Raw genomic sequence first — 57671 nt, 5'->3', positions numbered from 1 at the left:
CGCTTCACCCACGACCGTCACACTCGGTTCCATCAACAAGGAGACGTGTCATGGTCAAACAGATATTCAGCCACAAGATCTTTCTGCTGCTGTTGCTCAGCCTGCTGCTGATGGTGCCGGTGCAATCCATCATGGAGCTGAACCGGGAGCGCCAGGCCTATCGCAGCCAGGCCATCCACAGCATCATGGCCAGCAGCAGCGGCCCGCAGCGACTGCTGGGGCCGGTCGTGGTGCAGCCTTATACCCGCACCGTCACGGTGGAGCAGGATGGCAAGCGCTTCGAGCGCAAGCTGCAGCTCTACCGCTACCTGCTGCCGGAACAGCTGGACGTGCAGGCCAGCATGGAAGTAACCCCGCGCAAGCTCGGTATCTACCAGGCCCAGGTCTATCACACCCGGCTCTCCCTCTCCGGGCGACTGCCTGCCGAACTGAACGGTAAAACCCTGATCAGCGGCGAGCCGGATCTGACCGTCGATGGCGCCGATCCCGCCCTGGTGGCAGGCAAACCCTATCTGAGCCTGGTGCTGTCCGATGCCCGCGGCATCAACCGGGTGCCTGAGCTGCAACTGGGGGAACAACGCATCCCGTTTGCTCCCGGCGCCCTGCTGGGTGACGGGCTGGCCGGCATCCATGCACCGCTTGCCACCCTGCCGGGAGCAGACGGCGCCTTTCACATCGAGCTGGATCTGCAGGGGATGAACCAGCTGGAAGTGGTGCCGATCGGCCAGGACAGCAGGCTCAACCTCGCCAGCAACTGGCCCCACCCCAACTTCATCGGTGACTTTCTGCCGGGCAGCCGCACCCTTACCAACAGAGGTTTCGAGGCCAGTTGGCAGAGCAGCTGGTTCGCCACCGACATGGAGAGCCGTTTCAACCGGATGATGAAGGGTGCCAGCGGCGATTTGCCGGCCTTCAGCGTCAGCCTGGTGCAGCCGGTGGATCACTACCAGCAGAACGAGCGGGCCGCCAAGTATGCGCTGCTGTTCATCGGCCTCACCTTCCTCAGCTTCTTCATGTTCGAGCTGCTCAAGGGGCTGCGGGTGCACCCGATCCAGTACGCGCTGGTGGGCATGGGGCTGGCCATCTTCTATCTGGTGCTGCTGGCCCTGACCGAACACCTCGGCTTTGCCTGGGCCTATCTGATTGCCGCCCTGGCCAGCGTGGCCCTCAACGGCTTCTACCTCAGCCATGTGCTGGGCGGCCCCAAACAGGGGCTCGGCTTCGCGGCCCTGCTCGGGCTGGTCTACGCCATCCTGTTCGGCTTGCTGCAGGCCGAGGAGATAGCCCTGCTGCTCGGCGCCCTGCTGCTGTTCGCCATCCTGGCGCTGGTCATGGTGCTGACCCGCAAACTGGACTGGTATCGGGTGATGGGGAATGTCCCGACGCCTCCCGCCAGCGGGCAGGAGAACTGAAAACAAAACCGGCGCCATCAGGCGCCGGTTTGCATTTCATTGATCGGGCATCACTTCTTCTTGACCGGGCGAGCCCAGTTTTTGATGTGACGCTGGGGTACCCGGGTGATCACCAGCTCGTTCTCGGCCACGTCCTTGGTGATGGTGGAGCCGGCCCCCAGGGTCGCTCCCTTGCCGATGCGCACCGGCGCCACCAGCTGGGTATCGGAGCCGACGAAGACGTCGTCCTCGATGATGGTCTGGAACTTGTTGACCCCGTCGTAGTTGCAGGTGATGGTGCCGGCCCCGATGTTCACCTTGGCACCCACCTCGGCATCCCCCAGGTAGGTCAGGTGACCGCACTTGGAACCAACCCCCAGCCGGGCCTTCTTCATCTCGACGAAGTTGCCGACGTGAGCATCCTGCTCCAGCACGGCGCCCGGGCGCAGTCGGGTAAAGGGACCGACCGAGCACTGATCGGCGATCTGTGCCCCTTCGATGACGGAGTAGGGTTTCACCTCGGTGTGGTCGCCGATCATGCAATCCTTCAGCACGCTGCCGGCCCCGATGCGGACGTGGTTGCCCAGCACCACCTTGCCTTCGATGATGACGTTGACGTCGATCACCACCTCTTCCCCGATTTCCAGGGTGCCGCGCAGATCGAAGCGGGCCGGGTCGATCAGGGTGGCGCCGGCGATCATCAGCCGCTCGGCCTGCATCTTCTGGTAACTGCGCTCGAGCTGGGCCAGTTGAACCCGGTTGTTGGCGCCTTCCACTTCCATGGCGTCGTCCGGGTGGACTGCAGCGATGGGGCAGTTGTCGGCATGGGCCATGGCGATCACGTCAGTCAGATAGAACTCGCCCTGGGCATTCTTGTTGTCCAGACGCGACAGCCAGCTGCGCAGCTGGCCACCATTGGCCACCAGCACGCCGGTGTTCACTTCGCGGATGGCCAGCTGCTCGGCATTGGCATCCTTCTGCTCGACGATGCCGACCACCTGGCCGTTACTGCGCACGATGCGGCCATAGCCGGTCGGGTTGTCCAGCACCACGGTCAGCAGCGCCATGCCATCGGCGGCCTTGGCGGCCAGCAGCCGCTGCAGGGTTTCCGGCTGGATCAGCGGGGTATCGCCGTACAGCACCAGCACGTCGTCTTCGTCCTGCCAGAACGGGATGGCCTGGGCGACTGCGTGGCCGGTACCCAGTTGCTGGGCCTGCAGTACCCAGTTCAGGTCGGATGCCTGGATCCGCTCCTTCAGCAGTTCGGCACCGTGGCCATACACCAGATGCAGCTGCTCGGCACCGACCTTGCGGGCAGTCTCGATCACATGGGAAACCATCGGTTTGTTGGCGACCGGGTGCAGCACCTTGGGCAGGGAGGAGCGCATGCGGGTACCTTTACCCGCAGCCAGGATCACGACGTTGAGAGACATAATTCGACCTTTGGAACATGAATAAATACTCGGCGGAGTCTATCCAACGAGTAAAAAAAAAGCGACCCGCAGGTCGCTTTTTACCTCACCGTTATTAACGGTAATTCTTTTTGACGATATCGATGACCCGCAATTGAGCCATCGCCTTGGCCAGCTCGGTGGCGGCCTGGGCGTAGTCGATATCACCATGGGAGCTGTGGATCCGCTCTTCCGCCGCGCGTTTGGCTTCCTGGGCTTTCGCCTCATCCAAATCGTCGGCACGAATCGCGGTGTCCGCCAGCACGGTCACGGCTTCGGGTTGTACTTCCAGCATGCCGCCGGAGATGTACAGCACCTCTTCAGTTCCATTCTGCTTCACCAAGCGGACCAGGCCCGGCTTGATGGCAGTCAGCAACGGAGCATGACCGTGGCGGAGACCCAGCTCACCTTCGGAGCCTGATACCTGAGCGGACTGCACGCGACCGGAAAACAGTTTTCCTTCAGCGCTCACCACGTCCAGGTGAAAGGAGATCATCTCTGCCATGGGCCCTCCTATCGAGGCTTACAGTTTCTTGGCTTTCTCGACAACTTCGTCGATGCTGCCAACCATGTAAAACGCCTGCTCCGGCAGATCGTCGTACTCGCCTTTCAGGATGCCCTGGAAACCACGGATGGTCTCTTTCAGCGGCACGTATTTGCCCGGAGAACCGGTAAACACTTCTGCCACGAAGAACGGCTGGGACAGGAAACGCTCGATCTTACGGGCACGGGCTACGGTCAGTTTGTCTTCTTCTGACAGTTCATCCATACCCAGGATGGCGATGATGTCCTTCAGCTCTTTGTAGCGCTGCAGCACGGTCTGAACGCCACGAGCAGTCTCGTAGTGCTCCTTGCCAACCACCAGCGGATCCAGCTGACGGGAGGTGGAGTCCAGCGGGTCAACGGCCGGGTAGATACCCAGTGCCGCGATCTGACGGGACAGTACGACGGTCGCATCCAGGTGGGCGAAGGTGGTCGCCGGAGACGGGTCGGTCAAGTCATCCGCTGGCACGTAAACGGCCTGTACGGAGGTGATGGAACCGGTCTTGGTGGAGGTGATACGTTCTTGCAGAACACCCATCTCCTCGGCCAGGGTCGGCTGGTAACCTACTGCGGAAGGCATACGGCCCAGCAGTGCGGATACCTCGGTGCCCGCGAGCGTGTAACGGTAGATGTTGTCCACGAAGAACAGCACGTCACGACCTTCGTCACGGAACTTCTCGGCCATGGTCAGACCGGTCAGCGCCACGCGCAGACGGTTTCCGGGCGGCTCGTTCATCTGACCGTAAACCAGAGATACTTTGTCCAGTACGTTGGACTCCATCATCTCGTGGTAGAAGTCGTTACCCTCACGGGTACGCTCACCTACACCGGCGAACACGGAGTAACCGCTGTGTTCGATCGCGATGTTACGGATCAGCTCCATCATGTTGACGGTCTTGCCTACACCGGCACCACCGAACAGACCAACCTTACCACCCTTGGCGAACGGGCATACCAGGTCGATAACCTTGATGCCGGTCTCCAGCAGGTCGTTGCTGTTGGACTGATCTTCGTAGCTGGGAGCCGCGCGGTGGATGGACCAACGCTCTTCTTCACCGATCGGACCTTTTTCGTCGATCGGATCGCCCAGTACGTTCATGATCCGACCCAGAGTCGATACACCGACCGGCACCTGGATGGATTTACCGCTATTCACTACTTCCAACCCACGACGCAGACCGTCGGAGGAGCCCATGGTGATGCAACGAACGACGCCGCCACCGATCTGTTGCTGAACTTCCAGCACCAGACCCTGGCCTTGACCTTCGCTGACAACCTTCAGTGCATCGTACACCTGGGGCACGGCATCTTGCGGGAACTCGATGTCCACCACAGCGCCGATGATTTGGACGATGAAACCGTTACTCATGTCAAATCCTCTAAACCTTTGATAACCCTTGCCTTACACCGCAGCAGCACCGGATACGATCTCTGTCAGTTCCTGGGTAATACTGGCCTGACGGGCCTTGTTGTATACCAGTTGCAGATCGTTAATCAGGTTACCGGCGTTGTCAGTCGCGGCTTGCATGGCAACCATTCGGGCTGCCTGTTCACTTGCCAAGTTTTCCACTACCCCCTGGTAGACCTGGGATTCGACGTAGCGAATCAGCAGGGTATCCAGCAGTTGCTTGGGATCCGGCTCATAGAGGTAATCCCAGTGGTGTTTCTTGGCGAGCTTGCTGTCTTCAGTTACGGGCAAAGGCAGCAGTTGATCGACTCGTGGTTGCTGAACCATGGTGTTGACGAACTTGTTGTACACCAGGTACAGCCTGTCAATCTCACCGTTGTCGTAAGCCTTCAGCATGACCTTGACTGAACCAATCAGGTCATTGACGCTCGGGTTATCGCCCAGTCCTGCGACATGAGCTTTCACCTTGGCGCCGTGCCGTTCAAAGAAGTTGGAGGCCTTGTTGCCGATCAGAGCCAGGTCAACCTTGGCTCCTTTCGCGCTCCATTGCTTCATATCATTGAGGGCAGCCTTGAACAGGTTGATGTTCAAACCGCCACACAGGCCACGGTCGGTGGAGACGACGATGTAACCCACTCGCTTGACCTCACGTTCGATGAGGTAGGGGTGCTTGTATTCCAAGTTCCCCTGAGCGATATGGCCGATCACCTTGCGCATGGTTTCAGCGTACGGACGGCTGGCAGACATGCGATCTTGCGCACGGCGCATCTTGCTTGCTGCCACCATTTCCATAGCGCCGGTGATCTTCTGAGTGTTTTTCACACTCCCGATCTTGTTACGTATCTCTTTTGCGCCGGCCATCTCTTACTCTCCATCAGGTGGCAGCTCGCGCTGCCACACACGCTTACCAGGTCTGGGTTGCCTTGAAGTCATCCAGCAACGCAGTCAGCTTGCCAACGATCGCGTCGTTGTAGTCGGCCTTGGCATTGATTTCAGCCATCAGCTCAGCATGCTGGGTATTGGCGTAAGAGAGCAGAGCGGCTTCGAAGTCGACGATCTTGTTCAGCTCGACATCGGAGAGATAGCCTTTTTCCGCGGCGAACAGCACCAGAGACTGGTGAGCCACGCTCAGCGGAGAGTACTGTTTCTGCTTCATCAGCTCGGTCACTTTCTGACCGTGGTCCAGCTGCTTGCGGGTTGCGTCGTCCAGATCGGAGGAGAACTGGGCGAATGCCGCCAGTTCGCGATACTGGGCCAGCGCGGTACGGATACCACCGGACAGCTTCTTGACGATCTTGGTCTGAGCAGCACCGCCCACACGGGATACCGAGATACCCGGGTCAACCGCCGGACGAATACCGGAGTTGAACAGCTGTGAGGTCAGGAAGATCTGACCATCGGTGATGGAGATCACGTTGGTCGGTACGAATGCAGATACGTCACCCGCCTGGGTTTCGATGATCGGCAGCGCGGTCAGGGAACCGGTCTGGCCTTTCACGGCACCATTGGTGAACTTCTCTACGTACTCGGCGTTGACGCGAGCAGCACGCTCCAGCAGACGGGAGTGCAGATAGAAAACGTCACCCGGGTAAGCTTCACGTCCTGGCGGACGGCGCAGCAGCAGGGAGATCTGGCGATAAGCTACGGCCTGCTTGGACAGGTCATCATAGATGATCAGCGCGTCTTCACCGCGGTCACGGAAGTACTCGCCCATGGAGCAGCCGGCATACGGAGCCAGGTACTGCAGAGCGGCAGCTTCGGAAGCAGAGGCAACCACCACGATGGTGTTGGCCAGGGCGCCGTGCTCTTCCAGCTTGCGCACCACGTTGGCGATGGTGGAGGCCTTCTGGCCGATCGCAACGTAAACACACTTAATGCCGGAATCTTTCTGGTTGATGATGGTGTCGATCGCGATGGCGGTCTTACCAACCTGACGGTCACCGATGATCAGCTCACGCTGGCCACGACCGATAGGGATCATGGCATCGATGGCTTTCAGACCGGTCTGGACCGGCTGGTCAACAGACTTACGCTCGATAACGCCCGGTGCAATCACTTCGATCGGCGAGAAGCCGTCGTTGTCGATTGGACCTTTACCGTCGATCGGCTGACCCAGGGTGTTCAACACCCGGCCCAACAGACCACGACCGACCGGCACTTCCAGAATGCGGCCAGTCCCTTTTACTTTCATTCCTTCTGACAGACCGTCATAGGAACCCATGATCACCGCACCGACGGAGTCACGCTCCAGGTTCAATGCCAGAGCGTAGCGGTTGCCCGGCAGCTCGATCATCTCACCTTGCATGGCATCGGCCAGGCCGTGAATACGAATGATACCGTCGCTCACAGAGACGATGGTACCTTCGTTACGCGCTTCGCTCTTGATATCAAACTGCGCAATGCGCTGCTTGATCAGCTCGGCGATTTCAGTGGAATTCAGTTGCATGCTCTAATACCCCAATCAAGATTGCAGCGCGTCAGCCATGCGATCCAGCTTACCGCGGACTGTACCGTCGATAACCAGATCACCGGCCTTGATGAGCACCCCGGCCATCAAGGACGCATCCATGCTGCAATTCAGCTTCACTTTGCGCGCGAGACGTTGTTCCAGAGAAGCCTGAATATTGGCTTTCTGCTGGTCGGTCAGTTCGATCGCCGAAATCACGTCAGCCTGAACTTCTTTATCCAGTTCAGCCTTGAACGCGACGAATTCAGCAACGACCGCCGGCAGCACACCCAAGCGACCATTCTCAGCCATCACCCGGATCAGGTTCTGACCATGCTCGTCGAGTTGCTCACCGCAGATACCGACAAAGATACTTGCCAGTTCTTCAGCAGCCACAGAGCCGTTTACCAGGTTGTGGATAGTCTCGTTCTCCGCTACTTGTGCAGCGAAGCCGAGCATCCCCAGCCACTGGTCAACCGCCTTGTGCTCAACGGCAAACTCGAAAGCAGCCTTGGCGTAGGGGCGAGCGATTGTAGTCAGTTCAGACATAGCCCCGTTCCCGTTACAGTTCTGCTACCAGTTTGTCGACGATGTCGCTGTTGGCAGCCTGGTCGATTTGACGCGCCAGGATCTTCTCTGCACCAGCAATGGCAAGAGCAGCAACCTGCTTACGCAGTTCTTCTTTGGCACGATGACGTTCAGCTTCGATCTCGGCACGGCCCTGAGCCAGGATTTTTTCCCGCTCAGAGTGGGCACCGGCAGCAGCCTCATCAATGATCTGGGCTTTACGTTTGTTAGCCTGTTCAATGATTTCTGCAGCCTGGAGCTTGGCTTCTTTCAGCTGATCGGTGGCGTTGGCCTTGGCCAAATCCAGATCTTTCTTGGCACGCTCCGCGGAAGAGAGACCGTCAGCAATGGCTTTCTGACGGGCTTCGATGGCTGCCATCAGCGGCGGCCATACGTACTTCATGCAAAACACTACGAAGATGAAAAAAGCAATTGCTTGGCCGAGGAGGGTGGCGTTGATATTCACAGCCTATGTCCTCTTAGTTAGTTAATGGGTTATGTCCGGGAGTCGTTGAGACTTAGCCAGCAACCGCAAACATCACGTACAGACCCAGACCAACGGCGATCATCGGGATCGCATCCACCAGACCCATCACGATGAAGAACTGGGTACGCAGAACAGGGATCAGGTCAGGTTGACGAGCAGCGCCTTCCAGGAACTTGCCACCCAGGATACCGATACCGATGGACGCGCCGATAGCCGCCAGACCCATCATCATTGCAGCAGCGATGTACAGCAGGTCCATGTTCAAGTTTTCCATGAGGATCTCCATTTATTTAGATGTAATTGATTGTATAAAAAGGATTATTTGAGTTGCATCAACCATGGTCTTCTTGTGCCATCGACAGATATACGATGGTCAGCACCATGAAGATAAACGCCTGCAAAGTGATGATCAGGATGTGGAAAATTGCCCAAGGCACGGACAGGATCCACTGTGACCACCAGGGTAGCAAACCCGCAATCAGGATAAAGATCAGTTCGCCAGCATACATGTTGCCGAACAGTCGAAGACCCAGAGAAACAGGTTTGGAAATCAGCGTAACAGTTTCCAGGATGAGGTTAACCGGGATGGCCGCCGGGTGGTTGAAAGGCTGAAGCGTCAGCTCCTTCACGAACCCGCCGATACCCTTGACCTTGATGCTGTAGTACAGGATCAAGAAGAACACGCCCAAAGCCATGGACATGGTGATGTTAACGTCAGCAGAGGGAACCACACGCAGATAGGGAACACCCATCAACTGTGCAGCGTGGGGGATAAAGTCAACGGGGATCAGATCCATCAGGTTCATCAGGAAGATCCACACGAACACTGTCAGGCCCAAAGGTGCGATGACCTTGTTACGACCGTGAAAGATGTCCTTGACGTTACCACTCACAAACTCGACCAGCATCTCCACAAAGCACTGCAGTTTGCCGGGCACACCACTGGTAGCCTTGACGGCGACACGGCGGAACGACCAGATAAACAGAGCGCCTAGCAAGACGGAAAATATCATGGAATCGATATTCACCGTCCAGAACCCAGACCCGACTTGCAGATGGGTCAGATGGTGGGAGATATATCCCTGAGGAGTCAGGACTTCTCCGGTTGCAGACATGAGTTTTCCTAATAGTGGTTGTTAAGCGTGAATGAGACTATCCACTGTACAACGAGGGCGAGGATATAAGTGGCGAAGAACGAGACGGTATCGACCTCGATCCCGGCGCCAAACATCAGGGCGAAAAGTCCTGTTGTAGTAATGAGCTTAATCCCTGCCCCACCATAAAAGTCCCGCAGAACCAGGCCCACACTCTCCTTCGTCACCTTGCGGCGCAGAACCCAGAGCGTGAACAGGGCTTGAGGAACCCAGTACATGCCCCCCCCGAAGAGGGAGGAGCGTCCGGCAAACGCACCGGTCTGGTAAAACCAGACGGTACTGATCGCCAGGATCAGGACGAGCTGACAAACGAGCATAGCCAAGGCCAGCGTTAAACCTTCCAAGGCTATTTTCTGCTTCACCAACCTACCCCTGAACATTACAGAACTGTAAAAAATCGGGATCCGAAGACCCCGCGTTTACAGCCCAAAAAGCCGGTCAAATTATACCCTTGAAGACAGCTATTGCAACATGGCAAAAATCCTTAATTTTTGCGGCTTTCCGCACAGAATTAAGGTTATGTTCATATCAAAAGGAATGGATGTTTTATTACTACAAAAAGCGTAAAAATCACGTTTCTGACAGGCCAAAATAGCCCAATACCCGGTCCAAATCCGCCAAGTTCTCGTAACTTATTACTAACTTACCGCTATCCTGTTTTCCCGGCTGAAGTTGTACCTGATTGCCAATTTTTTCTGAAATCTGGCGCTCGAGATAACCAAACTGGGGATCACGGACGGGCTCGACCTTGGCTTTTGCCGGTTCCAGCGCTTTTTGCACCAGCTTCTCGGTATCTCGCACTGTCAGCCCCTTCTGGGCCACCAGTTTCGCCAGTTCGGACTGGGCCTGGCCGCTCAGCGCCAGCAGGGCACGGGCATGACCCATGTCGAGGTCGCCGTGCTCGACGAAGCGCTTCACGTCGTCGTTGAGCTGATTGAGGCGCAGCAGGTTGGTGACCGTGGTGCGGGACTTGCCCACCGCCTCGGCCACCTGCTGGTGGGTCAGTTCGAATTCGGTCAGCAGCCGCTGCAGGGCGACCGCCTCTTCGATGGCATTGAGATCCTCGCGCTGGATGTTCTCAATCAGCGCGATGGCGACGGCCGCCTCGTCAGGCACGTCCTTGACCAGGCAGGGCACCACCTCTAGGCGGGCCAGCTGGGAGGCGCGCCAGCGCCGCTCACCGGCGATGATTTCGAAGGAGTGCTCGCCGAGCGGACGCACCACGATGGGCTGGATCACCCCCTGGGCACGGATGGAGTTGGCCAGGTCTTCCAGCGCATCCTGCGACATATCCTTGCGCGGCTGGTACTTGCCGGATTGCAGCCACTCCACTGGCAGCTTGCGCAGCTCGCCCTGGTTGGTCGGGGCCATGGCCTGCTCGGTGCGCTGGTCGCTCATCACCTGTTTCTGGCGCGCGGCCGTGCTGGTGCTGAGCAGAGCGTCCAGCCCCTTGCCCAGCCCACGTTTTTTCGGCGTCATATGCTCTCTCGGTCTGCGATGGTCACCTGACGTTCCTGCTCCTGACGGCGCAGGATCTCGCCAGCCAGAGCCAGATAGGCCTTGGCGCCCACCGATGATTTGTCATAGTGCATGGCCGGCGCACCGAAGCTCGGCGCCTCAGCCAGTCTTACGTTGCGGGGAATGATGGTGCGATAGACCTTGTCCCCGAAGTGCTGTTTAAGCTGATCGGACACATCATTGGCCAGCCGGTTGCGGTGATCGAACATGGTGCGCAGCACCCCCTCGATCTTCAGCTCAGGGTTGACCACGGCTGCCAGCTTGCTGATGGTGTCGACCAGGGCGGTGAGCCCTTCCAGCGCATAGTATTCGCACTGCATGGGCACCAGCACGGAGTCGGCGGCGGCCATGGCGTTGACGGTCAGCATGTTGAGAGAAGGCGGGCAGTCGATGAAGACGTAGTCGTATTTGTCCCGTACCGAGGCCAGCGCATTGCGCAGGCGGATCTCGCGGGCGAAGAATTCCATCAGCCGGATTTCGGCTGCGGTCACGTCGGCGTTGGCGGCGATCAGGTGATAGCCCCCGGAGGTTTCGGGGATGATCACCTCGCCGATGGGGGCGTCCTCGATCAGCAGCTCATAGGCGGTGCGCTCGACGTCGTACTTGTCGACACCGCTGCCCATGGTGGCATTGCCCTGCGGATCCAGATCGATCACCAGCACCTTGCGGCGGGTAGCGGCCATGGAGGCGGCCAAGTTCACACAGGTGGTGGTTTTACCCACTCCACCCTTCTGGTTGGCTATGGCGATGACTTTTCCCACACTGTCCCCTAAATGAAACTGCGACCCTATTCGGGCTGGATATGTTTGAATTCCAGCAGATGACGTTCGCCTTCCAGCTCCGGTACCACCAGTTGATGGGAGGCGACCAGATGGATGTTGGCGGGCAACTGGGCCAGCTCCTGCTCGGGGAATTGTCCCTTGAGCGCCAGGAAGCTGCCCTGGGCCGACGGCAGATGGTGACACCAGTTCAGCATGTCTTCCAGCGAGGCAAATGCCCGGCTCAGCACGCCGTCAAATCCGACCTCGGGCTGATACTCCTCGACCCTGGATTTGACCGGCGTCACGTTGGTCAAACCCAGCTCCAGGATCACCTGGCGGATGAAGTTGATCCGCTTGCCCAGGCTGTCCAGCAGCACGAATTGCTTGTCCGGGTTGATGATCGCCAGCGGCAGGCCGGGCAGGCCCGGGCCGGTGCCCACATCGATGAAGCGCTCACCGTGCAGGTGCTGGCTCACCACCAGGCTGTCGAGGATATGCTTGACCAGCATGGCGTCCGGATCTCGTACCGAGGTGAGATTGTAAGCCTTGTTCCACTTGTGCAGCAACTCGACAAGCTGAACCAACTGGGTCTTTTGGGTATCGGTGATAACAATTCCGGCCTGCATGAGCAGGCCGTTCAATCTTTCCAGCATGTTTTGCAACGGTAGGATCCTCAGGCGGTTTTACGCAGCAGGCCGTGTTTTTTCAGATGAACCAGCAGGATGGAGATGGCCGCCGGGGTGATGCCGGAGATGCGGGACGCCTGACCTATGGTCTGCGGCTTGGCATCGTTGAGCTTGGCGATCACCTCGTTGGAGAGGCCGTTGACGTCGCGGTAGTTCATGTCCAGCGGCAACAGGGTGTTCTCGTTGCGCAGCTGCTTCTCCACTTCGTCGTGCTGGCGTTCGATGTAGCCGGCGTACTTGATCTGGATCTCCACCTGATCGGCGGCGGCCGTATCGGGCAGGGCCGGACCGACCCCCTCGATGGCCATCAGGGCCTCATAGGTCACCTCGGGGCGACGCAGCAGCTCTTCCAGGCTCTGCTCGCGGGTCAACGGGGTGTTGACCAGGGCATTGACGGCTTCCAGCGACGGGTGCTGCGGGTGGATCCAGGTCGAGCGCATGCGCTGACGCTCCTGCTCCACCTGCTCCATCTTGGCGTTGAACTTGCCCCAGCGTTCGTCATCCACCAGACCCAGTTCGCGACCGATGCCGGTCAGACGCAGGTCGGCGTTGTCTTCCCGCAGCAACAGGCGATATTCGGCGCGGCTGGTGAACATGCGGTAAGGCTCGCGAGTCCCCAGGGTGGAGAGATCGTCCATCATCACGCCGATGTAAGCCTGATCCCGGCGCGGATGCCAGGCATCTTTCTCCTGCGCCCGCAGACCGGCGTTCAGACCGGCCAGCAGACCCTGGGCGGCCGCCTCTTCATAGCCAGTGGTGCCGTTGATCTGGCCGGCGAAGAACAGGTTTGGAATGCACTTGCTTTCCATGTTGGCCTTGAGATCCCGCGGATCGAAGAAGTCATATTCGATGGCGTAGCCGGGACGGGTGATGTGGGCATTCTCGAAGCCGCGCACGGAACGGACGATCTGCACCTGTACGTCGAACGGCAGGCTGGTAGAGATCCCGTTCGGGTAGAGTTCGTGGGTGGTCAGACCTTCCGGCTCGACGAAGATCTGGTGCGCCGTCTTGTCGGCAAAACGGGTGATCTTGTCCTCGATCGACGGGCAGTAACGCGGCCCAATCCCCTCGATCACCCCGGCGTACATGGGGCTGCGATCCAGGTTGTTGCGGATCACCTCGTGGGTGCGCTCGTTGGTATGGGTCACGTAGCAGGGCACCTGACGCGGGTGCTGGCTGGCGTCGCCGATGAAGGAGAAAACCGGACGCGGATCGTCACCGTATTGGGCCTGCATCACAGATAAATCGACGCTACGGGCATCGATGCGCGGCGGAGTGCCGGTCTTGAGACGATCGATGCGCAGCGGCAGTTCACGCAGGCGCTGGGCGAGGGCGATCGAGGGAGGATCCCCGGCGCGGCCGCCCTTGTAGTTCTCCATCCCGATGTGGATCAGGCCGTTCAGGAAGGTGCCGACGGTCAGTACTACCGTCTTGCCACTGATGCGGATCCCGCTCTGGGTGACCACGCCGGCAACCCGATCCCCATCCATGATCAGATCATCACAGGCCTGCTGGAAGATCTTCAGGTTGGGGTAGTTCTCCAGCATCTGGCGTACGACGGCCTTGTACAGCAGGCGATCCGCCTGGGCACGGGTGGCGCGCACTGCCGGTCCTTTGGAGGAATTGAGGGTGCGGAACTGGATCCCGCCAAGATCAATGGCGCGTGCCATGATCCCGCCGAGGGCATCTACTTCCTTGACCAGGTGTCCCTTGCCGATCCCGCCGATCGCCGGATTACAGGACATGTGTCCCAGCGTATCGATATTGTGGGTCAGCAACAGGGTATTCAGCCCCATCCGGGCTGCCGCTGTTGCTGCTTCGGTTCCTGCATGACCGCCGCCAACGACGATCACATCAAATTGTTCATGGTATTGCATTGGGGATCACCTTGATCTGCACGCCTGAAGATCTTTATTTGCCTGGGCTGAAGGGCGGAACATTCTATCTGTTTCACGCCCTGAGGGGAACGTCTACTTAGCGTTCAGTATGGAGGGAGGATCCACTAAATAGATCTTAAGGATCTTTAGATCGATCTTTTATTGGATCTTTTATTAGGATCCGCCACTTCTGTTGATAAGCACTTTTTGATCATAAAGATCATCGTGTTAAAGACGATCCCAGGTTGTGGAAAAGCTTGGATCCTGGCCCGGTGAACTGGGGGATAACAAGTGGTTTTATACACAGAGGCTTGCCGCTCTGGATCTCATACATGGATAACTATAGGTTTTACAGAGTTTTACACCATAGTTATACACATTTTCCGGCGGCGTTGTGGGTGACGGCGTAGAACAACTTATCCGGATCCATCTGTTAATAACCTGGTGGATAGCGATCTGGGGATAAGCGGGGAGATCAAGGCCTTTTTTGCCGGATCTCCCGCTCCCGTTCAGGCGATCAATGCCAACCAGTCCCGGATCCAGCCTTCAGCGGCATCTTCCGGGATCTCGTGCTGGGTCACGTCGATGTCCAGACGATCTCCAATCCGGCTGGCGCCGCACTCGGCTAGCAGTCGATCCAGCGTCTTGCCGCCCTGGCAAAAGGTGTCATAACTGCTGTCACCCAGCGCGATCACGCCATATTTCAATGTTTTAAGATCCGGATGCTGCTCGGCAAGATCCTTGGCGAAGGGCTGCAGGTTGTCCGGCACATCGCCGGCGCCGTGGGTCGAGGTGACCACCAGCAATATGGCTTCGGGCTCGGCGAGCACCTGGGCCAGGCTGGCCGGATTGTGGATCTCGGCCTGATGGCCTGCCTGTTCCAGCAAGCTGGCGACGTGATCTGCGACATATTCGGCGGCTCCCAGCATGGAACCGACGACGAGATTGAGTTTGGCCATGGAATGGATCCTGATTTCAGACGAAGCGAGGGAAAGCCGGATTCTACCGCCAAAGGGTGTGGATAAATATGGATAAAGCTTGGGGATAATGGATCCTCGGTGCTTTTTGCCCATCAATGGGGATCCCCGACGCTCCGTTGACGCCTTCTTGCCGACAGGCAGAAAAAGATCTGCTCCCCCTCTTCATATGCTGCTCAATCGACGCCTTGATACGTTAAGTAACAATGCAGATGCAAATGATTAGCAATTATTGAATCGATTCGATCATGGCTCCTGTAGTAGCATGTCGTTGCTTTATTCGCCTGAGGAACCGGGCTACCGGCATGACCGGGCACCAATAATAAGAAATCAGAAACAACTCATTGATATTTGAGACACTTACTATGATTGCGCAAAAAGACACCCCCATCGCAGTAATGCGAAAGAGAGGCGCACAGCAACTGTTGCCGCTCTCCTGCCTGTTGGCCAGCCTGCCCGTGCTGGCGGCCGAACAACCGAAAGAACTGCCCAAAGCCAGCGAGACCATGGTGGTCACCGGCACCGCCATGAAGGTGGAAGTGCCGATGGCCGAGACGCCTCGCGCCGTCTCCGTGGTCAACCGCGAGGACCTGGATCAGCACGCCGTGCAGCAGCTTGACGAGTCCCTGCGCTACCGCTCCGGCGTGCTCAGCGGCCTCTATGGCTCCGACAACAATACCGACTGGTTCAAAGTGCGTGGCTTCGATGCCGCCTCCTATCTGGACGGCAACCGCCTGTTCGGCACCGGTTACTATGTCTGGACGCCGGAGCCGTTCGGCCTGGAGAGCGTGGAAGTGCTGAAAGGGCCTGCCTCGATCCTCTACGGCGAGGCGCCTCCCGGTGGCGTGATCAATGCCATCAGCAAGCGGCCGACCGCCACCCCGCAGGGGCTGCTGGATCTGCAGCTCGGCAGCCGGGATCACCGCCAGATCGGGGTGGATGTCTCCGATGCGCTGACCGACAACAGCCGCTACCGCATGGTTGCTCTCTATAAAGAGCGTGACGGCGTGCTGGACGGCACCTACAACGATCGCGTCTATCTGGCACCGAGCATGACCTTCGATCTCTCGGATCGTACCAGCCTGACTCTGCTGGCCAGCTTCCTGCACGACGAAGGGGTGCCGACCAACGGTTTCTTCCCGGTTTACGGCACCCTCAATACCAGCGGTGGCCAGATCGATCCCAGCACCAACCTGAGCCAGCCGGATTACGATCGCAACCGCAACACCCAGATCTCCACCGGTTACGAGCTGGCCCACCAGCTCAACCAGACCTGGGAGTTCAAGCAGAACGTCCGCTTCAACTACAACGATCTGCTGCTGCGCCAGACCTATATCTTCCCGACCTATGAAGGCACTACCGCCTTCCGTGGCCTGGTTTACCGTGATGGCAATACCAAGAGTGCCACCATGGACAACCAGATGGTGGGTTACTGGAACACCGACAGCACCGAGCAGACCCTACTGCTGGGGGTGGATCTGCAGCGCCATGTCAATGAAGGTCAGGAAGCCGACAACTACGGCATGGGCTCCATCAATACCATGAACCCGGATTACAGCGGCTTCCCCGGTTTTGATGAATCCACCGCCACCCATCAGAAGAGCACCAAGGGCCAGAGCGGCCTCTACGCCCAGCACCAGATCCGCTGGGACGATCGCTGGTTGCTGACCGGCGGCGGTCGCTTCGACTACGTGGAGACCCACAACATCAGCGAAGCCAAGGGCAAGAACGAGAAGCAGTATGATCACGAGCTCTCCCTCTCCGGCAGCCTGATGTACCTGGCCGACAACGGTCTCTCTCCTTATATTGCCTATGCCGAGTCGTTCGAGGTGCTACCGGGGATCGACCCCAACACCAGCCAATCCTACAAGCCGCTCAAGGGCACCCTGTACGAGACCGGCGTCAAGTACGCGCCTAGCTTCCTCGATGGCTACATCAACCTGGCCCTGTTCGATCTGGAACAGACCAACTCGCTGGTCTCCACCGGTTCCGGCCAGCAGACCCAGGCTGGTGAAGTGACCTCCCAGGGCGTCGAGCTGGAAGGGAGCGTGCAGGCCACCGAGGCGCTGCGCCTGACCGCCGCCTACACCTATACCGACGCCAAGACCAACGACACCGGCAAAGGCGATCGCCGCGCCAGTCTGATCCCGCGCCACCAGGCCTCTTTCTGGGGCAACTACAAGGTGCAGCAGGGTCCGGTCTCCGGTCTGGAGCTGGGTAGCGGCGTGCGCTACGTCGGCTCCAGCGTCGGCATCGGTGCCGTAAATGCGGACTACACCCCCATCTACGGCTCGGCCGAGGTGCCGGCCCATACCGTGTGGGATGCGATGATCGGGTATGACTTTGCCAAGAACTGGCGGGCTCAGCTCAACGTCAACAACCTGCTGGGTGATACCTACGTGGCCAGCTGCGACTACTACTGCTACTACGGCGAGCCGCGCAGCGTAGTGGGCAGCATCAACTACCGCTGGTAATCGAAGTGGGGCGGGAACCGGGTTCCCGCCCTTCTTTTCACCTGCTGTTGTTCTGATCTCTCTGGAATACCGGTCCGTTATGGAACTCTTGTCTCTGGTTTATCGCCAATATCGTTGGCCCTTCATCGCCATTACCCTGCTCAGCCTGTTCAGTGCCGTCAGCGGGATTGGTGTCATTGCCTTTATCAATCAGTCTCTCGTCGAATCAGTCGGCGATCCGCTGCCGGTGCTCGGTCAGCTGATCGGCCTCATCTTATTGCTGCTGGTGATCACGCTCGGCTCTCAGCTGGCGCTGACCACCCTCGGCCATCATTTTGTCTACCGGCTGCGCGGCCGCCTGCTCAAGCAGTTGCTGGATACCGATGTCGCCCGCCTGCGCCAGATTGGCCAGGGGCCGCTGCTGGCCTCCCTTTCCAGCGACATCGGCCAGATCACCATCGCCTTCGTGCGCCTGCCGGAGCTGGTGCAGGGGCTGGTGCTCACCCTGGGGTCGGCCCTCTACCTCGGTTGGCTGTCGCCGGCCCTGCTCGGCGTCACCACCCTCTGGGTCACCTTCACCATGGTGGTGGGCTGGCTGCTGGTGAACCGGGTCTATCGCCATCTCTCCCACATGCGTCAGGCCGAGGATCGGCTCTATCAGAACTATCAGGCCATCATCGCCGGCAGCAAGGAGCTGGCGCTCAACCGCGAGCGGGCCCACTTCGTCTACCACCAGCTTTATCAGCAGAATGCGCAGGACTATCGGGAGCAGATCATCCGTGCCGACACCTATCACCTGAGCGCGGTGAACTGGTCGAATATCATGATGCTGGGGGCCATCGGTCTGGTCTTCTTCCTAGCCAACGGGCTGGGCTGGGCCGACACCCAGGTGGCCGCCACCTTCGCGCTGACCCTGCTGTTCTTGCGCACCCCCTTGCTGCAGGGCATTGGCGCATTGCCGACCCTGCTCTCCGCCCAGGTGGCGTTCGACAAGATAGCGGCGCTCAATCTGGCCGCACCGGATGCCAACTTCCCGCTGCCGTCCGCGCCCCGCGCCTGGCAGCGCATCGAGCTGGAGCTGGTGAGCTTTCACTATCAGGGGGAGGGCGGTTTCGCCGTCGGCCCGATCAACCTCACCATCGAGAAGGGAGAGCAACTCTTCATCATCGGTGGCAACGGCTCCGGCAAGTCGACCCTGGCCATGCTGCTGACCGGCCTCTATCAGCCGGTATCGGGCCGGATCCTGCTGGATGGGGAGCCGATCACCGATCGCAACGCCTATCTGGCGCTCTTCTCCGCCATCTTCACCGACTATCACCTGTTCCAGCACCTGCTGGGGCCGGAACCCAAGGATGAGCTGGTGGCCGAGTGGCTGGAGCGGCTGCAGATGGGCAGCAAGCTCACCATCGAAGATGGCTTCATCGCCGATATCGACCTCTCCCAGGGGCAGCGCAAGCGGGTCGCCCTGCTGCTGGCGCTGGCCGAGCAGCGCGAGGTGATGTTGTTCGACGAGTGGGCCGCGGATCAGGATCCCCAGTTCCGCCGCATCTTCTATCAGCTGCTGCTGCCGCGCCTGAAGGAGATGGGCAAGACGGTGATCGCCATCAGCCACGATGATCTCTACTTCTCCCAGGCCGACCGGCTGCTGGAGATGCGCCAGGGCCGGCTCAGCGAGCTGACCGGCGAGCGGCGCGAGCAGGTGAGCCGCGATGCGGTCGCCCATCTCGATTGTGACTTGAATGCAGAGGTGCCGGTTTGAACCCGGCCAACAGGAACCGCTTATGTTTGAGATGAAATCAGCCAGCTTCGCGGTCAATGACCGCACGCTGCTGCACCCCACCGATCTCTGTTTTGAGCAGGGCAAGGTCTATGGCCTCATCGGCCACAATGGTTCGGGCAAATCCACCCTGCTCAAGCTGCTGGCACGTCAGCAGCCGCTCAGTGACGGCGAGATCCGGTTCGATGACAAGCCGCTGCCGGCGTGGGGGGCGCGCGACTTCGCCCGTCAGGTGGCCTATCTGCCCCAGCATCTGCCGAGCGCCGAAAACCTGCTCGGGCGGGAGCTGGTGGAGATGGGCCGCTACCCCTGGCGCGGCCTGCTGGGCCGGATGGGGGTGGAGGATCACCGCCAGGTCGAACGGGCCATCGCGCTGACCCATACCGAACGCTTTGCCGACCGGCTGGTGGATACGCTGTCCGGCGGCGAGCGGGGGCGGGTGTGGCTGGCCATGCTGCTGGCTCAGGAGAGCCGTTTCATCCTGCTGGACGAGCCGCTGGCCGCGCTGGACGTGGCTCATCAGGTGGAGGTGCTCACGCTGGTCAAGCAGTTGAGCCGTCAGCTCAAGCTCGGGGTCATCATCGTCATTCACGACATCAACATGGCCTCCCGCTTCTGCGATCGGCTGGTGGCGCTGCACTCCGGCCGCCTGCTGACCCACGGCGAACCCGAGCAGATCATGACCGGCGAGACCCTGCACGCCATCTATGGCATCCCGATGGAGGTCATTCGCCACCCGGCCCATGACCATGCCATCGCCATCGTTTAGATAAGGCTTGTTATCTCGATGCTCTTATTCAAGAAAGTTGGCTGGTTCTGCTGCCTCTTGGCTCCGCTTATGTTGCAGGCCGAGCCAGCGATGCCTGCCGCAACAGACCTCCCTCAAGCCGATGCTGTGAAGTCGGTACCCCGCATTGCCACCGTCGACTGGACCATAGCCGAAACCCTGCTGGCGCTCGGGGTGACACCGCTGGCGGTGGGGGATGTCGGCTCCTACCGCGCCTGGGTCGGCGAACCGCTGCTGCCGGCCGCCGTGGTAGATATCGGCCAGCGCGCCCAGCCCAACCGCGAACTGCTGGCCGAGCTGAAACCCGACCGCATCCTTATCTCGCCGCTGGCGGCCCCGCTGGCGCCGACTCTCTCCCGCATCGCGCCGGTACAATCCATCGCGCTCTACGAGCCGGATGCCAATCTGTGGCAGCGGCTGCATGAGGCGACCCTGACCATAGCCGCGCTGGTGGACAAGACCACCGAGGCCGAGCAACTGCTGGCCGGGCTGGACCAGGATCTGGCGCAGATGCGGGCCACATTACCCGAAGATCTGCCGCCCCTGCTGGTGGTGCAGTTCATCGATGAGCGCCATGTGCGGGTATTTGGCCGCCACAGCCTGTTCGAGGCGGTGATGCAGCGGCTCGGCCTGCGCAATGGCTGGCAGGGGGAAACCAATGCCTGGGGCTTTGCCGTGGCCAGCCTGGAGCAGTTGATGGCGCTGCCGCAAGCGCGACTGGTAGTGGTCGATCCGATCCCGGTCGGGGTGAGCGAGCGGCTGCAGGAGCCCGGTCTGTGGCAACAGCTGCCACAGGTGAGGGCGGCGGCCGTGCTGCATCTGCCCGCGGTGTGGAGTTTTGGTGGCGTGCTGGCGGCGCGTCGCTTCGCCGTGCAGCTCAGTACTGCGCTGCAGCAGGATGGGCAAAGCGGGGAGGGGTTGCAATGAACCGGATTTTTCCATTGCCGCTGCGACTGCCTGTCAGCCTGCTGCTGGGGTTGACGCTGGCGCTCGCCGGTTGGGAGCTGGCCGGTCAGTTGCCGGTGGCGCGTTGGCTGGCGACCCTGTTGTCGCCGGATCTGACCGATGCCAGCCAGGCAGTGGTCCACTTCAGCTGGCTACCGCGCCTTGCCATCTGCCTGCTGGCCGGTGCCGCCCTCGGGCTGGCCGGCACCCTGATGCAGCAGGTGCTGCGCAACCCGCTGGCCTCACCCACCACCCTGGGGGTGGCCTCCGGCGCCCAGCTGGCGCTGATGATGGTGACCCTGTTTGCTCCCTCCTGGCTGCTGCTGGGGCGGGAGTGGATCGCCATGGCCGGCGGCAGCCTCGCCATGGGGTTGGTGTTTGCCCTGGCCTGGCGTCGCCAGCTCAATCCGGTAGTCATCGTCTTTGCCGGGCTGGTGATCAACCTCTATCTGGCGGCCATCAGCATGGGGCTCCTGCTGTTCTTTCAGGAGGAGCTGAAAGGCTTGCTGGTGTGGGGCAGTGGCTCGCTGGTGCAGAACAGCTGGAGCGGGGTGAGCTACCTGCTGCCCCGTCTGCTGTTGGCTGGCGTGCTGGCCGCGGTGCTGGTGCGCCCGCTGGCGGTGCTGGAGCTGGACGATGCCAGCGCCCGCAGTCTGGGGGTCTCCCTTCAACGCCTGCGTTTCGCCGGACTGGGGCTGGCGGTGTTCGTCACCGCCTGCGTGGTGAGCGTGGTGGGGCTGATCGGCTTCATCGGGTTGGCGGCGCCCGCCCTGGTGCGCTTGCTGGGGGTAAGAAAACTGGCCCTGCGGCTGCTGTGGGCCCCGCTACTGGGCGCTCTGCTGCTGGCGGCCACCGATCTGCTGCTGCAATCCCTGAGCCGCAGCGGCTCTGTACTCATTCCGACCGGTGCCATGACGGCCCTGCTGGGAGCGCCACTGCTGCTGTGGCTGATCCCGCGCCTGGGCATCAAGTCGGGCACGCCGAAGGCGAATACCGCCCTGCTGGTGGCCCGCCACCCGGCGTCGGGCCGCCTTGTCGGTCTGATGTTGATGGGGCTGGTATTGGCGGTGATCGCCTCCCTGCTGTTTGGGCAGGGGATGGACGGCTGGCACTGGCCGAGCTGGCTGCGCTGGCAGGCCCAGCTGGAGTGGCGGCTGCCGCGCACCTTGGCGGCCGGTGCGGCGGGCGTGCTGCTGGCGCTGGCGGGCACCCTGCTGCAACGGGTCAGCAGCAACCCCATGGCGAGCCCCGAGCTGCTGGGGGTGAGTGGCGGCACCTTCATGGGGGTGATTGCCACGGCGCTGCTGCTGCCCGCCCTGCCGCTGCCCATGATGCTGGTCGGCGGCCTGATCGGTGCCTTCGGTTGTCTGCTGCTGTTGCTGCTGGTCAATCGCAGCCACGGTTTCCAGCCGGAGCGGCTGCTGCTCTCCGGCATCGCCATCACGGCGCTGTTCGAACCGCTGCAGGCCATCGCGCTGGCCAACGGTGACCTGCGGGTGCAGCAACTGCTTTCCTGGATGTCTGGCTCTACCTATTACGTCACCCTGCCGATCGCCGGCGGGTTGGTCGTGCTGGCGCTGACGCTGCTGGCGGCCTGCCTGCTGCTCAGCCGCTGGCTCGATCTGCTGCCGATGGGGCCGGCGGTGGCCGCCGCGCTCGGCATTCGGCTCAACCGAGCTCAGCTCGCCATCCTGCTGCTGGTGGCCGTGCTCACCGCCAGCGCGACCCTGGTGGTGGGGCCGCTCTCCTTCGTCGGCCTGCTGGCACCGCACATGGCCAAGCTGATGGGGTTGGTGCGGGCACGCTGGCATCTGCTCGGTGCCGCCGTCTCCGGCGCCCTGCTGATGGTGTCGGCAGACTGGATCGGCCAGCAGATCCTGTTCCCGCAGGAGGTGCCTGTGGGGCTGGTCTCCACCTTGTTAGGGGGCGCTTACTTCATGTGGTGTCTGCGCCGCCTCTAGGTTGGTGGATGAAAAACGCACAAAAAAAGCCCGGGATGAACCCGGGCTTTTTATTGTTTGCCGAACCGACTTACTTGCCGATGCAGAAGCTGGAGAAGATGCGGCCCAGCAGATCGTCGGAGCTGAACTCGCCGGTGATCTCGGAGAGGGACTCCTGCGCTAGGCGCAGCTCTTCGGCCACCAGCTCGCCGGCCACGAACACCTCCAGCTGCTCCTTGGCCACCAGCAGCCGCTCGGCGGCGCGTTCCAGCGCATCCAGGTGACGGCGGCGGGCCATGAAGCCCCCCTCTGTGTTGCCCTGGAAGCCCATGCAAGCCTTCAGGTGCTCGCGCAGGGCGGGCAGCCCCAGCTCGGTCTTGGCGGAGATGCGGTAGACTGCGTGGCCCTGCTCCTGACTCGGAGCCAGATCTTCGCCGGTCAGGTCGGCCTTGTTGCGCACCACGGTGAGGCCAATCTTTTTTGGCAACCGATCAACAAATTCCGGCCAGATCTCCCGCGGGTCGACCGCAGCCGTGGTGGTGCCATCCACCATGAACAGCACCCGATCGGCCTGCTCAATCTCGGCCCAGGCACGCTCGATGCCGATCTGCTCCACCTTGTCCTGGGTATCGCGCAGGCCGGCGGTGTCGATGATGTGCAGCGGCATGCCATCCAGATGGATGTGCTCGCGCAGCACGTCGCGGGTGGTGCCGGCTATCTCGGTGACGATGGCGGACTCGCGGCCGGCCAGGGCGTTGAGCAGGCTCGATTTGCCGGCGTTGGGACGACCGGCGATCACCACCTTCATCCCTTCACGCAGCAGGGCACCCTGCTTGGCTTCGCCGCGTACGTCGTCGAGCTCCGCCATGATGGCGTAGAGGTCGCCCGCCACCTTGCCGTCGGAGAGAAAATCGATCTCCTCGTCCGGGAAGTCGATGGCGGCCTCCACATAGATACGCAGCCGGGTGAGACTCTCCACCAGCTGCTGGATCTTGCCGGAGAACTGCCCCTGCAGGGAGTGCATGGCACTGCGGGCAGCCTGCTCGCTGGACGCCTCGATAAGGTCGGCGATGGCCTCGGCCTGGGCCAGATCCAGCTTGTCGTTCATGAAGGCGCGTTCGCTGAACTCGCCGGGGCGGGCAGGGCGCAGCCCTTTTATCTGCAGGATGCGGCGCACCAGCATGTCCATGATCACCGGGCCGCCATGGCCCTGCAGTTCCAGCACATCTTCGCCGGTGAAGCTGTTGGGAGCCTTGAACAGCAGGGCGATGCCCTGATCCAGCGGCTGGCCTTGCTCATCCCTGAACGGCAGATATTCGGCATAACGCACCCGGGGGAGCTTGCCGAGCACTATCTCGGCGACCTGTTCGGCGGCGGGACCGGAGACGCGGACTATGCCGACGCCACCCCGGCCGGGGGCGGTGGCCTGGGCCACGATGGTATCTGTAGTCATCTTGCTTGGCTCATTTGTTCGCTGATGGTTCACAGCAGTGGGGTCATTGTAATAAAAAAGGCGGCCCGAAGGCCGCCTCTTTTGTCATCCATCTTGCCATCGGGATCGATTAGCTGCGGGTATGCAGGCCTTTCTTCTCCAGTTGACGGTAGATGATGGTCTGCTGGGTAATGGAGATGACGTTGCTCACCAGCCAGTACAGGGTCAGACCTGCCGGGAACCAGAGGAACATGAAAGTGAAGATGATCGGCATGAACTGCATCACTTTCTGCTGCATCGGGTCGGTGATGGTGGTCGGGCTCATCTTCTGCAGGTACCACATGGACGCACCCATGAGGATCGGCAGCACGAAGAAGGGGTCCTTCACCGACAGGTCGGTGATCCACAGGGCGAACGGCGCGTGGCGCAGCTCAACGGATTCCATCAGTGCCCAGTAGAGGGCGATGAAGATCGGCATCTGTACCAGGATCGGCAGACAGCCACCCAGCGGGTTGACCTTCTCCTTCTTGTACAGCTCCATCATGCCCTGAGACATCTTCTGGCGGTCGTCGCCGAAGCGCTCACGCAGTGCGGCCAGCTTGGGCTGCAGCATGCGCATCTTGGCCATGGAGGTGTACTGGGCCTTGGTCAGCGGGAACATGATGCCGCGTACCAGCAGGGTCAGCATGATGATGGCCACACCCCAGTTCTGGACGAAACCGTGGAACACGGTCAGCAGCCAGTGCAGCGGCTGGGCGATGAACCAGAGCCAGCCGTAGTCGACGGTCAGGTCGAGGTGGTTTGCCACCTTGGCCATCTGGTCTTGCAGCTTGGGACCGACCCACAGCTTGCTGGTCACTTCGGCTTGCTGGCCGGCAGCCACGTCAACCAGCGGCGCCTTGTAGCCGATGATGGCCTGGTCTTTGCCAGGGATCACGCGGCTGTAGAAGCTGTTGGTATCGTCGGCGTTCGGTGCCCAGGCAGAGACGAAGTAGTGTTGCAGCATGGCGACCCAACCACCCTTGGTGGTCTTGTTCAGGTCGGCATCCTTCATCTCGTCGAAGGTGTACTTCTTGTAGCGGGTATCTTCGCTGGAGAAGGCACCACCACGGTAGGCACTGGCCACCATGGCATGACCCTGCTGGTCTTTCGGGGTAGTCACGGTCTGCTTCAGCTGACCGTAGAACTGCACCTGGACCGGCTCGGCGGACTTGTTGTCGATCTTGTAATCGACGCCAACGGCGTAGTCACCACGCTTGAGGACGAACTCCTTGGTGAAGACTACGCCCTTGCTGTCGGTCCAGGTCATCGGTACGACGACTTGATCCTGACCATCGGCCAGCTGGTAGCTGGTCTGGGCGGCTTCGTAGGTGGGACGACCCTGGGCCTGGCTGTCAGGACCATTGCGACCAACCAGACCGCTCTGGGCAACATAGAGGTGCTCAGGTTGGCTGGTCAGCAGTACGAACGGTTGATCCTTGCCTTCTTCCAGCTTGTGGGCCAGCAGATCGGCAGAGACGATGTCGCCACCCTGGGTATCCAGGGTCAGCTTGAGCACGTCGGAGGAGACGGTGATCAGCTTGCGTGCGGTGTTCGCATTGGCTTGCTCGGAAACCTGAGGAATATCACCGGTCTGACCGGCTTCAGGTACGAAATGTTCGGTTTGGGCCACGGTAGTCGGGGCCGGCTTCGGAGCCTTGTCGGACTCCCACTGTTGCCAGAGCAAAAAGCTCACGAACAGCAAACCGATCAGGATGAGATTGCGTTGTGATTCCATAGTCTTCAGTTTCTTCGCTTTGGTTGCGGAACCGGGTCATAACCACCCTCGGATAAGGGATGGCATTTTAATAGACGTTTGCTGGCTAACCAAACGCCTTTTATGAAACCGTGAAGTCGGATTGCTTCTATCGCAAATTGGGAACAAGTCGGAGTGAAACGGCAGCGCGGCCCGAGCAGCGGGCTAATGATTAGCTGATACAGGCGTATCAGTTTGACAGCTACCCATTGCAACGGCGTGACAGAGTGCGCCATAGCTTTTCCAGTAACTTGAACAGTTCCTCGTTATCCATCTCTTTCACACCGGCCTTGGCGATCACGACGATGTCGATAGCGGGCAGATTGGCCTGATTGAGGCGGAAACTTTCCCGAACCACCCGTTTTACACGGTTGCGCCAGACGGCACGCTTGAGTGCTTTTTTGGGCACAGCGAGACCAAGGCGAGGATGTTCGAGGGTATTGGGACAGGCGAGAAGCGTAATTTGCGGAGAAGCGGCCCGGACAGGCTCGGCGAAAACGCGTTTGAAGTGTTCGGGAGTTAACAGACGTAACTCCCGAGAAAAGGCGTGCTGGGTAGGCATTAGACTACCAGGCGGGCACGACCCTTGGCACGACGAGCGGCCAGAACTTTACGACCGTTGGCAGTTGCCATGCGGGCGCGGAAACCGTGAGAGCGCTTGCGCTTCAGGTTGGACGGTTGAAAAGTACGTTTCATGATTCGATTCCGTATTTCTGTACAGTTTTGATTGTCACACTTAGCCGACGCGCCAGCTATAGCGTGTGACGACTAGCAAAAGAGGCCGAATTCTAAACAGAGTTCGGCTTTTAGTCAATCCGCCGTTCCCTCTCTTCCTGCCCTGACCTTGCAAAGGCCCGAACCGGCAGTGAGGATCCAGAGGATCGAGGGCTCCGGATTATACTGGCAACCCGGGGTTTAACAAGGATCCTCCAATAAAAAAGGCGGCAATGCCGCCAAAGAGAGAGCTATTTAAGCACTTTGCGCAGGAACTCCCGGGTACGGGGATCCTGCGGATCGACCAATATCTGATCCGGCGGGCCCTGTTCCACGATCCGGCCCCCTTCCATGAAGATCACCCGATCGGCAACATCTCGAGCAAATTCAATCTCATGGGTTACCACCACCATGGTCTGGTGCTGGCGGGCCAGCTCCTTCATCAGGCCCAGTACCTCGTCGACCCACTCGGGGTCGAGCGCCGACGTGGGCTCATCGAACAGGATCACCTTGGAGTGCGCGGCCATGGCCCGGCCGATGCCGACCCGTTGCTGCTGACCACCGGACAGGGAAGCCGGATAGGCGTCCTGCTTGTCGGCGAGGCCGATGTCCTTGAGGATGCCGAGGGCGGTGGCACGGGCCTCTGCCTTCGGCTGTTTCCAGACGGTGATCAGCCCTTCGGCGATGTTGTCCAGCGCCGTCTTGTTGGCGAACAGGGCGTAGTTCTGGAATACGAAAGAGGCCCGCTTGCGCAGCTCTATCGCCTGCTGCTCGCTGGCCTTGGCCAGGTTGAGCTGCAGATCGTCGATGGCGAGGTTGCCGGCATCCGGGGTCTCCAGCAGGTTGAGGCAGCGCAGCAGGGTCGACTTGCCGGTGCCGGAGGGGCCGATGATGACCACTATCTCCCCCTTTTTCACCTCTAGATCGATGCTGTTCAGCACCTGATTGCCGTCATATGCCTTGGACAGGCCGGTTAACTTGATCATGATGGCCCTCCTTTAATAGGCACGGTTGAGCCGGACTTCCAGCAGATGCTGCAAGCGGGTAAAGAAGATCACCACCACCCAGTAGACCAGCGCCACCGCCATGAAGCTCTCGAAGAACTTGAAGGAGGAGGAAGCTTCCATCTGCGCCTTGCCCATGATCTCGGCCACCCCCAGGGTAAAGGCCAGCGAGGTGCTCTTGATCATGTCGATGAAGTAGTTCATCAGCGACGGGGTCGCAATGCGGGCCGCCTGCGGCAATATGATCCGCTGCATCGCCTGGTAGCGGCTCATGCCGATACTGAGGGCTGCTTCCATCTGGCTCTTGTGGATGCCGATGATGGAGGCGCGGATCGATTCGGCCATGTAGGCGGCGAAGTGCAGGGTCAGGCCGACGATGGCGGCGGTAAAGGCATCCATCCCCACGAAGATGGGGAACAGCTGCGGCAGCCCGTAATAGAGCAGGAACAGCTGGACGAGTAGCGGTGTACCCCGAAAAAACGAGATATAGAGCATCGCCAGCCAGTGGATCACGGGAACGCGAAACACCCGTACTATCGCCAGGGCCAGCGACAGTACGAGTGCCAGGACGAATCCCCACAGGGCCATCTCCATCGTGGTGCCCAGATATTTGAGCAGGATGGGAAACAGCCCCAGCGTGTATTCGAGGTCAAATTCCATCATTTATTTGTCGGTGATGTCGGAAGCGAACCATTTTTCAGAGATCTGACGCAGGGAACCATCCTTGCGCATGGCGGTAAGGGCATCGTCGACCTTCTTCAGCAGCGCCTGCTTTTCAGGAGTCTTCAGGAAGGGCAGGGCATTTTCGATGGTTTCGAACGGTGCGCCGGCCTGCTGCAGCGGCAGCTTGGACTCTTTGATCAGCTGGGCGGTGGAGACGCGGTCCATCACGAAGGCATCGATCCGGCCCAGGGCAACATCCTGCTCGAAGGCGGAGTCATAGGTACGGATGTCGATCTTCTTGTTCGGGTCGTTCTTGCGCAGCAGCTCTTCGAAGTTGGAGCCCAGGTTCACCGCCACCTTCTTGCCTTCCAGATCCTTGATGCCGTGAATGGTGCTGTTGCCCTTGCGGACCACGATCTGGGCGCCGTCATAGACGTAGGGCTGGGAGAAGGCGTACTTGGCCTTGCGCTCGTCGGTGATGGTGATCTGGTTGGAGATGGTATCGACGCGGCCGGTTTCCAGCATGCCGAACAGGCCGGAGAAGCTGGCGGTCACGAATTCGACCTTGTAGCCGGTGCGCTCACCGATCTGGTTCCACATATCCACCTCGAAGCCCTGCAGCTTGTCCTGCTTGACGAAGGTGAACGGGAAGTACTTGCCGGACATGCCGACCTTGATGGTTTCCTGGGCGATGGCTTGACCGGACAGGGCGGCCAGCAGAATGGCGGCGCCGGAGACCAGCTTGATGGATGACGTCATGGGGATTCCTCTCTCTCTGTTGTTCTGTATTTTTAGTTGTAAACACTGGATTTGCGCTGATGTTATTGGAATAAAAGCTAAAGAATAAATGATATTTGGTTATATAAAATAACCGCTTCAGGTCTGGATCTTTGGTGCCCCTGTCGATGGATCTGGCTGTGGGTAACTTTGGGGATGAAATCGGATTCGGCGCTGCTGGATCCTTGAAAGTCAAGGATCTTATTTGCTGGATCCGCGAGGTCGCGGCTAGAGATCCAGCCGCTAAAAACGTAGAATAGCCGGTCTTTAGTTAATCAATCGACGGGAGTTTAGAGTGACTGCTTCGCTATGGCAGCAGTGCCTTAACCGGCTGCAAGATGAGTTGCCCTCGGCAGAATTCAGCATGTGGATCCGGCCGCTTCAAGCGGAGTTGAGTGACAATACTCTGACCCTGTATGCACCGAATCGCTTTGTTCTGGACTGGGTTCGAGACAAGTATCTCATCCGGGTGAACGGCATCATCAATGAACTCTGCGGGGTCGACGGCCCCACTCTGCGTTTTGACATCGGTAATCGTCCCCATCCCGTCGCGGTCGCCAGAGCGCCGGCGCGGGGTGCGGATCCTGTGAATAACTCGCAGAAGAGCTGGGAAAGCAAGGCCGAGGCCAAACCCGAGCCGAACCACAAGAGCAACACCAACGTGAACTATACCTTCGAGAATTTCGTCGAAGGTAAGTCCAACCAGTTGGCCCGTGCGGCTGCCCGTCAGGTTGCCGACAATCCGGGCGGGGCCTACAACCCGCTGTTCCTCTATGGCGGCACCGGTCTGGGCAAGACCCACCTGCTGCATGCCGTCGGCAACGCCATCAAGGAGCGCAAGCAGGACGCCAAGGTCATCTACATGCACTCCGAACGGTTTGTGCAGGACATGGTGAAGGCGCTGCAGAATAACGCCATTGAAGAGTTCAAGCGTTATTACCGTAGCGTCGATGCCCTGCTCATCGATGACATCCAGTTCTTTGCCAACAAGGAGCGCTCCCAGGAGGAGTTCTTCCACACCTTCAACGCCCTGCTCGAAGGCAACCAGCAGATCATCCTGACCTCGGATCGTTATCCGAAGGAGATCAACGGGGTGGAAGATCGTCTCAAGTCCCGCTTCGGCTGGGGCCTGACGGTGGCGATCGAACCGCCGGAGCTGGAAACCCGGGTGGCGATCCTGATGCGCAAGGCGGACGAGAACCAGATTCACCTGCCGGACGAAGTGGCCTTCTTCATCGCCAAACGGCTGCGCTCCAACGTGCGCGAGCTGGAAGGTGCCCTCAACCGGGTGATTGCCAACGCCAACTTTACCGGTCGGGCGATCAATATCGACTTCGTGCGCGAAGCGCTGCGCGACCTGCTGGCGCTGCAGGAGAAGCTGGTCACCATCGACAACATCCAGAAGACGGTGGCGGAGTACTACAAGATCAAGCTGGCGGATCTGCTCTCCAAGCGACGTTCCCGCTCCGTTGCCCGCCCACGCCAGCTGGCGATGGCGCTGGCCAAGGAGCTGACCAACCATAGCTTGCCGGAGATAGGTGATGCCTTTGGTGGTCGTGACCACACTACCGTGCTTCATGCCTGCCGCAAGATCGAGCAGCTGAAGGAAGAGAGTCACGACATCAAGGAAGACTATTCCAACCTGATCCGAACCCTTTCTTCCTGACAACGGAACGGAGTGGACAGATGCAGTTCGAATATTCCAACCTGATCCGAACCCTTTCCTCCTAATCACAACGGAGAGCACAGATGCAGCTCGAAATTAGCCGTGAGGCCCTGTTACGTCCTCTGCAACTGGTGTCCGGTGCCCTCGGTGGCCGGCCGACCCTGCCAATCCTCGGCAACGTGCTGCTGGATGTCAGCAACGGTCTGCTGTCACTGACCGGGACCGACCTCGAAGTGGAGATGATCGGTCAGGTCTATCTCAACAGCGACAGTCAGGATGGCAGAACCACGGTGCCGGCGCGCAAGCTGCTGGACATCTGCCGCGGTCTGCCGGAGGGGGCGGACATTCGCCTCAATACCGAAGGCGAGCGCCTGATCATCCGTTCCGGCCGTTCCCGTTTCAACCTGTCGACCCTGCCGGCCACCGAATACCCGAACATCGAGGATTGGGAATCCGTGCTCGAGTTCGACATCGGCCAGCTGGAGCTGAAAAAGCTCATCGATGCCACCCAGTTCTCCATGGCCAGCCAGGACGTGCGTTACTACCTGAACGGCATGCTGTTCGAGAGCGAGGGCCACGGGCTGCGTACCGTGGCGACCGACGGCCACCGGCTGGCGACCTGCCGCCGCGAGGTGGTAACGGAATCGCTGCCCGATCATCAGGTCATCCTGCCGCGCAAGGGCGTGCTGGAACTGGTGCGCCTGCTGGAAGCGGAAGACAAGCCGGTGCGGCTGCAGATCGGTCGCAGCAACCTGCGTGCCGCGCTGGATGGCTTTATCTTTACCTCCAAGCTGGTAGATGGCCGCTTCCCGGACTGGCGCCGCGTCATTCCGCGCAACAGCGACAAGGCCCTGATCGCCGGTCGTGAGGATCTGCGCCAGGCCTTTGCCCGTGCCGCCATTCTCTCCAACGAGAAATTCCGTGGGGTGCGTCTCAATCTGCAGGAAAACCTGCTGCGCATCACCGCCAACAACCCGGAACAGGAAGAAGCCGAAGAGCTGCTTGACGTACAATACGAAGCCGGCGAGATGGAGATTGGTTTCAACGTCTCTTATGTGCTGGACGTGCTGAATACGTTAAAATGTGACCAAATCCGGATCAGCCTGAGCGATTCCATCAGCAGCGCCATTATTGAGGATTTTGACAGTCAGGATGCTCAGTACGTGGTAATGCCGATGCGGATCTAGTCGTGTCCCTGGTCAAACTCCAGCTCAGCGACTTTCGCAATATCCAGCAGGCCAGTCTCGCGCTGTCGCCCGGCCTCAATATCCTGGTCGGGTGCAACGGCAGCGGCAAGACCAGCGTGCTGGAAGCCATTCACTACCTCGGTCTCGGTCGCTCCTTTCGTACTCACCTGACCGGGCGGGTCATCCGCCAGGGGGAGAGGGCGTTTACCCTGTTCGCCCAGTGCGAACTGGAAGGGCGCCAGGTGCCCATCGGCCTCGCCAAGGACAAGAGTGGCGAGACCCAGCTCAAGATCGCCGGTGCCCAGGCCCAGCGTCTGGCCGAGCTGGCCGAATTGTTGCCGGTGCAGTTGATCCATCCAGATGGCTTCAATCTGCTCACCGGCGGGCCACAGGCTCGTCGGGCCTGGCTCGACTGGGGTGTTTTTCATCAGGAGCCGACCTTCTTCTCCCTGTGGGGGCGAGTGCGGCGGCTGCTGAAACAGCGCAATGCGCTGCTGCGTCAGAGCAGCCAGTATCGCCAGCTGGCGTACTGGGATCAGGAATTGGTACGGCTGGGTGGTGAATTGGCCGAGTTTCGCGCCAGTTATTGTCAGGCCATTACGCCCCTGATCAAGGAGATGACGGCGGATTTTTTGCCGGAATTCGATATCAGCCTTGGATTCTATCGAGGCTGGGAAAAAGATACCCCGCTCAATGAATTGCTGGAGGCGGGGTTTGAGCGGGATCGGGCGTTGGGTTACACAGGAGTAGGCCCACAGAAGGCCGATGTGCGACTCAAAGCGAACGGCGTCCCCGCTCAGGATATTTTGTCCAGGGGTCAGTTGAAGTTGCTGGTCTGTGCCATGCGACTGGCCCAAGGGCTCTATTTGAATCAACATAGCAGCCGTGGCTGTATTTTTTTAATTGATGATTTTGCCTCTGAACTGGATGTCGACAAGCGCCGGTTGCTGGCCGCAAGGCTGAAGCAGTGTGCGTCCCAGGTATTCATTACCGCCATCGACACCGGTCAGCTCGCAGACATGATGGATGCGAATGACTGCAAGTTGTTCCACGTGGAACAAGGCAAGATCTCCGAAACGTTAGAGAAGGCAGAGAGTAAGCTATGAGTGAAAATACTTACGACTCCTCGAATATCAAGGTACTGAAGGGCCTGGATGCGGTCCGCAAGCGCCCGGGGATGTATATCGGCGATACGGATGATGGCTCGGGTCTGCACCACATGGTGTTCGAGGTCGTCGACAACTCCATTGACGAGGCTCTGGCCGGCTACTGCTCCGATATTCAGGTCAAGATCCATTCCGACGGTTCCGTCTCCGTCCGTGACAACGGTCGTGGTATTCCTGTCGACATCCACCCGGAAGAGGGTCGCTCCGCTGCCGAAGTCATCATGACCGTGCTGCACGCTGGCGGCAAGTTTGACGACAACTCCTACAAGGTCTCCGGTGGTCTGCACGGCGTCGGCGTCTCCGTGGTAAACGCCCTCTCTGACAAGCTGCTGCTGACCATCCGTCGCAACGGCCATGTCTACGAGCAGACCTATCACCTGGGTGAGCCGCAGGCACCGCTCAAGCAGATTGGCGACAGCACCGGCACCGGGACCGAAGTCCGCTTCTGGCCGAGCCCGACCATCTTCAGCGATACCCTGTTCCACTACGAGATCCTGGCCAAGCGCCTGCGCGAGCTCTCCTTCCTCAACTCCGGCGTCTCCATCCGCCTGCTGGATGAGCGTGACGGTCGTGAGGCGCACTTCTGCTACGAAGGCGGTATCAAGGCGTTCGTCGAATACCTGAACCAGAACAAAACCCCGATCCACCCGAAGGTGTTCCACTTCACCACCGAGCAGGATGGCATCGGTGTCGAAGTGGCGATGCAGTGGAACGACGCCTACCAGGAAGGGGTCTACTGCTTCACCAACAACATTCCGCAACGTGATGGTGGTACCCACCTGGTGGGCTTCCGTACCGCGCTGACCCGTACTCTGAACTCCTACATGGACAAAGAGGACTACAGCAAGAAGGCCAAGTCTGCCGCCAGTGGCGACGACGTGCGTGAAGGTCTGATTGCCGTTATCTCCGTCAAGGTGCCGGATCCCAAGTTCTCCTCCCAGACCAAGGACAAGCTAGTCTCTTCCGAAGTGAAGACCGCCGTCGAACAGGCGATGGGTGAGAAGCTGGCCGACTTCCTGCTGGAAAACCCGGGCGATGCCAAGATCGTGGTCAACAAGATCATCGATGCGGCCCGTGCCCGTGAGGCGGCCCGCAAGGCCCGCGAACTGACTCGCCGCAAAGGCGCGCTGGATATCGCCGGTCTGCCCGGCAAGCTGGCCGACTGTCAGGAAAAAGACCCGGCTCTCTCCGAACTCTACATAGTGGAAGGGGACTCTGCTGGCGGTTCCGCCAAGCAGGGTCGCAACCGGAAGAACCAGGCCATCCTGCCGCTCAAGGGCAAGATCCTGAACGTGGAGAAGGCCCGTTTCGACAAGATGATCTCCTCCCAGGAGGTGGGCACCCTGATCACCGCACTGGGCTGCGGCATCGGTCGTGACGAGTACAACCCGGACAAACTGCGTTATCACAACATCATCATCATGACCGATGCGGACGTCGATGGTGCGCACATCCGTACCCTGCTGCTGACCTTCTTCTATCGTCAGATGCCGGAAATCATCGAGCGTGGCTACGTCTACATCGCCCAGCCGCCGCTCTACAAGGTGAAGAAGGGCAAGCAGGAGCAGTATCTGAAAGACGAAGATGCGCTGCTGCAGTACCAGACCGCCATGGCGCTGGATGGTGCGACCCTGCACGTCAACGAGTCTGCCCCGGCCATCGGTGGCGAGGCGCTGGAGCGTCTGGTCAACCAGCATCGCTCGGTGACTCACCTGATCACCCGCATGTCTCGTCGTGCGCCGGAAGCTGTACTGACCCAGCTGATCTATCAGCCGGAGCTGAACGAAGCGCTGCTGAACAGCGAGAGCGATCTGCTGGCCTGGTGTCAGGGTATGGAAGCCGTGCTCAACGAGAGCAACCAGGGCATCCAGTACCAGATGCAGGTTCGCCGCGATGAAGAGCGCCGCCTGTTCGTGCCGCATGCCGTGGTACGACAGCACGGTGTCGACCGCGAATACCCGATCAGCTACGATTTCCTGCAATCCTCCGAGTACCGTCAGCTGGTCTCGCTGGGCAAGGAGATCGCCAACCTGATCGAGGAAGGTGGTTACATCAAGCGTGGCGAGAAGGTGAAGCCGGTCTCTAGCTTCGTCGAAGCGGTCGAGTGGCTGATGGGCGAAGGCAAACGCGGCATCTACATCCAGCGCTATAAAGGCTTGGGCGAGATGAACCCGGACCAGCTGTGGGAAACCACCATGGATCCGGAAGCCCGTCGCATGCTGCGCGTCACCATCGACGACGCCGTCGGTGCTGACCAGCTCTTCTCCACCCTGATGGGTGATGCGGTTGAGCCGCGTCGTGATTTCATCGAGACCAACGCCCTGCGCGTGGCCAACCTCGACGTCTAATTCGGCGCTGTCAGCTCGATATAAAAAAGCCGCTCCCTGTGAGCGGCTTTTTGTTTTCCTGGTGAAGAAGGTGGCACGTTCCACGTGAAACATGGCTCCATCTTGATGGTGCCGGCTCAGCCCAGTTCGGGGGCCGGGCAGTAGAGGCGTAGACGATGGCCATCCGGATCGAGCGCCATGCAGGTGTAGCCAAACTCCATCCGGGTCGGTGCCTGGATCAGGGTGAGCCCGCGTGCCTGCCACTCGGCAGACTGTCTATCGACCGCGGCATCATCGGGGAGGGCGAAGGCCAGCTCCATGGCCCCGGCCGTTTGGGTCACGGCGGGCTCGACCGTGGCGCTGGACCAGAGCGCCAGTCTGGCGCCCGATTCGAACACGAACATGGCAAAGGTGGGGGACTCCTCCACCGGTGGGCGTCCGAACAGCTCGCAATAGAAGAGCGCGCTGCGAGCCGGGTTGGCAACATAGAGGATGGTGAACTGGGGGACTAACATGGTGATGCTCCTTGCTGATGAGATGGCGCATCGGCGCCGACCCCGTCAGCATGGCGCTGCCTGCTGTCAGTTTCTGTCAGCAATGAATCTGGGCTGCGGGATCTGCTGGCTGTCACGCCACTCCTTGAGCAGCCGCTCCCGATTGCCCGGATAAGATTCCGCCTCCAGCCGCATCGCGCTGATCCTGTCTACCCGAAAGTGGCGAAAGTCCTGGCGCAGCTCGCACCAGGCCACCAGTACCCGCACCTGGTCGAAGTAGCCGAGGGCACAGGGCCAGACGGTGCGCTCCGAACTATCCTCCTTGAGATCCCGATAGCTCAGGCTCACCTTGCGCTGCTGGCGGATGGCGCTGCGCAGCGGAGCCTCATCGACGGGGCTGTCACCGCGAGAGGTGCCGATCAGCAGGGCATTGGCATGCAGCTGTTGGCGATAGTCAGCGGGTAGCACGGCCTCTATCTTGGCCAGCGCGCTGCTGGCGGCGGTACTGAGGGCATGGTCGGCATGGGCCGCGACCCAGCGTGAGCCCAGCACCAGCGCATCCAGCTCCTCTTCGCTGAACATCAGCGGCGGCAGCATGAAGCCGGGGCGCAGCACATAGCCGATGCCCGCTTCCCCCTCGATGTGGGCGCCCTGTGCCTGCAGGGTAGCAATATCCCGATAGAGGGTGCGTAGGCTGATGCCAAGCTGGCTGGCCAGCTCGCTGCCGGTGATGGCGTAGCGGTGGCCGCGCAGCAGTTGCAGCAGGGCTAGCAGGCGTTCGGAACGGGACATGATGTGGCTCCTCAAGATCTCTGCTCAGGGTGCCATGTTGTGACTGGGGGAGAAAGTTGAATGTGGAAAAGGCCTGCAACGGGCGGCGAGAAGATTTTTCGATCAGGGCCCTTGAAAGCCGAAAGCGGGCCCCTATATAGATAACAAGGCCGGAACGCTCGACAGAGGTTTCGACCAGGCGCCCGTCCATCAGGAGGGCAAACAATCAGTTATCGCTCAAAAGAGGATAATACTATGCGTTCTATCGACTTTTCTCCGCTCTATCGTTCTGCCATCGGTTTCGATCGTCTGGCCAATCTCATCGAATCTGCGGCCAGCAATGGCAATGCCGGTTATCCCCCCTACAACATCGAGCAGCTGGGTGACAGCGACTACCGCATCAGCATGGCGGTGGCGGGCTTTACCCAGGAGGAGCTGGAGCTGAGCTTCCAGGAAAATCTGCTGACGGTGAAGGGCAACAAGCAGGCCGATACCGAGCGCAACTACCTCTACCAAGGCATAGCCGAACGCGGTTTCGAGCGTCGCTTCCAGCTGGCTGACTATGTGCGGGTGAAGGGTGCCGATCTGAAAAACGGTCTGCTGCACATCGACCTGGTGCGCGAAGTGCCCGAGGCGATGAAGCCCCGCAAGATCGAGATCAACGGCTGATAGCCTGACCACATTGAATTGTTGACGTTTCCCGGGTGCCGATGACGGGCCCGTGGAGAAGTAAAACCTGTTGCTTATAGAAGGATAGGATTATGCGTAACCTCGATTTTTCTCATCTCTATTCCAACGCCGTCGGCTTCGAGCGGATGGCCCGTGAGCTGGAAGGCCTGTTCGAGCAGAAGACCGCCGCTTACCCCCCGTACAATATCGAAAAGCGCGATCACGATGGCTATCGCATCACGGTTGCGGTGGCTGGCTTCGAGCGCGAAGAGCTGGAGCTGGAGACCGAAAACGGCACCCTCAAGGTGAAGGGGCGCAAGGCCGCCGCCGATGAACGCCAGTTCCTCCATCAGGGGATCGCCGAGCGCGACTTCGAGCTCGCCTTCAAGCTGAGCCAGCATGTGGAAGTGCAGGGCGCCAAGCTGGAGCATGGGTTGCTGACCATCGATCTGGCGCGTGAGCTGCCAGAGGCGCTCAAGCCCCGTGCCATCCCGATCGGCAAGCCAGAGCAGCTGGCACTGCCCGGTTAAGCCAACCGGCGCGCGATAAACAAGAGAGGCCTGCATGTGCAGGCCTCTCTGTTTTTGTATTGCCGAACTGGCTTAGCCGGCGTAGAGGGCGTTGATCTCGTCGGCCAGGATGGCTATGCCGCGCCGTACCAGCTCCTCGCTCTGGGAGTAGTTGAGGCGGATGCACTCCTGGCTGTGACGCCACTCCGGGTCGTCGATGCCGGGGAAGAAGTAGTGGCCCGGCACGATCAGCAGGTTCTTCGCCTTCAATCGCTCGTACAGCTCCTGACAGTGGATCGGCAGGCCCTCGAACCAGAGCCAGAGGAAGAGGGCGCCTTCCGGCTTGTGGATGTGGAAGCGGGGATCCGGGATCGCCTCGCGCAGCAGTTGCACCGCCAGCTCCGCCTTCTGCCGATAGAAGGGTTTCACCACCTGTTCGCTGAGGGCGATGATCTCGCCGCTCTCGATCATCGGAATGGTGATGGCAGGGCCCAGACTGCCCGGTGCCAGATTGATGATGCCGCTCAGGTTGGTGATGGCCTGAATGATCTTCTCGTCGGCGATGACGATGCCGCAGCGAGTGCCCGGCAGGCCGAGCTTGGAGAGGCTCATGCAGAGGATGGTATTGGCGTTCCAGAACGGCTTGGCTTCGCTGAAGATGATGCCCGGGAAGGGTACGCCGTAGGCGTTGTTGATCAGCAGCGGAATGCCTTTATCGCGGGCAATCTGATCAAGGTGCTCGATCTCTTCGTCGGTCAGCACGTTGCCGGTGGGGTTGGTGGGGCGGGAGACGCAGATCACCCCGATGTCATCACCCACCTGCAGGCTCTCGAAGTCCACGTGGTACTTGAACTGGCCGTCGGCCAGCTTCTCTATGGTGGGCTTGTAGGCCACGAAGTAGTCGTCCGCCAGTGCCGAGTCGGCATAGCCGATGTACTCGGGGGCGAGCGGGAACAGCACCTTCTTCTTGCGGCCATCGGCAAATTCGCCCGCCAGCAGGTTGAACAGATAGAAGAAGGCATTCTGGCTGCCGTTGGTCAGGGCGATGTTGCGGGCGGAGATCTCCCAGCCCAGCTCTTTGCTGAGCAGGGCCGCCAGCGCCTTGGTGAACCTGTCCTTGCCCTGGGGGCCATCGTAGTTGGCCATCGCCTTCACCAACTCGCCGTTGTCGAGCAGGCTCTTGGCCTCGGCCTGAAAGCGTTCCAGCATGGCGGGGATGGGGGCCGGGTTGCCGCCACCCAGCATGATGGCGTCCGGATTGGTCAGCCCCTGATTAAGGTCATCCATGAGTTGGGTAATACCGGCATGGCGAGTGAACTTCTCGCCGAACAAGGAAAATTCCATTCGGTGACAGATCCAGAGTCAGTTACGGGGGAGCTAGCACCATAGCTCAGTTTAAAAGCGGGTGTCGATCAAAAAAATGGGACGTTCCACGTGGAACAGCAGACAAAAATTAAGCGTGGTGAAAATGACCACTTGTTGGTTCAATCCTGACTATAGGATGTTTTCCAACTGACGCCAGTTTCCATCTAAAAAATATTAATTTAAACAAAATCATGTCGTTATAGATGTGGCACAACAATTGGAATAGCTATCTGGTCATCTCAACCACACCGGAGCACACCAGATGAAAATCCTGATCGCAACCTTGATTGCCAGCAGCCTGAGCCTGAACGTCATGGCCGACGAGTACCCCAGACCCGAACTGGACAGCGCCAAGCTGGCGCAGGAGATAGCGGCCCAGCAGCAGCAGGCCTCCCATGCTATGGTGGATGAGGCGATCCACAACCTCAAGCCGCTGGCGCTGGAGACCCTGGTGGTGGAGGCAAGCTCGGCCGATGCGACTCACCCCGAGAGCTGAGATAGCGCAGCGGGGTCTGCCCCGTGTGCTGTCTGAAGAAGCTGATGAAGGCGCTGTCGCTGGCGAACTCCAGCGTGGCCGCTACCCGGCTGATGGGTTCGGCTTCGGCCAGCAGTTCCAGCGCCCGCAACAGTCGCCACTGCTGGCGCCAGGCCTGGTAGCTCATGCCGGTCTCTCGCATGAAGATACGACCTATGGTCTTGTCACTGGCACCCACCCGTTCGGCCAGCCGGTTGAGCCGATCGGGCAGGGTGTCGCCCCGCTTCACTTCCTGCAGCCAGCCGGCCAGACGCGAGTCTGACGGCAGCGGCAACTCCCAGGATTCCCGCGGCGCTTGCGCCAGCTCCTCCTGCAACAACGCCTGCGTGCAATGCTGCTCCGCTGCCGGCTTGTCCCACGGCCAGATCGCCATCCGCTCTATGATCTCCCGCAGCAGCGGGTTGACCTCCAGCACCGCCATCTCGGTCGGCAAGCCGGGCTCCGGCTGAAAGTAGAGGGAGCGATACGCCACCACCCCGCGCATCAGCACCCGATGGGGCAGGCCTGCCGGCAACCAGGCCGCCCGCGTCGGCGGCAGCAGGCAGACCTGATCGTCCAGCTCTATGGTCATGCAGCCGGCCTGGGCGAACAGTAGCTGATGGCGCCTGTGTTGATGACGGCCTGAGTCGTGCCAGCCGAGGGCGGAGGCGATCCCGATGGCGCTGCCGTCGTGCTGATCCGGGTCAAAAGGGTGATCGGGAAGAATAAAGGCCATGTGTCCGATTATTGATGTTTATAGTCCTGCTTATTGTAATCGGACAATCGGCATCACTCTAGAATGACGGCCTCTTGTGAAGGAGGTTTGTCATGAACAACAAGTTGCCACCGCTCTGGCTGGTGGTCGGATTGATGATGTTTCCGCAGATAGTGGAGACCATCTACAGCCCGGTGCTGACCCATATCGCCAGCCAATTTCGGGTGAGCGAGGGGCAGGCATCTCAGACCCTGTCGGTCTATTTTCTGGCGTTTGCGGCGGGCGTGGTCTGCTGGGGCAGACTGTGCGATCTGGTCGGGCGGCGTCCCGCCATGCTTGCGGGGCTGATGACCTATGGCGCCGGCACTCTGCTGGCTTTACTGGCCACTCAATTTGAAATCCTGTTGCTGGCCAGGGTCATCGCGGCCTTCGGCGCCGCCGTGGGCTCAGTGGTGACCCAGACCATGCTGCGCGACAGCTATCAGGGCAGCGATCTGGCACGGGTCTTTTCGGTGATGGGCATCGCGCTCTCCCTCAGTCCGGTGCTGGGGCTGGTGAGCGGCGGCCAGCTGGCGAGCGGGTTCGGCTATCTGGGGGTATTCAGCGCCCTGCTGGCGTTGGCAGTCGGATTGCTGCTGGTCACTTGCTGGCAACTGCCGGAAACCCGGCCGGCCATCACCCAGCGGGTGGCACTCTGGCCGCTGGCACAACGGATGGTGCGTGATGCGGCCTTGTGGCGCAGCGCCGCACTGGTGGCGCTGTTCAACACCATGCTGTTTGGCTACTACAGCCTGGCGCCCTTCCTGTTTGCCGGGCTGGGGTTGAGCGCGGGTGAGTTTGGTTACTCCGGCATCTTGCTAGCGCTGGCGACCCTGGGGGGCAGCCTGCTCAACAAGCGCCTGCTGGGGCGTGGCTGGTCGCCTGCCTCGCTGATCCGGCTCGCCGCCGCGTTGGCGCTGGGTGCCGGTTGGCTGGTGTGGGTCAGTCAGGCTTCGCTCTGGTTCCTGTTGCCCATGATGGGGGTGGTGGTGGCGTTCGGGCTGGCGATCCCCAATGTGCTGAGCCAGGCGCTGCTGGCCTATCGGGAGGTGGCAGGCAGTGCCGGTGCCCTGTTCGGGCTGGCCTACTACCTGTTGCTCAGCCTGGGGCTGGCGGTTGCAGCCAGCTTGCAGGATCTCGGTCTGCTGCTCGGTAGTTGCGGTCTGTTGGCACTCTGCTGTGGTTGGCGTCGTTCCACGTGAAACATCAGCTGCCAATAAAGCGGTAGCCGATACCGGACTCAGTTTCGATCAGCGTGGGTTGCTGGGAATGTTGCCGCCCAGCTTCTTGCTGCAACATCAGCTGCCGATAAAACGGTAGCCGATGCCGGATTCGGTCTCGATCAGCGTGGGTTGCTGGGGGTTATCTCCCAGCTTCTTGCGCAGGCTGGCGATGACGATGCGCAGGTAGTGGGTGTCTTCCTTGTGGCTCGGTCCCCAGATGTCGTTGAGCAGCTGGGTCTGCAGCACCAGCTTGCCGGGGTGGCACACCAGTGCCTGCAGCAGGGCGAACTCCTTGCGGGAGAGGGGCACCTCTTCCTCGCCCAGAGTGACCCTGTGGCTGCTGCTGTCCAGGGTCAGCCCGCACTGGGGGAAGTGGCGCAGCTCGCCGCTACTGACCCCGGCCCGCTGGCGCAGCAGCGCCCGAATGCGGGCCATCATCTCGCCGATGCCGAACGGCTTGCTCATGTAGTCGTTGGCCCCGGCATCCAGCAAGCGCACCTTCTCCTGTTCAGAGTCCCGTGCCGACAGCACCAGTACCGGGTGCTGATGGTGCTCGCGAATGGCCTGCAACACCTGGATGCCGTCTCCGTCCGGCAGGCCCAGATCCAGGATCACCAGATCGGGATTGAGGTGGCGATACTGCGCCAGCCCCTCGTTGACGCCGACCGCCTCGCTCACCTGATGCCCCTCGGCGATCAGGCTGATCCGCAAAAAACGGCGGATGGCCGCCTCGTCGTCGATGACCAGTATGTGAGCCATTCAGCCTCCAGCTGGATAGAGTAAAAAGGTTCAGGCCGCGGCTGCATTGAGCGCCAGCGGCAGGGAGATGCGCATGCAGGTGCCGTTGCCGTTGGGGCCTGAAAATGCCCAGATGCGGCCGCCGTGGGCCTCTATCATAGCGCGGGAAATGGCGAGGCCAAGCCCGGTGCCGCGGCTGCCGCAGTCGCCGACCGGCTGGGTGTAGAACAGATTGAAGATCTTGTCCCGATCCGACTCGGCGATGCCGACCCCGATGTCGATGATGTCGAGGATGAGATCGGGGTCTGCCAGCATTACCTTGAACTCGATGGGGGTGCCGGCCGGCGAGTAGCGGGAGGCGTTGTCGAGAATGTTGACCAGCACCTGCTCGATCAGGGCGCCGTGCACATAGAGGCGGGGGATCTGCTGATCGAAGTGCACCAGCAGCTTGTGCTGGCGCCAGGAGGAGTCGAGCCGACGGCGGGCGTTCTCCACCAGATCCGCCAGGTCGACCCAGTCCCGTTTCAGCTGGAAATCCGGCGAGCCGATGCGGGTCATGTCCAGCAGGTTCTGCACATAACTGTGCAGGCGGCGCGCCTCGTCCTGCACCGAGTGCAGCAGCTCGCTGCGATCTTCACTGCTGATCCGGTCACCATATTCCAGCAGGGTGCTGCCGGCCCCCATGATGGTGGCCAGCGGCGTCTTCAGATCGTGCGAAACCGAGGAGAGCAGGGCGGCGCGCATCCGGTCGGTCTCTGCCTGCAGCTGGCTGTCGGCCAGCCGTTCGTTGAGATCGATCCGGGCCAGCGCGGCGCGGATATCGGTGAGCAGGGCCTGCAGCTGATGCTCGGCCGAGGAGGCGAGCGGATTGGCCAGCACTATCCCCAGCACCAGTTCATCGCTGAGGTGGTGGTACTGAGCTTCCGCCGCGTTGAGGGTGGCGGTGTGGGCGCCGGCGCTCTGCTTCTGGGCCAGACACCAGTCGATGGCCGCCTTGTCGGTCTGCCCCGGCTTGTGCTGGGTCGAGCCGGCCCTGTGCTGGTAGTGCTGATCGAGGGCGAACACCGGCTGGCCCAGCGCCAGCGAGATGGCCTGGGATCCCTGTCTGAGCACCTCTTCCGGGCTGCTGGCGGTGGCCAGCCCCTGGCTCAGCGACAGCAGGGCGTTGCCCAGCTGCTGGGTCTCGCGCAGGCCGATCAGCTGTTGGCGTTGACGGGAGGCGAGCCGCCCGGCCGTGATGCCGACGATCAGCAGCACGAACAGGGTGAGCAGATCGCTGTGGCTGGCCACGCTCAAAGAGAAGTAGGGGGCGGTGAACAGCAGATTGTGGCCGACGAAGCCCAGCACGGCGGCCAGGATGGCGGGCATCAGGCTGGTGGTGAGCGCGGTGGCCAGCACCCCCAGCACGAACAGCATGGGCAGGGAGGCGGGCGGCAGCCAGTGAGAGAGGCCCCAGACGGCGGCCGAGGTGGTCCCCATGATGGCCACTGCCAGCAGGCTCTGGCGAATGTCCTTGGGGTGGAGCGGCTGCAAGCCCAGGCTGGGCTTGCGCTTCTCGGTATCCACCAGCGTGATCTCGAGCCCCTGCGCCTGCTTGAGCAGGTGTTGCACCAGCGAGCGACGCCAGGGGGCCTTGTGGGGTTTGCCCAGCAGCAGTTGCGACACCTGCTGCTGCTCGGCGGTCTCCAGCAGGGTGTCGGCCACCGCCGGACTGGAGAGGGTCAGCACCTTGGCCCCCAGCTGGGAAGCGAGCGCCAGCGCCTGTTCCAGCTCGACCGAGCGCTGCCCCTTGCTGTCGATGTGCACTACCAGCCAGGGCAGCTGGCGGCGCTGGGCGAAGCGGTGGCCGTAGCGCACCAGGGCGGCGCCGTGCTGATCGCCGAGGCAGACCATCAGCTTGCCCCGTAGCGGCAGTGTGGTCTTGCCGGCCGCCTGCCACTGCAGTTGCAGATCCCCCTCCACGTGGCTGGCGGCGGTCTGCATCGCCAGCTCGCGCAGGGCGGTCAGGTTGTTGAGGGAGAAGAAGGACTGCAGGGCTGCTTTTGCCTGATGGGGCACATAGACCTTGCCCTCCTTGAGGCGGCCGAGCAGCTCCTTGGGGGGGAGGTCTATCAACACCAGGCTGTCGGCCTCCAGCAGCACCTGATCCGGCAGGGTCTCCTTGACCCTGACCCCGGTCAGCTGCCACACCAGATCGTTGAGGCTCTCCAGGTGTTGCACGTTGAGGGTGGTGTAGACATCGATGCCGGCGCCGAGCAGCTCCTCCACATCCTGCCAGCGCTTCTCGTGGCGGCTGCCGGGGGCGTTGCTGTGGGCCAGCTCGTCCACCACGGCGATGGCGGGCTTGCGGGCCAGCAGGCCGTCCAGATCCATCTCCTCCAGTCGCTGCTGGCGGTGCAGGTGCAGCTTGCGCGGCTGGATGGCGAGCTTGTCGAGCAGGGCCAGGGTCTCCTGGCGGCCGTGGGTCTCCACCACCCCGATCAGGATGTCGACTCCCTCCCTAGCCTGCTCCCGCACCGCCTGCAGCATGGCGTAGGTCTTGCCGACGCCGGGGGCGGCACCGAGAAACACCTTCAGCTTGCCCCTGTGCTCCTGTTCCAGGCTCGCCAGCAGGGCGTCCGCCCTCACCTCATCACGCATCCCCGTGCTCCCGTTGCATCGGCCGAACCGCGGCCGTGACCTCATTGCTCATGCTTGTCCCCGTGTCGAAAGGGAGCCTGTCCCGAACGGCAAGGAGCGCCCTCAGGCGCCCTTTTGATGATCGAGTTGCAGGTTCAACTGGAGAATGTTGACCACCTGCGGGCCAAGGATACCAGCTTGTGCCGCCGACTTGACCTGCTCCGTCAATTGAACGGGATCCAGCCCGCGTTGCCCGGCGACCCGCTCTACCTGGGCCAGCGCTGCAGCGAGCGGCAGATGGGGATCGAGGCCGGAGGCGGAGCGGGTCAGCAGGGCGGGGACCCTGGCTTCTGGCTGAGCCCTGACCGCGGCGGCGGCAAACTCGGCCCGCAGCGGCGAGCTCATCCCCAGGTTGCTGGCGCCTCCGCCTATGGTGGCGAAGTCGCTGGCGGAGGGGCGGGAGTGGAAGTAGTCGGCCCGCTCGAACTTCTGTGCCAGGAGGGCGCTGCCGACCACCTGCTGTTTGGCGTTGGTGAGCAGGCTGCCGTTGGCCTGCCAGGGGAAGAGCAACTGGGCCAGCCCGGTGACGGCCAGCGGATACGCCACCCCCAGCAGCAGGGTCAGGGTCAGCAGGGTTCTGATTGCTATCATGATTTTCTTGCTCCAAATACGTTGGTTGGATGCGGGTCTGCCCCGCATCCGGTAATGCCGTTACACCAGCCCCAGGCCGGTGATGACCAGGTCGATCAACTTGATGCCTATGAACGGCACTATCAGGCCGCCGACGCCGTAGATCAGCAGGTTGCGGCGCAGCAGGCTGGCGGCCGAGCCCTGCAGGCTGACCCCGCGCAGGGCCAGCGGCACCAGCGCGACGATGATCAGGGCGTTGAAGATGATGGCCGACAGGATGGCACTCTCGGGGCTGCCCAGCTGCATCAGGTTCAGCACCCCCAGCTGTGGATAGGCGGCGATGAACAGGGCCGGCAGGATGGCGAAGTACTTGGCCACGTCGTTGGCGATGGAGAAGGTGGTCAGGGCGCCACGGGTCACCAGCAGCTGCTTGCCCACCAGCACTACGTCCAGCAGCTTGGTGGGGTTGGAGTCGAGATCCACCAGGTTGCCCGCCTCCTTGGCGGCCTGGGTCCCCTCGTTCATGGCCAGGCCCACGTCGGCCTGGGCCAGCGCCGGTGCGTCGTTAGCGCCGTCCCCGCACATGGCCACCAGCCGGCCGTCGGCCTGCTCCTGACGGATGTAGGCCAGCTTCTTCTCCGGCGTCGCCTCGGCGATGAAGTCGTCCACCCCGGCCTCGGCGGCGATGGCGGCGGCGGTCAGCGGGTTGTCACCGGTGATCATCACGGTGCGGATCCCCATGTGGCGCAGGATCTGGAAGCGTGCCTTGATGCCCGGTTTGATGATGTCCTTGAGGAACACCACTCCCAGCAGCTTCTCGTGGGTACAGACCAGCAGCGGGGTGCCGCCCTGGCGGGCGATGTTGTCCACCGATTTGAGGATGAGCTCGGGCACCGCCTTGCGATCGAGCGAGAGGTAGCGCAGCACCGCGTCCACCGCCCCCTTGCGATAGTGATGGCCGTTGCGATCCAGCCCGCTCAGCCGGGTCTCGGCGCTGAAGGGGATGATGATGTCGCTCTCCAGCTGGCTCGGTTTGGTGTGGCTCTTGCCCGCCAGGGTCAGGATGGATTTGCCCTCCGGCGTATTGTCGCCGAGCGAGGCCAGCATGGCGGCCTGGGCCAGCAGGGAGGGGTCCACGCCGGGGGCCGGGATCAGCTCGTCCGCCATCCGGTTGCCGAAGGTGATGGTGCCGGTCTTGTCCAGCAGCAGGGTACGCACGTCGCCGGCGGCCTCCACCGCCCGGCCCGACTTGGCGATCACGTTGAGCTTCACCAGCCGGTCCATGCCGGCGATGCCGATGGCGGAGAGCAGACCGCCGATGGTGGTCGGGATCAGGGTGATGAACAGCGCCAGCAGATAGAGCCGGGGCACCTGGGTGCCGTTGTAGTCGAGGAACCAGGGCAGGGTAGCCACCACCAGCAGGAAGATCAGGGTCAGCCCCACCAGCAGGGCGTCCAGCGCCATCTCGTTGGGGGTCTTCTGCCGCTTGGCCCCTTCCACCAGGGCAATCATCCGATCCAGCGTGCTTTCGCCCGGGTTGTTGCTGATGTGCACCCAGATCTGGTCGGAGACGACGGTGGTGTTGCCGGTCACGCCGCTGCGGTCGGTGCCAGACTCGCGGATGACGGGGGCGGACTCACCGGTGATGGCCGCCTCGTTGACCGAGGCGATGCCGGCGACCACTTCGCCGTCGGCCGGGATCATCTCGCCGCTGCGCACCAGCACCAGATCGCCCTTGAGCAGGCTGGTGGCCGGTACCCACTCGCCTTTGTCATCCTGCGGGCTGGTGACCCGACGAGCCTTGAGCTGGCTCATGCCGGCCTTCAGGCTGTCGGCCCGCGCTTTGCCGCGCCCCTCGGCCAGGGTCTCGGCGAAGTTGGCAAACCAGAGGGTGAGCCAGAGCCAGGCGGTCAGCTGCCAGGCCAGCGAAGGGGCGACGCCGGAGAGCGGCTGCCCCAGCAGCGACTCCAGGGTCGCCATCACGGCCGCCAGCCAGAGGGTGAACAGGATGGGGCTGCCAAACAGCGCCCTGGGGTTGAAGCGATAGAGGGCTTCCACCATGGCCTGCAGGATCTGTGATTTCTGTTTCTTGCCCTTCACCTGAACGGTGTCGGTGCTCATTGAAGCGGACTTGCTCATTGGAAAGCTCCCTGCATCGAATAGTTGGTCACGCAGATCAGTCGGAGGTGCAGCATCAGAAGGCACCTCCCAGCAGGCTCAGGTGTTCCGCCACCGGGCCCAGCGCCAGCACCGGCAGGAAGGAGAGACCCCCCATCAGCAGCACGGTGACGATCAGCAGGGTGATGAAGAGCGGGCCGCTGACGGGGAAGTCCCCCTCGCTTCGCTCCTGGCGCGGGGCGCGGGCCAGCTGGCCGGCGATGGCCAGCACCGGGATGATGTAGCCGAAGCGGCCGAGCAGCATGGCCAGCCCGATGGCGATGCACTGCCAGCTGTCGGCGGCGGCAAAGCCGGCGAAGGCGGAGCCGTTGTTGCCGGCGGCCGAGGCGTAGGCATAGATCAGCCGGGACAGGCCGTGGGGGCCGTCGTGACCGATGACGGTGGCGGAGTTCGGCATCAGCAGGGTAATGCCGCCGATCACCAATACCCCGACCGGCATCACCAGCATGCTGGCGACCACCCACTTCATCTCGGTGATGCCGAGCCGTTTGCCCAGATAGGTGGGGGTACGCCCCACCATCAGGCCGCACAGGAACACGGTCAGCAGCACGAACAGCATCATGCCGTAGATACCGGCACCGACGCCGCCGAACACCACTTCACCCAGCAGCATGTTGATCATGGCGACCATGCCGGCGAGCGGGGCGAAGCTGTCGTGCATGGCGTTGACCGAGCCGTTGGAGGCGGCGGTGGTGGCCACTTCCCAGATGCTGGAGAGCACGGGGCCGAAGCGGCTCTCCTTGCCTTCCCAGTTACCGGCTTCGCTGGTGAGGTGGGCGAGGGCGGGATCCGGTTTCAGCTCCTGGCTGATGGCGAGGCAGAGCCCCAGCACCAGCATGATGGTCATGGCGATGAGGATGGCGCGGCTGTGGGCCAGATCCTTCACGTAGCGCCCCAGGGTGCAAACCATGGCGGCGGCCAGCGTCAGCAGGGCGACCATCTCCAGCCAGTTGGAGAGGGCGGTCGGGTTTTCAAACGGATGAGCCGAGTTGATGCCGAAGAAGCCACCACCGTTGGAGCCGAGCTGCTTGATGGCGATCTGGGAGGCGGCCGGGCCGAGCGGCAGCAGCTGCTCCTGGCCTTCCAGCCCGTGGAACGGCAGGTAGGCAGACAGGCTCTGGGGCACACCCTGCCAGACCAGCAGCAGCGCCAGGATCAGCGCCATCGGCAGCAGCACGTAGAGACAGAAACGCACCAGATCCTGCCAGAAGTTGCCCAGGTGGGTGGTCTGCTGGCGGGAGATGCCGCGAAACAGGGCGATGGCGACGGCAGCGCCGGTGGCGGCGGAGACGAAGTTCTGGGTGGTGAGCCCCACCATCTGGCTGAAGTAGGAGAGGCTGGCTTCACCGGAGTAGGCCTGCCAGTTGGTGTTGGTCATGAAGCTGACCGCGGTGTTGAAGGCGAGTTGCCAGTTCAGCCCGGGCAGCTGCTGCGGGTTGAGGGGCAGCAGCCCTTGTGCCAGCAGGATCAGGAATAGCAGGCCGAAGCCGGCGCCGTTGAAGGCCAGCAGGCTGAGGGCGTAGGACTTCCAGTCCTGCTCGCGCCCGTCCGTGCCGCAGCAGGCCAGGGTGGCGCGCTCAAGCGGGGCCAGCCAGCGACTCTTGCCTTCAAACACCCGATATAGGTAGTTGCCAAGCAGAGGCGCCGGCAGCAGCACCAGCAGCACGAACGCGACGGGATAGATGATCTCTTGCCACATATCCGGTTCCTCACTCATGGGTGCGCGCGAGGGCGCGCAGCAGATAACCCGCGAGGGCGAGGACCAGCAGCAGATATAGCCAATTCATAACGACTCCGTTGAGGTAATTAGCGTCAGGGATCGATGCATATCCGTGTCGATCCCATAGGTCTCATTGACGCTGAAAGGGTATGTAAAACGGGCGTAAAGGCGCCATAAAGCCCGATTTGGCTGGCGTAAAATCGGCGTAAAAAGGAGGGGATTGGCAGAGGGATGGGTGGGTCGCGATCAAAAAACCCGGCCTGAGCCGGGTTTGGTAGCAATTGACTGAGACTGGTCTGAGAGTGACAGGCCAGTTTCAAACATGCTTATCGCATGGTCACAAACTCTTCCGCACTGGTCGGATGGATGGCAACGCAGTTGTCGAAGTCCACCTTGGTGGCGCCCATCTTCATGGCGACGCCGAAGCCTTGCAGGATCTCGTCCATGGCGAAGCCGATGCCGTGCAGGCCGACCACCTTCTCTTCCGGCCCGACGCAGACCAGTTTCATCCGGGTGGGCTGGCGATGCTGGGTCAGCGCCGAATACATGGCGGTGAACTGGCTGCGGTAGACCTTCACCTGATCTTCACCGTATTCGGCGACGGCTTCCGGTTCGGTCAGGCCTATGGTGCCGATGGGCGGGTGGCTGAACACCACGGTCGGCACCAGATCGTAGTTGAGGTGCTCGTTGGGTTTGTTGTTGAACAGCCGCTCCGAGAGGCGGCGGCCCGCCGCGACAGCCACCGGGGTGAGCTGGATGCGGCCGGTGTTGTCACCGACGGCATAGACGTTGGCGACGGCGGTGTTCTGGAACTTGTCGGTCGGGATAAAGCCCTTCTCGTCCAACTCGATGCCGGCGGCAGCCAGATTGAGGTTGTCGGTGGCCGGGACGCGGCCGATGGCCCAGATCAGGCAGTCGACGGTGAGGTGGCGACCATCTTCCAGCTGCAGAGTCAGGCTCTCATCGGCGTTCTTGACCACGGCTTTTGGAATGGCGTGGGTGTGCAGCTTGGGCCCTTCCTGCGCCATGATTTCGACCAGAGTCTCGTGGATCATGGGGTCGAAGTTGCGCAGCGGCGCGTGTTTGCGCACCACCAGATGGGTCTCGGAGCCGAGCGCCTGCATTACCCCGGCGATCTCCACCGCGATGTAGCCGGCCCCTACCACGGCGACCCGCTTGGGCTGGCTCTGCAGCTCGAAGAAGCCGTCGGAGTCGATGCCCAGCTCGGCACCCGGGATGGCCGGCACTTCAGGACGGCCGCCGGTGGCGATCAGGATGTGATCGGCGCTGTACTGCTCGCCATTCACTTCGATGGTGTTGCTGCTGACGAAGCGGGCGAAGCCCTTGATGACGGTGATCTGGTTCTTGCCCAGCACGTTCTGATAGGACTGATGAATGCGGCCGATGTAGGCCTGGCGGGACTCGACCAGCTTGGCCCAGTTGAAGTGGTTGAGGGTGGTGTCGAAGCCGTAGTCGGCGCCATATTTCAGGGCATCGGCGATCTGGCCGGCATACCACATGGCCTTCTTCGGCACGCAGCCGACGTTGACGCAGGTTCCACCCAACTCTTTGGCTTCAATCAGGGCAACTTTCTTACCGTACATGGCAGCCCGGTTGGCCGAGGCGATGCCGCCGCTGCCGCCGCCGATGGCGATATAGTCAAAATGCTGTGCCATTGCGAGGTTCTCCGCTCATTAAGAATGCAATCACAGCATGATGGGGATAAAGCGGCTGGCTCACAAGAGCCAGCGTTCAGTTATGTTGGATCGGCAGGCGAATATGGAACTGGGCGCCGTTGTCCGGCTCGCTGACGCAGTTGATGCGACCGCGCAGCAGCTGCACCACCAGGTTGTAGATGATGTGGGTACCGAGCCCGCTGCCGCCCTGGCCACGCTTGGAGGTGACGAAGGGGTCGAAGATGCGCGGCAAGATCTCGGGCGGGATGCCGCGGCCATTGTCGCTGTAGTCGATCAGCAGCTCTTCACCCTGCTGTTCCACCTTGATGGTGATCTTCTTGGGTTTGTCCCAGTTGTCGAAGCCGTGGTTGATGGAGTTGAGGATCAGGTTCGAATAGATCTGGGTGAAGCTGCCGGGGAAGGAGAAGATCGACAGCTTGGGATCGCACTGGATATCCACCTCGCACTGGGCCTTCTTCAGCTTGTGGCCGAGGGAGACCACCACCTGGTGCAGGTTGTCGGCGAGGCTGAAGTTGTAGCGTGCCTCGGACGACTGATCCACCGCCACCTGCTTGAAGCTGGCGATGAGCTCCGAAGCGCGGCGCAGGTTGCCCTGCAGCAGTTGCATGGATTCGTCGAGGTTGACGGTAAATTCGGTGAGATAGGAGCGCGACAGCTGCTTGGAGTCGATGTGCTGCTTGAAGTCGGCCACCCGCTCCTGCAGGTAGGAAGAGGCAGTCACGCTGATGCCGATGGGGGTGTTGATCTCGTGGGCCACGCCGGCCACCAGCGAACCGAGGGAGGCCATCTTCTCCGACTCCACTAGGGTCTGCTGAGCCTGTTTCAGGTCATCGTAGGCCTTGCCCAGCTGGTCGTTGGCATCGCTCAGGCTGCGGGTACGCTCCACCACCTTGCCCTCCAGCTGTTCGTTGAGCTGGATGATCTCCCGCTCCACCTTCTTGAGGCGGGTGATGTCGTAGCCGAAGCCGATCAGATACTTGAGGTTGGGCCCCTCGTAGAAGGGGGCGAAGGTCCACTGCAACACCAGCTCGTGGCCCTGCTGGTCATGCATGATGACCTCTTTGTCCTCGATGGAGCCGTGATCGGCCAGGGTGGCCGCCAGCTCGTCGCGCTGGGCCTTGCTGACGAACAGATCCAGCCAGTTGTGCTGCAGTATCTCCTGCTGGTGGTAGCCGGTCAGCAGAATGGCTGCCGGGTTGATGCTGGCGATGTTGAGGTCCGGCTCCATGCAGCAGATGACCATGTTGGCCGAGTTGATCAGGGTGGCGGAGAAGTCACGCTCCTGTTGCAGCTGCTCGGCGGCCTGATGGCGCGCCGCAAATTCGTCGTTCAGGCGGGTACGCATCTGGTTGAGGGTGGCAACCAGGGTGTCGAGTTCGTCGGGTTTCTTGCGGGGCAGGGGGCGCCCCTCCAGGGTCAGCTCGATGGCCAGCCGGTCCAGATTGAACTTCTGGGCATAGTTGGCGATGCGGTTGAGGTGCCGCACCACCAGGTAGTAGATGATGATCAGGATGCAGAACGAGACCACCAGGGTCTTGATGGTCTGGCTGACCATGATCAGCACCGATTTCTCGATGAGGCGCTGGTAGATCTGCTCAAGGGAGGCGGCGACGAACAGCTTGCCTACCACCTCGCCCTGATAGGTGAGGTTGAACTCGCGGGAGATGTCGTAGCTTTCCCGCTCCACCCCCTGGGTCAGCAGCGGCACTTCCGAGTTGCCGAGCATCTCCTTCACCATCACGAACTGCATGTTGGGCAGGTTCATGATGCCTTCGATCTGTACCTTGACCTGCTCTTCGTCCAGGTTCCACAGGCTGGCGGCGATGGGCTGGAGGAAGGACGCCTCGATCTGGCCGATGCTGTCCTCGATCACGGCCACGTCCTTGCGGTAATCCCAGGCAAGCTGCAACACCGTAATGATCATCGCCAATACGGTACTGCACACCAGAATGTAGGAGAGCAGGCGGTATGAGAGTCCGTTACGGCCGACGGCCTTAGCGGTCTTGGAGAAGAGTCCTGACATGGCGTCCTTGCGGTCTGGATATATTGCCATTTAGTTTAACTGCTTCATGCACTTATGTCGTGTTTCGTTAGCGTGATAAAAACAAGGCCCCGAAACGGGGCCTTGTTGATTAGAAACGGTTTTTAATGACTCCCTTTCGCCTTGGGCGGAATGGATTCGTCAAACACCGGCAGCGGTTTGTGTTCGGAGGCCAGGTAGGTGTAGATCACCGGCAGCACGAACAGGGTGAACAGGGTGCCGATGGCGAGACCGGCCACGATCACGATGCCGATGCTGAAGCGCTGGGCTGCCCCGGCGCCCGTTGCATAGAGCAGCGGGATGAGACCGGCGATCATGGCGGCGGTGGTCATCAGGATGGGGCGCAGACGCACCTTGGCGGCGGCCATCACGGCTTCCATCCGGTTGCGACCGTGCAGCAGCTGCTCCTCCTTGGCCACCTCGCAGATCAGGATACCGTGCTTGGTAATCAGGCCGACCAGGGTGATCAGACCCACCTGGGAGTAGATGTTCATGGTGGCGGCACCCCAGGCCAGCGCGATCAGTGCGCCACTGATGGCCAGCGGTACGGAGACCATGATCACCAGCGGGTCACGGGCCGACTCGAACTGGATCGCCAGCACCAGGAAGATGATGGCCAGCGCCAGGGCGAAGGTGGCGTACAGGGCGCTGCCTTCGGTCACGAACTGGCGGGCTTCACCCATATAGTCGTAACGGTAACCCTGCGGCAGCTTCTCGCTGGCGGTGGCATCCAGCCAGGCGATGGCGTTGCCCATGGTGGTGCCCGGCATCAGCACGGCACCTATGGTGGCCGAGTTGAGCTGGTTGAAGTGGGGCAGGGCGCGTGGCTCGCCGACTACCTCGATGCTGATCAGGCTGCCGAGCGGGATGGACTGGCCATCGGCTGCCCGCACGTAGTAGCCCTTGATCGACTCGGGGTTGAGGCGGTATTTGCGCTCGACCTGCGGGATCACCTCGTAGGAGCGGCCATCCAGGTCGATCCGGTTGACGTAACCGTCCGACATCATGGTGCCCAGGGTGATGCCGATGTCTTGCATGGTGATGCCGTAGGCACCCGCCTTGTCCTTGTCGATCTTGATCTTCATGGTGGCGGAGTCGTACTGCAGGTCCAGCTCGGAGTAGACGAAGCGTCCGCTCCCCTGGGCTGCGGTCAGGATCTCGCTCGCCACCTGATAGAGGCTCTCGAAGTTGTTCGGCGTGGTGATGACGAACTGGATCGGCAGGCCGCTCGAGGCACCCGGCAATTCCGGGAACTGGAAGGTGGTGATGGACATGCCGGGCACGTTCTCGACCAGCTTGCCAACCCGCTCCAGCACCTCTTTCTGGCTCGCTTCACGCTGGCTCCACGGTACCATGGAGGCGATACCGAACGCCTGGTTGGCGTTGAACACCCCGGAGAAGACCTGGGAGAAGGCCACTTCCGGCTGTTCGTCCAGCACCTTGTTCACCTGCTCCATGGTGCCCTGGATGTAGTCCAGGTTGACGTTGGAGGGGGCGGTACCCAGCACGGCCATGACGCCCTTGTCTTCGTTCGGTGCCAGTTCGCTCGGAATGAACTTGAACAGCATTGGCAGGCTGGCGAAGACGATGACGGCGAACAGCACCACCACGATGCGCTTCTGCATCACTGCGTGCAGCATGGCATCGTAGCGGACCGTCATGCGGTCGAGCAGGTGATGCACCTTGCTCTCGAACTTGCCAGGCTCCTCGTTGGCCTTGAGCATCTTGGCGCACATCATGGGCGACAGGGTCAGCGCTATGATGCCCGACACGAACACGGCGCCGGCCAGGGTGAGGGCAAACTCTTTGAACAGGGAGCCGGTGATGCCCCCCATCAGGGCGATCGGTGCATACACGGCGGCCAGGGTGACCGTCATGGCGATGACCGGCACGGCGATTTCACGGGTACCTATGATGGCGGCCCGGAACGGTTCTTCCCCCTCCTTGACGTGGCGATCCACGTTCTCCAGTACCACGATGGCGTCATCCACCACCAGACCGATGGCCAGCACCATGGCCAGCAGGGTCATCAGGTTGATGGAGAAGCCGAACATCTGCATCACCATCACCACCCCGATCAGGCTGAGGGGAATGGTGATAATCGGGATGATGACCGCCCGGAACGAACCAAGGAACAGGGTGATCACCACCAGCACGATGGCGGCTGCCTCGGCGATGGTCTTGATAACCTCGCTGATCGACTCGTTGATGGCTACGGTCGAGTCATAGAGGACGTTGGCCTCCATGGTGCTCGGCATGTTGCTCTTCAGGCTCGGCAGCATCTCCAGCACGTCGTGGGCGATGTTGATCGGGTTGGCGGTCGGCGCCGCGTTGATGGCCAGTACCACGGCCTCGCGGCCGTTGGCGGTGGCGCGATAGGTGTCGTGGCTCTTCTCCAGGCTGACCTTGGCGATGTCGGCCAGACGGATCACCTTGCTGTCACGGGTGGCCACCACCAGGCGCTCGAGCTCCTCGGTGGTGTTGACCTGGGTCTCGGCATTGCCGTTGTAGAGGGTGAAGTAGCCGGTGGCCTGACCGGTGGCGGACTGATAGTTGTTGCTGTTGAGCACGCTCATCACGTCCGCGGCGGTCAGGTTGAACGCCGCCATCTTGGCCGGATCCAGCCACACCCGCAGGGCGTACTTGGTACCACCGTACATGTCGACCTTGGAGACGCCGCCGACGGTGAAGAGCTGGGGCTTGATGACCCGCTCCAGGTAGTCGGTGATCTGGCTGGCGTTGAGCTCGGGGCTGGTGAAGCCGATGTAGAGCACCGCCGTAGTCGAGCCGGTCGACATGGTCACCGAGGGATCTTCCGACTCCTTCGGCAACTGGGAACGTACCGAGTTGACCTTGGCCAGAATGTCGGACAGGGCCGCATTCGGGTTGGTGTTGAGCTTCATGTAGGCGGTGATGGTCGAGCTGCCGAGCTGGGTGGACGACGTCATGAAGTCGATGTTGTCCGCCTGGGCGATGGCCTGTTCCAGCGGCTGGGTGATGAAGCCCTGGATCAGGTCGGCACTCGCGCCATAGTAGCTGGTGCTGACCGTGACGACCGTGTTGGTCATCTCGGGGTATTCCCGCACCTGCATCTTGAACACGGCCTGGACACCCAGCAACGCGATCAGAAAGCTGATCGAGATGGCCAGGATGGGCCGCTTGATGAATATATCGGTAAAGCGCATCTGTCTCTCCGCGTTTTACAGCATGGGAACCTGGTCCGGAACCTTCAGGCCCTGGTCCTGCACGATTTTCACTTTGGCGCCGTTGCTCAGGCGTACCTGGCCGGACATGACCACTTCGTCACCCGCCTTGATGCCGGAGACCACGTGCGCATCGTTGCCCTTGCGCTCGCTGACCTTGACCACCACCTGCTCGACGCGCTTCACGCCATCCTTCTCCTTGACCAGGTAGACGTTCTCGCCATACAGGGTGAAGGTGATGGCGGTCTGCGGCAGCACGATCTGGTCCTTCTGGGCCGGCAGCAGAATGCTGGCGCGGGCAAACATGCCGGAGCGCAGCTGGCCGTCGTTGTTGGGGATGTCCGCCTGCACCTGGATCAGGCCGCTCTGGTAGTTGACGGCCGGTTCGATGGCGCTGATGTGGCCCTTGAACTGGCGATGCGGGTAGGAATCCACGTTGATCAGGATGTCCTGATTCAGGCGGATGCGGGAGATGTCGGTCTGCGGCACGGTGAAGCGCAGGCGCATCACGCTGGTGTCTTCCAGCCGGACGATGTCGGTACCCGGTTGCAGGTACTGGCCGAGGAAGACGTTGCGCAGGCCGACTACGCCGGCAAACGGTGCGCGCACTTCGCGGCGGGCGATGGTCGATTTCAGACTCTCGATAT

General features: G+C 61.1%; 50 protein-coding genes (1 of these 50 cut by a window edge). 14 read left to right on the top strand and 36 right to left on the bottom strand.

Annotated elements, in window-relative coordinates; all coding sequences use genetic code 11:
- The first annotated feature begins 50 nt into the window (after positions 1-50).
- Positions 51-1412 carry a cell envelope integrity protein CreD gene (gene creD, locus E5E97_RS04440; protein ID WP_171279915.1) on the top strand — a complete coding sequence of 454 codons (1362 nt, stop codon included), beginning with the start codon at positions 51-53 and terminating at the stop codon, positions 1410-1412.
- A gap of 50 nt (positions 1413-1462) precedes the next feature.
- Here the strand turns inward: creD and glmU are convergent, their stop codons facing one another.
- The 15 genes from glmU to mioC all read right to left on the bottom strand — a co-directional run bounded on the left by glmU (position 1463) and on the right by mioC (position 15248).
- A complete protein-coding gene (gene glmU / locus E5E97_RS04435; RefSeq protein ID WP_171279914.1) occupies positions 1463-2824 on the bottom strand; it encodes a bifunctional UDP-N-acetylglucosamine diphosphorylase/glucosamine-1-phosphate N-acetyltransferase GlmU in 1362 nt (453 codons plus the stop codon).
- Between the two features lie 94 nt (positions 2825-2918).
- Positions 2919-3347: a F0F1 ATP synthase subunit epsilon gene (locus E5E97_RS04430; protein WP_005307217.1), complete on the bottom strand. Its 429-nt coding sequence runs from the start codon at positions 3345-3347 to the stop codon at positions 2919-2921.
- Positions 3348-3365: 18 nt separating this feature from the next.
- The gene (gene atpD, locus E5E97_RS04425) at positions 3366-4754 is read right to left on the bottom strand and encodes a F0F1 ATP synthase subunit beta (RefSeq protein ID WP_005307215.1); all 1389 of its coding nucleotides are present in this window, start codon (positions 4752-4754) and stop codon (positions 3366-3368) included.
- Positions 4755-4787: 33 nt separating this feature from the next.
- Positions 4788-5654, bottom strand: a complete 867-nt coding sequence (gene atpG, locus E5E97_RS04420) for a F0F1 ATP synthase subunit gamma (RefSeq protein WP_011707909.1) — start codon at positions 5652-5654, stop codon at positions 4788-4790.
- Between the two features lie 43 nt (positions 5655-5697).
- Positions 5698-7239 (bottom strand): F0F1 ATP synthase subunit alpha, encoded by a 1542-nt coding sequence (gene atpA, locus E5E97_RS04415; protein WP_011707910.1) that lies wholly within the window; start codon positions 7237-7239, stop codon positions 5698-5700.
- A gap of 15 nt (positions 7240-7254) precedes the next feature.
- Positions 7255-7788: a F0F1 ATP synthase subunit delta gene (gene atpH / locus E5E97_RS04410; RefSeq protein ID WP_011707911.1), complete on the bottom strand. Its 534-nt coding sequence runs from the start codon at positions 7786-7788 to the stop codon at positions 7255-7257.
- 13 nt (positions 7789-7801) lie between these two features.
- Positions 7802-8272 carry a F0F1 ATP synthase subunit B gene (atpF, locus tag E5E97_RS04405; protein WP_011707912.1) on the bottom strand — a complete coding sequence of 157 codons (471 nt, stop codon included), beginning with the start codon at positions 8270-8272 and terminating at the stop codon, positions 7802-7804.
- Positions 8273-8324: 52 nt separating this feature from the next.
- On the bottom strand, positions 8325-8567 hold the full coding sequence (gene atpE / locus E5E97_RS04400) for a F0F1 ATP synthase subunit C (RefSeq protein ID WP_005307205.1): 243 nt from the start codon (positions 8565-8567) through the stop codon (positions 8325-8327).
- A gap of 58 nt (positions 8568-8625) precedes the next feature.
- On the bottom strand, positions 8626-9408 hold the full coding sequence (atpB, locus tag E5E97_RS04395; protein ID WP_011707913.1) for a F0F1 ATP synthase subunit A: 783 nt from the start codon (positions 9406-9408) through the stop codon (positions 8626-8628).
- A gap of 8 nt (positions 9409-9416) precedes the next feature.
- Positions 9417-9827, bottom strand: a complete 411-nt coding sequence (locus E5E97_RS04390; protein ID WP_017410469.1) for an ATP synthase subunit I — start codon at positions 9825-9827, stop codon at positions 9417-9419.
- A 190-nt stretch (positions 9828-10017) separates the two neighbouring features.
- Positions 10018-10926 (bottom strand): ParB/RepB/Spo0J family partition protein, encoded by a 909-nt coding sequence (locus E5E97_RS04385; protein ID WP_011707915.1) that lies wholly within the window; start codon positions 10924-10926, stop codon positions 10018-10020.
- Positions 10923-11726 carry a ParA family protein gene (locus E5E97_RS04380; protein ID WP_011707916.1) on the bottom strand — a complete coding sequence of 268 codons (804 nt, stop codon included), beginning with the start codon at positions 11724-11726 and terminating at the stop codon, positions 10923-10925. Before E5E97_RS04380 ends, E5E97_RS04385 begins: the two co-directional genes overlap by 4 nt.
- 26 nt (positions 11727-11752) lie before the next feature.
- Positions 11753-12379 (bottom strand): 16S rRNA (guanine(527)-N(7))-methyltransferase RsmG, encoded by a 627-nt coding sequence (gene rsmG / locus E5E97_RS04375; RefSeq protein WP_024946269.1) that lies wholly within the window; start codon positions 12377-12379, stop codon positions 11753-11755.
- Between the two features lie 20 nt (positions 12380-12399).
- Entirely contained in the window at positions 12400-14289 is a 1890-nt protein-coding gene (gene mnmG, locus E5E97_RS04370; RefSeq protein ID WP_016352399.1) for a tRNA uridine-5-carboxymethylaminomethyl(34) synthesis enzyme MnmG, read from the bottom strand.
- A gap of 509 nt (positions 14290-14798) precedes the next feature.
- Positions 14799-15248 carry an FMN-binding protein MioC gene (gene mioC, locus E5E97_RS04365; protein ID WP_162902073.1) on the bottom strand — a complete coding sequence of 150 codons (450 nt, stop codon included), beginning with the start codon at positions 15246-15248 and terminating at the stop codon, positions 14799-14801.
- 383 nt (positions 15249-15631) lie between these two features.
- Between mioC and E5E97_RS04360 the strand changes: the two genes are divergently transcribed.
- The 5 genes from E5E97_RS04360 (at position 15632) to fhuB (ending at position 23189) form a co-directional block, all read left to right on the top strand.
- Positions 15632-17740 (top strand): TonB-dependent siderophore receptor, encoded by a 2109-nt coding sequence (locus tag E5E97_RS04360; RefSeq protein ID WP_171279913.1) that lies wholly within the window; start codon positions 15632-15634, stop codon positions 17738-17740.
- Between the two features lie 79 nt (positions 17741-17819).
- Entirely contained in the window at positions 17820-19478 is a 1659-nt protein-coding gene (locus E5E97_RS04355; RefSeq protein ID WP_171279912.1) for a multidrug ABC transporter permease/ATP-binding protein, read from the top strand.
- Between the two features lie 22 nt (positions 19479-19500).
- Positions 19501-20265: an ATP-binding cassette domain-containing protein gene (locus E5E97_RS04350; RefSeq protein ID WP_039214120.1), complete on the top strand. Its 765-nt coding sequence runs from the start codon at positions 19501-19503 to the stop codon at positions 20263-20265.
- An 18-nt stretch (positions 20266-20283) separates the two neighbouring features.
- On the top strand, positions 20284-21210 hold the full coding sequence (locus E5E97_RS04345; protein WP_171279911.1) for an ABC transporter substrate-binding protein: 927 nt from the start codon (positions 20284-20286) through the stop codon (positions 21208-21210).
- Positions 21207-23189, top strand: a complete 1983-nt coding sequence (fhuB, locus tag E5E97_RS04340; RefSeq protein WP_171279910.1) for a Fe(3+)-hydroxamate ABC transporter permease FhuB — start codon at positions 21207-21209, stop codon at positions 23187-23189. The genes E5E97_RS04345 and fhuB overlap by 4 nt, the downstream gene beginning before the upstream one ends.
- A gap of 70 nt (positions 23190-23259) precedes the next feature.
- On the opposite strand, the gene mnmE is transcribed toward fhuB, so the two are convergent.
- The 8 genes from mnmE to E5E97_RS04300 form a co-directional block, all read right to left on the bottom strand.
- Entirely contained in the window at positions 23260-24621 is a 1362-nt protein-coding gene (gene mnmE / locus E5E97_RS04335) for a tRNA uridine-5-carboxymethylaminomethyl(34) synthesis GTPase MnmE (RefSeq protein ID WP_029302505.1), read from the bottom strand.
- Positions 24622-24730: 109 nt separating this feature from the next.
- Complete coding sequence (gene yidC / locus E5E97_RS04330; protein WP_011707925.1) at positions 24731-26377, bottom strand: membrane protein insertase YidC; 1647 nt, start codon at positions 26375-26377, stop codon at positions 24731-24733.
- 5 nt (positions 26378-26382) lie between these two features.
- Positions 26383-26631: a membrane protein insertion efficiency factor YidD gene (gene yidD / locus E5E97_RS04325; RefSeq protein ID WP_010635605.1), complete on the bottom strand. Its 249-nt coding sequence runs from the start codon at positions 26629-26631 to the stop codon at positions 26383-26385.
- The gene (gene rnpA, locus E5E97_RS04320) at positions 26598-26957 is read right to left on the bottom strand and encodes a ribonuclease P protein component (RefSeq protein ID WP_016352406.1); all 360 of its coding nucleotides are present in this window, start codon (positions 26955-26957) and stop codon (positions 26598-26600) included. The genes yidD and rnpA overlap by 34 nt, the downstream gene beginning before the upstream one ends.
- Complete coding sequence (rpmH, locus tag E5E97_RS04315; RefSeq protein ID WP_005307156.1) at positions 26957-27091, bottom strand: 50S ribosomal protein L34; 135 nt, start codon at positions 27089-27091, stop codon at positions 26957-26959. The genes rnpA and rpmH overlap by 1 nt, the downstream gene beginning before the upstream one ends.
- A gap of 269 nt (positions 27092-27360) precedes the next feature.
- The gene (locus E5E97_RS04310; RefSeq protein WP_011707928.1) at positions 27361-28095 is read right to left on the bottom strand and encodes an amino acid ABC transporter ATP-binding protein; all 735 of its coding nucleotides are present in this window, start codon (positions 28093-28095) and stop codon (positions 27361-27363) included.
- A 12-nt stretch (positions 28096-28107) separates the two neighbouring features.
- Positions 28108-28776 (bottom strand): amino acid ABC transporter permease, encoded by a 669-nt coding sequence (locus tag E5E97_RS04305; RefSeq protein ID WP_011707929.1) that lies wholly within the window; start codon positions 28774-28776, stop codon positions 28108-28110.
- Positions 28777-29535: an amino acid ABC transporter substrate-binding protein gene (locus tag E5E97_RS04300; protein WP_005307144.1), complete on the bottom strand. Its 759-nt coding sequence runs from the start codon at positions 29533-29535 to the stop codon at positions 28777-28779.
- 313 nt (positions 29536-29848) lie between these two features.
- Here E5E97_RS04300 and dnaA point away from each other — a divergent pair, with 313 nt between their 5' ends.
- The 4 genes from dnaA to gyrB all read left to right on the top strand — a co-directional run bounded on the left by dnaA (position 29849) and on the right by gyrB (position 35920).
- Complete coding sequence (gene dnaA / locus E5E97_RS04295) at positions 29849-31219, top strand: chromosomal replication initiator protein DnaA (RefSeq protein WP_005307141.1); 1371 nt, start codon at positions 29849-29851, stop codon at positions 31217-31219.
- Positions 31220-31302: 83 nt separating this feature from the next.
- Positions 31303-32406, top strand: a complete 1104-nt coding sequence (gene dnaN, locus E5E97_RS04290) for a DNA polymerase III subunit beta (protein ID WP_011704048.1) — start codon at positions 31303-31305, stop codon at positions 32404-32406.
- A gap of 2 nt (positions 32407-32408) precedes the next feature.
- Positions 32409-33512, top strand: a complete 1104-nt coding sequence (recF, locus tag E5E97_RS04285; RefSeq protein WP_017410490.1) for a DNA replication/repair protein RecF — start codon at positions 32409-32411, stop codon at positions 33510-33512.
- On the top strand, positions 33509-35920 hold the full coding sequence (gyrB, locus tag E5E97_RS04280) for a DNA topoisomerase (ATP-hydrolyzing) subunit B (protein WP_171279909.1): 2412 nt from the start codon (positions 33509-33511) through the stop codon (positions 35918-35920). Before recF ends, gyrB begins: the two co-directional genes overlap by 4 nt.
- 116 nt (positions 35921-36036) lie before the next feature.
- Here the strand turns inward: gyrB and E5E97_RS04275 are convergent, their stop codons facing one another.
- Positions 36037-36414: a VOC family protein gene (locus tag E5E97_RS04275; protein ID WP_118880065.1), complete on the bottom strand. Its 378-nt coding sequence runs from the start codon at positions 36412-36414 to the stop codon at positions 36037-36039.
- A 66-nt stretch (positions 36415-36480) separates the two neighbouring features.
- Positions 36481-37185, bottom strand: coding sequence for a YafY family protein (locus E5E97_RS04270; protein WP_118880066.1), 705 nt, complete (start codon positions 37183-37185; stop codon positions 36481-36483).
- Positions 37186-37419: 234 nt separating this feature from the next.
- Between E5E97_RS04270 and E5E97_RS04265 the strand changes: the two genes are divergently transcribed.
- Both E5E97_RS04265 and E5E97_RS04260 read left to right on the top strand, forming a co-directional pair.
- Positions 37420-37833, top strand: coding sequence for an Hsp20 family protein (locus E5E97_RS04265; protein ID WP_010635612.1), 414 nt, complete (start codon positions 37420-37422; stop codon positions 37831-37833).
- A gap of 92 nt (positions 37834-37925) precedes the next feature.
- A complete protein-coding gene (locus tag E5E97_RS04260) occupies positions 37926-38363 on the top strand; it encodes an Hsp20 family protein (RefSeq protein WP_016348873.1) in 438 nt (145 codons plus the stop codon).
- A 72-nt stretch (positions 38364-38435) separates the two neighbouring features.
- On the opposite strand, the gene E5E97_RS04255 is transcribed toward E5E97_RS04260, so the two are convergent.
- Entirely contained in the window at positions 38436-39686 is a 1251-nt protein-coding gene (locus tag E5E97_RS04255) for a valine--pyruvate transaminase (RefSeq protein ID WP_171279908.1), read from the bottom strand.
- A 283-nt stretch (positions 39687-39969) separates the two neighbouring features.
- Here E5E97_RS04255 and E5E97_RS04250 point away from each other — a divergent pair, with 283 nt between their 5' ends.
- Positions 39970-40203, top strand: coding sequence for a hypothetical protein (locus E5E97_RS04250; protein WP_171279907.1), 234 nt, complete (start codon positions 39970-39972; stop codon positions 40201-40203).
- Here E5E97_RS04250 and E5E97_RS04245 read toward each other — a convergent pair.
- Positions 40133-40957 carry a helix-turn-helix domain-containing protein gene (locus tag E5E97_RS04245; RefSeq protein WP_118880068.1) on the bottom strand — a complete coding sequence of 275 codons (825 nt, stop codon included), beginning with the start codon at positions 40955-40957 and terminating at the stop codon, positions 40133-40135. The two genes, E5E97_RS04250 and E5E97_RS04245, sit on opposite strands and share 71 nt — an antisense overlap.
- Positions 40958-41049: 92 nt before the next feature.
- Here E5E97_RS04245 and E5E97_RS04240 point away from each other — a divergent pair, with 92 nt between their 5' ends.
- Complete coding sequence (locus tag E5E97_RS04240; protein ID WP_118880069.1) at positions 41050-42177, top strand: multidrug effflux MFS transporter; 1128 nt, start codon at positions 41050-41052, stop codon at positions 42175-42177.
- Between the two features lie 96 nt (positions 42178-42273).
- Here E5E97_RS04240 and E5E97_RS04235 read toward each other — a convergent pair whose 3' ends face one another.
- From E5E97_RS04235 to E5E97_RS04195, 9 genes are all read right to left on the bottom strand, one after another.
- The gene (locus E5E97_RS04235; protein ID WP_118880070.1) at positions 42274-42957 is read right to left on the bottom strand and encodes a response regulator; all 684 of its coding nucleotides are present in this window, start codon (positions 42955-42957) and stop codon (positions 42274-42276) included.
- A 30-nt stretch (positions 42958-42987) separates the two neighbouring features.
- Positions 42988-45576 (bottom strand): sensor histidine kinase KdpD, encoded by a 2589-nt coding sequence (locus E5E97_RS04230; protein WP_118880071.1) that lies wholly within the window; start codon positions 45574-45576, stop codon positions 42988-42990.
- Between the two features lie 102 nt (positions 45577-45678).
- Complete coding sequence (locus E5E97_RS04225; protein WP_118880072.1) at positions 45679-46206, bottom strand: potassium-transporting ATPase subunit C; 528 nt, start codon at positions 46204-46206, stop codon at positions 45679-45681.
- 60 nt (positions 46207-46266) lie between these two features.
- Complete coding sequence (gene kdpB / locus E5E97_RS04220) at positions 46267-48324, bottom strand: potassium-transporting ATPase subunit KdpB (RefSeq protein ID WP_118880073.1); 2058 nt, start codon at positions 48322-48324, stop codon at positions 46267-46269.
- Between the two features lie 55 nt (positions 48325-48379).
- Complete coding sequence (gene kdpA, locus E5E97_RS04215; protein ID WP_171279906.1) at positions 48380-50062, bottom strand: potassium-transporting ATPase subunit KdpA; 1683 nt, start codon at positions 50060-50062, stop codon at positions 48380-48382.
- A 347-nt stretch (positions 50063-50409) separates the two neighbouring features.
- Positions 50410-51759: a glutathione-disulfide reductase gene (gene gorA / locus E5E97_RS04210; protein ID WP_171279905.1), complete on the bottom strand. Its 1350-nt coding sequence runs from the start codon at positions 51757-51759 to the stop codon at positions 50410-50412.
- A 76-nt stretch (positions 51760-51835) separates the two neighbouring features.
- Entirely contained in the window at positions 51836-53803 is a 1968-nt protein-coding gene (locus E5E97_RS04205) for an ATP-binding protein (RefSeq protein WP_171279904.1), read from the bottom strand.
- 122 nt (positions 53804-53925) lie between these two features.
- Positions 53926-57006 (bottom strand): multidrug efflux RND transporter permease subunit, encoded by a 3081-nt coding sequence (locus tag E5E97_RS04200; RefSeq protein ID WP_016348885.1) that lies wholly within the window; start codon positions 57004-57006, stop codon positions 53926-53928.
- Between the two features lie 15 nt (positions 57007-57021).
- On the bottom strand, positions 57022-57671 hold the 3' portion of the coding sequence (locus tag E5E97_RS04195) for an efflux RND transporter periplasmic adaptor subunit (protein WP_011704066.1). It continues 457 nt past the right edge of the window; 650 of the gene's 1107 nt are visible here — the last part of the coding sequence; its start codon lies beyond the right edge, outside the window; it ends in the stop codon at positions 57022-57024.

The sequence above is a fragment of the Aeromonas sp. 2692-1 genome (assembly GCF_013085505.1).
Taxonomy (GTDB): domain Bacteria; phylum Pseudomonadota; class Gammaproteobacteria; order Enterobacterales; family Aeromonadaceae; genus Aeromonas; species Aeromonas hydrophila.
The sequence above is the reverse complement of the archived record's forward strand: the minus strand, read 5'-3'. Positions and strand labels throughout refer to the sequence as shown.

What these genes read in the sequence shown, in the direction of transcription:
- creD (WP_171279915.1), top strand. Translation starts at nt 51, where the DNA reads ATGGTCAAACAGATATTCAGCCACAAGATCTTTCTGCTGCTGTTGCTC.
- glmU (WP_171279914.1), bottom strand. Translation starts at nt 2,824, where the DNA reads ATGTCTCTCAACGTCGTGATCCTGGCTGCGGGTAAAGGTACCCGCATG.
- E5E97_RS04430 (WP_005307217.1), bottom strand. Translation starts at nt 3,347, where the DNA reads ATGGCAGAGATGATCTCCTTTCACCTGGACGTGGTGAGCGCTGAAGGA.
- atpD (WP_005307215.1), bottom strand. Translation starts at nt 4,754, where the DNA reads ATGAGTAACGGTTTCATCGTCCAAATCATCGGCGCTGTGGTGGACATC.
- atpG (WP_011707909.1), bottom strand. Translation starts at nt 5,654, where the DNA reads ATGGCCGGCGCAAAAGAGATACGTAACAAGATCGGGAGTGTGAAAAAC.
- atpA (WP_011707910.1), bottom strand. Translation starts at nt 7,239, where the DNA reads ATGCAACTGAATTCCACTGAAATCGCCGAGCTGATCAAGCAGCGCATT.
- atpH (WP_011707911.1), bottom strand. Translation starts at nt 7,788, where the DNA reads ATGTCTGAACTGACTACAATCGCTCGCCCCTACGCCAAGGCTGCTTTC.
- atpE (WP_005307205.1), bottom strand. Translation starts at nt 8,567, where the DNA reads ATGGAAAACTTGAACATGGACCTGCTGTACATCGCTGCTGCAATGATG.
- atpB (WP_011707913.1), bottom strand. Translation starts at nt 9,408, where the DNA reads ATGTCTGCAACCGGAGAAGTCCTGACTCCTCAGGGATATATCTCCCAC.
- E5E97_RS04390 (WP_017410469.1), bottom strand. Translation starts at nt 9,827, where the DNA reads ATGTTCAGGGGTAGGTTGGTGAAGCAGAAAATAGCCTTGGAAGGTTTA.
- E5E97_RS04385 (WP_011707915.1), bottom strand. Translation starts at nt 10,926, where the DNA reads ATGACGCCGAAAAAACGTGGGCTGGGCAAGGGGCTGGACGCTCTGCTC.
- rsmG (WP_024946269.1), bottom strand. Translation starts at nt 12,379, where the DNA reads ATGCTGGAAAGATTGAACGGCCTGCTCATGCAGGCCGGAATTGTTATC.
- mnmG (WP_016352399.1), bottom strand. Translation starts at nt 14,289, where the DNA reads ATGCAATACCATGAACAATTTGATGTGATCGTCGTTGGCGGCGGTCAT.
- mioC (WP_162902073.1), bottom strand. Translation starts at nt 15,248, where the DNA reads ATGGCCAAACTCAATCTCGTCGTCGGTTCCATGCTGGGAGCCGCCGAA.
- E5E97_RS04360 (WP_171279913.1), top strand. Translation starts at nt 15,632, where the DNA reads ATGATTGCGCAAAAAGACACCCCCATCGCAGTAATGCGAAAGAGAGGC.
- E5E97_RS04355 (WP_171279912.1), top strand. Translation starts at nt 17,820, where the DNA reads ATGGAACTCTTGTCTCTGGTTTATCGCCAATATCGTTGGCCCTTCATC.
- E5E97_RS04350 (WP_039214120.1), top strand. Translation starts at nt 19,501, where the DNA reads ATGTTTGAGATGAAATCAGCCAGCTTCGCGGTCAATGACCGCACGCTG.
- E5E97_RS04345 (WP_171279911.1), top strand. Translation starts at nt 20,284, where the DNA reads ATGCTCTTATTCAAGAAAGTTGGCTGGTTCTGCTGCCTCTTGGCTCCG.
- fhuB (WP_171279910.1), top strand. Translation starts at nt 21,207, where the DNA reads ATGAACCGGATTTTTCCATTGCCGCTGCGACTGCCTGTCAGCCTGCTG.
- mnmE (WP_029302505.1), bottom strand. Translation starts at nt 24,621, where the DNA reads ATGACTACAGATACCATCGTGGCCCAGGCCACCGCCCCCGGCCGGGGT.
- yidC (WP_011707925.1), bottom strand. Translation starts at nt 26,377, where the DNA reads ATGGAATCACAACGCAATCTCATCCTGATCGGTTTGCTGTTCGTGAGC.
- yidD (WP_010635605.1), bottom strand. Translation starts at nt 26,631, where the DNA reads ATGGCGCACTCTGTCACGCCGTTGCAATGGGTAGCTGTCAAACTGATA.
- rnpA (WP_016352406.1), bottom strand. Translation starts at nt 26,957, where the DNA reads ATGCCTACCCAGCACGCCTTTTCTCGGGAGTTACGTCTGTTAACTCCC.
- rpmH (WP_005307156.1), bottom strand. Translation starts at nt 27,091, where the DNA reads ATGAAACGTACTTTTCAACCGTCCAACCTGAAGCGCAAGCGCTCTCAC.
- E5E97_RS04310 (WP_011707928.1), bottom strand. Translation starts at nt 28,095, where the DNA reads ATGATCAAGTTAACCGGCCTGTCCAAGGCATATGACGGCAATCAGGTG.
- E5E97_RS04305 (WP_011707929.1), bottom strand. Translation starts at nt 28,776, where the DNA reads ATGATGGAATTTGACCTCGAATACACGCTGGGGCTGTTTCCCATCCTG.
- E5E97_RS04300 (WP_005307144.1), bottom strand. Translation starts at nt 29,535, where the DNA reads ATGACGTCATCCATCAAGCTGGTCTCCGGCGCCGCCATTCTGCTGGCC.
- dnaN (WP_011704048.1), top strand. Translation starts at nt 31,303, where the DNA reads ATGCAGCTCGAAATTAGCCGTGAGGCCCTGTTACGTCCTCTGCAACTG.
- gyrB (WP_171279909.1), top strand. Translation starts at nt 33,509, where the DNA reads ATGAGTGAAAATACTTACGACTCCTCGAATATCAAGGTACTGAAGGGC.
- E5E97_RS04275 (WP_118880065.1), bottom strand. Translation starts at nt 36,414, where the DNA reads ATGTTAGTCCCCCAGTTCACCATCCTCTATGTTGCCAACCCGGCTCGC.
- E5E97_RS04270 (WP_118880066.1), bottom strand. Translation starts at nt 37,185, where the DNA reads ATGTCCCGTTCCGAACGCCTGCTAGCCCTGCTGCAACTGCTGCGCGGC.
- E5E97_RS04265 (WP_010635612.1), top strand. Translation starts at nt 37,420, where the DNA reads ATGCGTTCTATCGACTTTTCTCCGCTCTATCGTTCTGCCATCGGTTTC.
- E5E97_RS04260 (WP_016348873.1), top strand. Translation starts at nt 37,926, where the DNA reads ATGCGTAACCTCGATTTTTCTCATCTCTATTCCAACGCCGTCGGCTTC.
- E5E97_RS04255 (WP_171279908.1), bottom strand. Translation starts at nt 39,686, where the DNA reads ATGGAATTTTCCTTGTTCGGCGAGAAGTTCACTCGCCATGCCGGTATT.
- E5E97_RS04250 (WP_171279907.1), top strand. Translation starts at nt 39,970, where the DNA reads ATGAAAATCCTGATCGCAACCTTGATTGCCAGCAGCCTGAGCCTGAAC.
- E5E97_RS04245 (WP_118880068.1), bottom strand. Translation starts at nt 40,957, where the DNA reads ATGGCCTTTATTCTTCCCGATCACCCTTTTGACCCGGATCAGCACGAC.
- E5E97_RS04240 (WP_118880069.1), top strand. Translation starts at nt 41,050, where the DNA reads ATGAACAACAAGTTGCCACCGCTCTGGCTGGTGGTCGGATTGATGATG.
- E5E97_RS04235 (WP_118880070.1), bottom strand. Translation starts at nt 42,957, where the DNA reads ATGGCTCACATACTGGTCATCGACGACGAGGCGGCCATCCGCCGTTTT.
- E5E97_RS04230 (WP_118880071.1), bottom strand. Translation starts at nt 45,576, where the DNA reads ATGCGTGATGAGGTGAGGGCGGACGCCCTGCTGGCGAGCCTGGAACAG.
- E5E97_RS04225 (WP_118880072.1), bottom strand. Translation starts at nt 46,206, where the DNA reads ATGATAGCAATCAGAACCCTGCTGACCCTGACCCTGCTGCTGGGGGTG.
- kdpB (WP_118880073.1), bottom strand. Translation starts at nt 48,324, where the DNA reads ATGAGCAAGTCCGCTTCAATGAGCACCGACACCGTTCAGGTGAAGGGC.
- kdpA (WP_171279906.1), bottom strand. Translation starts at nt 50,062, where the DNA reads ATGTGGCAAGAGATCATCTATCCCGTCGCGTTCGTGCTGCTGGTGCTG.
- gorA (WP_171279905.1), bottom strand. Translation starts at nt 51,759, where the DNA reads ATGGCACAGCATTTTGACTATATCGCCATCGGCGGCGGCAGCGGCGGC.
- E5E97_RS04205 (WP_171279904.1), bottom strand. Translation starts at nt 53,803, where the DNA reads ATGTCAGGACTCTTCTCCAAGACCGCTAAGGCCGTCGGCCGTAACGGA.
- E5E97_RS04200 (WP_016348885.1), bottom strand. Translation starts at nt 57,006, where the DNA reads ATGCGCTTTACCGATATATTCATCAAGCGGCCCATCCTGGCCATCTCG.